The sequence below is a fragment of the Lactococcus petauri genome, assembly GCF_002154895.1.
In the GTDB taxonomy this organism is placed as follows: domain Bacteria; phylum Bacillota; class Bacilli; order Lactobacillales; family Streptococcaceae; genus Lactococcus; species Lactococcus petauri.
Genome location: NZ_MUIZ01000004.1, coordinates 1 through 57671 on the forward strand (window position 1 = coordinate 1; position 57671 = coordinate 57671).

The following is a 57671-nucleotide window of genomic DNA, read 5'->3' on the forward strand; positions in this document are numbered from 1 at the left end:
ATATTCGATAGTCAACGATTACTGATATATCACGCTTCTATTATAAATAAATAAAAAAGTACTGTCAATTCCACGAAAAAACAATCTAACATAAACTTAAATAACTAGATATAATAAAGCTTATAATAATGTGATTGTCAGAAAAATTGTAATTTATTAGAAAGAAAAGATAATGCTATTGAATAAAGTATGATTTAATTTTGCTTAATACTTAATATGATATTAGCGCATCAGTGTAAATATTATTGCTATAAAGTGAAAAATTTAAATTTGTTAGTCAACTATTATATTTACTAAATAAACGGATTGGAAAACAAAAAGTGAAAAAGATATTTAAATTATTTTTACTATTTTTGATTTTAATTTTTGTTGGAGGAGGGGCAGTTTTGGCTAAGGCTGAGACAATAGATTTCCCCTATATGAACGACCAACAAGGAGAATATATTAAAGATGGTGTTACAAATGGTAATACACATAATTATGATTATGGTAATGTAGCAGGCGTTTCTTTTGATAGTGAAGGTTATGTTAATTACGATAATAAAGCTTACGTTAAAAAAAGCGTAAAGGAAAATGCTGAAAAACAAGGTTTATTTGATGTCACCCTTGATGTGAAGGGAAATGATATTAATCCGCCACGTGATATAGATTTGGTTTTAGTTATCGACTTTTCATCTACAATGTCGGGCGAAAAACTTCTAAATACACAAAATGCAGTGCATCAATTTTTAACCAGTATTGCTGAAGTTTTGCAAGAAGGACATGTTCGTGTGGGATTGGTTTGTTATAATCGAAATCTTTACTCCACACAAACATTCTCCACAGATGCCAACTATTTAGATGATTTCTTGGTTAATGGAGCAAAGAGTCAATCTGGAACCTTTACTCAAAAAGGACTTATTGAAGCAGAACGTATGTTTACGGAAGATGGGCGTGGAGATGCGGAGCATATGTTGGTTCATATCGGGGATGGAAGTGCTAACCGCAGTTATATTCCTGCTCCAGATGCTGTTGAGTATCCTAATAATGGAGAACTTATCGACTATAATGGCTACCATACCTCAACATATCATGAAGATTTTCAGACGGACTCACCCTTGTACCACACCACAAGTGCTGGTTCAGATACAAATGGGATTGTAGCGAATAAAAATGTTATTAATGATGACACTTTGGGAAGTGTGATGAAGCTTAAAAAGAGTGGTGTAATTTGTTATTCAGTCGGTGTAGCACCTTCTGAAAGAGGAGAGTATATTGCGAAAAATATTTCCTCTAATCCTTCAGGATATTATACAATTGATGAAAATCTAGAAGGATTAGCAGAGGTCTTTAAAAACCTGCAAAATAATATTTTAAAAACTATCCCTAATGGAACGATTACAGATCCGATGGGGGAAGGTATTCTCCTACAGGGTTCAGGAAATTTCACGGAACAAAATTACAAGCTACAAGGCTGGCGTAAAGATAGTAACGGTGTGTGGCAAGAAGCACCAGATTTGGTTCAGGATATAAAAGTTACAGAAGCAAATCAAACAATTTCAGTTTCTTCAATTGCACTTGGAAGCGATGAACGTATCACTTTGAGCTATCAGGTACGTATTGATACCGAAAATTCTGATTTTAAGGGAGATAGCTGGTATCTGTGTAACGGGAGAACGACTTTAGATCCTAACAAATCAGGCGAAGAATTAGATTTTCCGATACCATCAATAAAAGCACCAAAGATTTCTTTAGATGTTGAAAAAGTTTGGGAAAATATAGATAAAAATCAAACACCTGATTCTATAGAATTTATTGTTACACGTCAACAGGTAACTTCTGAAACATGGACATCAAGTGATATCATTAAACTCACAAAGGAAGAAGACTTTAAGCAAGAATATAAAACTTTAGAGGTTAATGCTCAAAATGTTGACTTACCGCTGTATAATAATAATGGTGATGACTTTACTTACCAAGTTGAAGAAATAAAAGTACCAGATGAGTTTCAAAGTACAGTTACTCAAAATGGAAATAAATTCACAATAAAGAATACATTTATTGGAACAACCACAGAACCCCCAACAACCACGGAACCTCCAACAACAACAGAACCTCCAACAACCACAGAACCTCCGACGACCACGGAACCCCCAACGACAGAGTCCTCAACTACAACAGGATCTTCATCAGAGATAACAAACTCAACTTCAAATGAAGATACGAAGAGAGATTCGAAGCATTTGCCAAATGCTGGAGAAAAAGTTACAAAGACAGCTCTAGTTGGTTTGTTTTTCATTATCCTCGCATTGATTTTCGTATTTGCAAGAAAATTTATGTTAAAAAATAAGGAAAAAAAGTAATATAAAATAAAAAGACATCAGAAATTTCTGATGCTTTTTTATTTGAAGGTAGGTTAGGGAGTTATATAAATTAAGGAAGAGAGCACCAATTAACGAAAATCACTCCACAACAATTTGTTTAGCACTCCCCGCACTGCCCGAAAAGTCAATGCTTAGAGTGTTTGTAGCTTCATCAAAACTTACGCCGTCACTCATCGAAAGGATATGCTTGAAATCTTTTGGCAATTGGATATGAGCAGTTTCATTGGTTTGCGTGGGATTTGCGATTGTGTATGTGGTTTGGGTTTGCTTGGTTTGTTTTAACAAAGAAATCGGCTTGTCTGTAGTGATGTCTGCTATGCTTCCTCCTGTGGTAGCCCAGAAATTAATTCCTAAATAGCCAGCGGTTTCCATTTGCACAGCTTGGATACTTTCGGTGTTTGCAAGAATTTTAAGAGTATTATCTTGGGTATAATGTTTAAGCTTTTCTTGCGTTGCTTCAGGAAGAATAACATAAGCATAGTTTGCATTTTGAGGATGCTGCCCGTGGTTTATCAGGAATTTGCGATATTCGCCACTATAAGTTTTGTCACTTGGAAAGGCACTATTGATAGCGGCGTAAGTTCCTGTTCTTTTTTCACTTTGCACAGTGACGTCTGAAGAAGTTGGGAAGTAATAGCCAATCGAAGCATTTTGATGGTCAGACTGCAAGAGGAGCCAATCTTTTTTACTTTCTTCAGAAGCATCAGTGATATTCCCCTTATTTGAAATCACTTGATAGTGATATGCGTCATTAAGAAGACGGTTGTCCACGACCGTTTCGATGGAAGCAGTTGTGTCACCACTAATTCCCGCACCTAAGGCAATGGTCTGGTCTTCAAGAACAAACCATGATTTTTTAGCACGAAGATTCATCGGAAGGACGGTACCGTTGTTTTTAGTGCCTTGCTTATTAAGCGCCATACCCATCACGGCTTGATTTTCTGCAGCTGCTCCACCGACCCATGTTTCGGGAGAAGTTACGGTAGTAAAGGATGAGTTTTCATCTTGAAGCGCTATAGTATCTACGGTTGTCCCAGGTAGACGATAAGGATCAACCGTTGGCCAGTAACTATTACCAAATTGGACACCGTCGTTATTATAGAGATAAAACATGCCATCAGCTGTATGCCAGCCACGTTTATTTTCACCATTTCCTGCTTCAAAAGAAGAGGTGCGGTTGGAGTATAGGCTCAGGCTTGTCATGTAATTTGGATTACTTTGAACAAAACGATCCATTGAGGCGAAGATTTTTGTTCCCGTAAAGGGGAGCATATCTCCAGTGATTGCACTATTTGACATTAAAGAAAGGGTCATCTGTAAGTCATTATAGTCCCTCGTGTTATTGAGATAATAATCAGGATTGGTTTGCATCCAGTATTTCACTGCTTCTTGCAGCTTCTTTTGACTTTCTTCGGATGCTAAGTTAGCAACGATAAGCAAATTATACATCGTGGTTGAACCGTAGCCGACCTGTGTATCTTTCGGAGCGCGTGAGATTGATCGTCCATTGACACCTGGAAGCATCGCTCCTTGATAGATGAGAGGGATAAATGATTGTTCAATAGTAGAGACAAAGTTTGAAACAGTTTGACTGTCCATTTCAAAGCTTGAACCTTTGGTGGTAGCGAGGATTTGTCCGACACCTTTCACAAGAACATTGCCGTAAGAACCGGTATAAGGGATGTTATTGTGCTGAATAAAAGAGCCATCAGGATAAAAGCCGTCTCCCTTGGTTACTGTTTGAAAAACTTCTTTAATACTGTTTGATGCCAGCTCAATCTTACTTTCATCTTCTTGTAAAATTCCTAAGCCAAGCACAGATAAGGCCAAGTCTGTTCTATTTGCTCCAGTGGTTGAAAAATTAGGAATGAAAGCCAGATCAACAAATACATCCTGTGCTTTCGTATAGAGTTGCTGATAAGGATTGGGAACATAGGACTGGATTGCTTTGCTATACTCTTGTATTTTATCTGATGGTAGCTTATCACCAAGGATCATTAAGCTACCAATAAATTTTTGAGGAATACCAACCTGCCAATCCCACCAATTGCCATAGTATTTCTGGCCATTGTAGCCCTTTTGACTTACCATAAAATCAAGTCCAGACTGAATATCAGCGAGCAGTTCGGAATTAAGATAGTAATCTGTCCCCTTAGTGCCATAAGCCTGTGAGAGAAGGTAGAGATTAGAGAATTGAGTCGTCAGATTTGCAGAAGGTGTGTCCCCAGCTTTCAAAGGCCACAACTCTTTTCGATCAGGGCTACGATTCATACTTTGGTAAAGGTTTTGAGTATTCTTGGACAAAGTATTCACATATTTGACGAGTGGAGCATTGTTAGAATCATAATTTTCAGTGATTAGTTGTTGCTTCCACTTGTCACGTAAGCTTATAAATTGCTGCGTATCTAAAACTTCAGGTATACTGTTAACTTCGCCAGTTTTCAGTGATAAGAGCGACAGCTGACTCAGATTACCAAAAAGCCGTAAACCTGTGGCTCCGATCCAGTCCCCATCGATGGTTGACCCATCGCTGTAAGTAACATGGGGATTATCATAAATTATCTTGCCGTTAAGGTAAGCTTTAACACTCGTGCCCTGATAACGTAGAAGTAACTTATAGGTCTGTCCGATCTCAAGACTTTGACTATGGATGTCTGTTATCCATTTGCCTCCTGGCTGACCAAGCTGCCAGTTTCCGTTACTCATATAAGCAAAGGACTGATAATTTTTGGTGTTTTCTGCGCCAGCCCGAAAGACAAGCCCAAAATTTGTTTGTCCATTGTATACAAAAGTTATTTGCACATCACCAGAACTACGATTTCCTGCATCTGTATTGAGCGGAATACTTTCATAACCTGTACTTAGCTTTTGATTAGCTATATTTAGCTGTCCTTGAGAGATTCTTTTATCTGCTTGGCCAACCAAATCTTTCCAAGTCCCAAGCTGATTACTGAAATCAGAAGTATAGCTCTCCGCTGTAGCTCGTTGACTGAATGTGAAACTTATTGAAATGCTCACAAGTAAGAAAGCAATAAAATAAAATAGTTTTTTTGTCATTTCATATTCTCCGTGTATTTATTTATATTCCCAATGCTTGTTTTAAAGTACAATAAAAGAGACTTAGAACAGTTAATCTAAATCTTTTCAATATTTACTTTTGGACGCTCCTTTTCTTTATGATAAGTAGTATAATTTAACATGTTATATTATCTATGAGTAAGTATATAGTATGTTAAGAAGATTGTCAACTTATTAAGATAACGCTTACTTGCGTACTATTGAGGGATAATAAATTTTTAGGTAATAAATATCTCGGCTGTAGTTTTTTCTTGGACCATCAAAAATTTCTTGCTATTTTGTCAAGTAAAAGTTATAATATAACATGTTAATATATTAAGAGGGGTTAAGTTATGAATACGAATAAGAAAAAATTAATTCAGCTCGGTCAGAATATCGACCAAGCTTGGCTGGACAATCAAATAAAGAAAATAATTGTAAAAATTGAAAGAAACATGGAGCGTTTTGGTGATGATTTTCCTTCGGCTTGTGCCACAGATGGGAAATATCGTATCAAAGGGAATGACGACTGGACCAATGGATTTTGGACAGGAATGATAGCTTTGGCTTATGAATATACAGGGAATGCAAAATTCTTACATCGTGTCGAAGCCAACATGGAAAGTTTCCAAAAGAGATTAGACGATCATTTTGTGTTAGATCATCATGATATCGGGTTTCTATATAGTCTGTCAGCGGGGGCAGCTTATAAGTTAACTGGAAATGAAACTTATAAAGCGACTTTACTGCAAGCTGCGGATGTCTTGCTTCACCGTTTTCAAGAAAAAGGTAATTTTATTCAAGCTTGGGGCAAGTATGGCGATCCTAAAGAATATCGTGTCATTATTGATTCATTCATCAATCTTCCCTTACTCTTTGCAGCAACAGAATATTCTGGCAAAGCAATTTACAAAGAAGTAGCACTGAAGCATTATGCGACTTTGCTCAAAACAGTTTTCCGTGACAATGCAAGTACTTATCATACTTATTATTTTGATCTCGAAACAGGACAACCAGCATATGGAGCTACACATCAAGGACATAGCGATACGTCAACTTGGGCACGTGGGCAGGCGTGGGCTATTTTAGGTATTCCGCTTAATGAGAGTTATATTCATTCCGCTATTTTTCCTGAGGTATACCCTTCTGTGGTAGAAGTTTTCTTGAAGTATTTGCCTCAGGATCTTATTCCATATTGGGATTTTGATTATACAGATGCAGAACCATCTGCTAAAGACAGTTCAGCAGCAGCTATTGCAGCGTGTGGCTTCTTAGAAGCTGCACAGCAAAAAGCTTATCCAGAAGCAGAGGATATGGCTAAGGGACTCATTTATCAGTTGGGAGAATTTTATACAGAGGCAGCAGATGGGAATGAAGGCTTGTTGCAACATGGGGTATATGCTTTTGCAGAAGGGAAAGGTATTGATGAACCTAACCTCTGGGGCGATTATTTCTATTTTGAAGCGCTCATGCGCTTAGCGAATGACAAATGGAACCGATATTGGTAAGGAGAAGTAGTGAAAACATTTCAAATAAAAGAAGAATTTATGCTGGATAATAAGCCAGTTAAAATAATAAGTGGTGCTATTCATTACTTTAGAATTCCCCAAAGTCAGTGGGAAGACAGTCTTTATAACCTGAAAGCACTTGGTGCAAATACTGTAGAAACTTATATTCCTTGGAATATTCATGAACCTGAAGAAGGAGTATTTGATTTTGAAGGCATGAAAGATATTCGTGCTTTCGTTAAGCTGGCTGAAAGTTTAGGGCTCATGGTTATTTTACGGCCTTCAGTTTATATCTGTGCAGAATGGGAATTTGGCGGACTTCCAGCCTGGTTGCTGAAGGAATCAGAAATGCGTCTTCGTTCCACAGACTCACGCTTTATGACCAAGGTGGAAAACTATTTTAAGGTATTACTTCCATATCTTTCACCATTACAAATCACTGCAGGTGGTCCTGTTATCATGATGCAAGTTGAAAACGAATATGGTTCTTATGGGATGGAGAAGGAATATCTTCGCCAAACGATGGCACTTATGAAAAAATATGGGATTAATGTACCCTTGTTTACTTCAGATGGTGCTTGGCAGGCAGCGCTTGATGCGGGTTCTTTGATTGAAGATAATGTTTTGGTTACAGGAAACTTCGGCAGCCGTTCGAAAGAAAACGCAGCAGTGCTCGCAGGATTTATGAAAGAACATGGTAAAAAATGGCCGCTTATGTGTATGGAATATTGGGATGGTTGGTTCAATCGTTGGGGAGAACCGATTATTAAGCGTGATCCGCAAGATTTAGCAGATGAAGTTAAAGCCATGCTGAAGCTTGGTTCGCTTAATCTTTATATGTTCCACGGTGGGACCAATTTTGGCTTTTATAATGGTTGCTCTGCGCGTGACACGGGAAATCTACCACAAATTACCAGCTATGATTACGATGCCTTGCTAACAGAGGCAGGGGAACCTACTGCCAAATATTATGCTGTTCAAAAAGCGATCAAAGAAGTGTGCCCAGATGTTTGGCAAGCGCAGCCTCGTGTCAAGGAAATTGAAAGTCTTGGTTCTTTTAAAGTTTCAGAGAGTGTATCTTTATTTAAGACTAAAGATAACATGATGAAGGCTTTAACAACCGCTTATCCTCTCACTTTAGAAGCAGCAGGTACAGGCTATGGTTATATGCTTTATTCTACTGTCTTAAAAAATTATGGTAAAGAGACTAAACTTAAGATTGTTGAAGCGAGCGACCGTCTCCAAATTTATCTTGATGGTCAACATAAACACACACAATACCAAGAAGAAATTGGGCAAGAAATATTGTTGGATGTAGCGGAAAATCAAGAAGAGATTCAAGTGGACTGTTTGGTAGAGAACTTAGGTCGTGTCAATTATGGTTTTAAGTTTAATCATCCAAGTCAGCAAAAAGGTATACGTGGTGGCATGATGCATGACATACATTTTCACCAAGGTTATACACAATATGCTTTAGATTTCTCTGTGGAACAGTTAAGTGGAATTGACTTTAGTGCAGGTAAAAATCCAGCACAGCCTTCTTTTTATCGCTTTAATATGAGCTTGGATAAGGTGGCAGATACTTTCATCGATTGCTCGAACTATGGCAAAGGTGTTATCATTGTGAATGGTAAGAATCTTGGTCGTTATTGGAACCAAGGGCCTGTGTACAGTTTGTATTGTCCGAAGGACTTTCTCCATGAAGGAGAGAATGAAATTCTTGTCTTTGAAACAGAAGCTGTAGAAATTACCAGCTTAAACTTTTCAAGTCAACCAGTATTTGATACTCTAAAGTAAAAATAAAACAAAGTAGAAGTGGATGCTATTCGGCATCCACTTCTATTTTTGTTTTGAAGTATTTCCAATGTTTGTAGCTGACGATATATTCAGCAACACTCTTATCTACAAGATAGGTGTGTTTAACCTGCTTGACCACAGGTTCGCGGAAGCTTAAGTTGAGCGCATTGAGCAACTCACTTTCATCTGGAAAAATAATTTCATTTGTTTCAACAGAGGACATGGAATAAAGATCGATACCAAAGTCTTTGTTCACTCGCTCATAGACACTCGAATAGTCTTCTAAATGATCTGACACAGGCTCCTTGACTAAAGTTTTTGGAAGGTGTGTAAAGTGTAAGAGAAAGGGGGTTCCATCAAAATAACGTACCCGAACAATCTTATAATAACTTTGGTCTGGACTAAGTCCAAGCTCTTTTAAGATTGAAGGTTCATTTTCCTCTTTTATTGACAGAACTTTGACAGTTTCGTGATCTTGAGAATGTAATTCGATATCTGAGAATTTAACATTTTGGGAAATTTTCGATTTAGAAACGTAGGTACCTTTTCCTTGAACGCGGTAGAGGTAACCTGCACTTGTTAATTGGTTTAAGGCTTTCACCGCAGTGATAGAACTTACTTCATATTTTCGTTTAATATCGGCTTCTGAATAAAATTTATCCCCGGGGATAAATTTATGATTTTTGATTTCAGATAATAAGTCTTGTTTGATTTGTTCATACTTTGGAATCAATAGAAATACTCCTATCTATATAACTTATATTAGAATGATAACATGTTAAGTTATAATATGCAAGCTGTATATACAAGGCTTTAGAGTGCGCTTTAGGGAGCTTTTTACAAAAAAATATGTAACCGTGTACATTTTCTCTTGACAAGCTACTTAATATGTTATATACTGATAATGCAAGAAGATAACATGTTAAATAAAAGAGCGCTTGCGTGATTGATAAGGAGTCAAATGAGAAACATAGTATTGATTAGCCATGGTTCGATGGCTGCCGGGGTGAAAGAAAGTCTCGAGATGATCATCGGACGGCAAGAACAGATGCATGTGGTATGTATGCCCGAGGATAGTGATAATATCCAGTTTGAACAAGAGCTACTCGAAAAAATGCAGACCTTAGAGGGTGAAACTTTAATTATTGCTGATTTACTTGGAGGAACACCTTGTAACGTGGCGTTAAAGCATTTTACCGATAATGATGATATTTCTATCATCGCTGGGATGAACCTCTCTCTTGTTTTAGAAGCAGCAGTGAGTGATACAGCGTCCGCTGATGATTTGGTTACTTCGAGCAGAACAACGCTGGTTAATGCGAAAAACTTGCTGAATGAAGCAAAGGCACAAGAAGCAGTAACGCTTAATATGGCAGATTATTCTGAGTACCAAGGTAAAGCAAAGATTGTTAACACGCGCATTGATGAACGCTTGATTCATGGACAAGTGGCTGGAATTTGGTCTTCAAGTTTGGGGACACAACGCATCATTGTTGCAAATGATGAGGCAGCTGCCGATGACTTGCAAAAATCATCTTTACGCATGGCTTGCCCATCAGCAATGCGACTCTCAGTTATTCCCGTAGCCCAAGCAGCAGAAAATATCAATGCGGGGAAATATGGCTTACAACGGATTTTTCTTCTCTTTAAAAAACCTGCCGATGTTTTAAAATTTATTCAAGCAGGGGGGAAACTTGAAAGTCTTAATGTAGGGAATATGAGCTATAAAGAAGGTTCAAAAGAAGTCACAAAGAGCATCAAAGTCATGCCAGAAGAAGAAGGTATCTTCCAAAAAATTGCTGCTGGTGGCGTTAAAATCACAGCCCAATTGGTTCCAAGTGAGCCCGCCATTGACTTTATGGAAAAACTTAACAAAATAGGAGAACGATAAAATGCATTTAACAGTCCTACAAATCATTTTAATTACAATTTTTGCCTTTATTGCTATCAATGATTCATTGATTTCGAATTCGTTGACTCAGCCAGCTATTGCCGGTATGATTTCTGGTTTAATTATGGGAGATTTGAAAACTGGTTTAATGGTTGGTGGTACCCTTCAGCTTATGCGCTTAGGTATTGCAGCATTTGGTGGAGCTTCTGTACCTGACTATTTCACAGGTGCCGTCCTTGGTACAGCATTCGCTATTATTTCAGGCAAAGGCGCAGCTTATGGTATTGGTTTAGCTGTTCCTGTCTCACTTCTGATGCTCCAACTTGACGTTGTGGCACGTTTCTGTAATGTCTTCCTGCTTCACAGAGTTGACAAAGCTATTGATAAAGAACAATACGGCCGTATTCCACGTTTGGTTCTCTCTGGTTCATTTCTTTGGGGACTATCTCGTGCTATTCCCATCTTACTCATGCTGATCGTTGGTGATGCTGCTGTAACAACCTTGACCAATGCAATGCCTGAATGGTTGATGACTGGTCTTCAAGTTGCTGGGGGCACATTGCCTGTTGTCGGTGTGGCGATACTCTTGCGTTATTTGCCAACGAAACAATATATTCCCTATCTTATGGTCGGTTTCTTCCTTGCAGCATATTTACAAGTTCCGATGATGGGGATTGCGATTGTCGGAGTAGTCGCAGCACTCTTGGTGTTCAAACGTGACAGCGCAAAGCCTGCACCAGCTGAGGCAGGCACAACAAATGGCCAAAACTTTGAAGGAGGCTTTGACGGTGATGAATAACAATAAAGAAGTAATTACAAAAAAAGATTTAAATAAAATTAGCTGGCGTTATATCTTGGGAAGTCAGCTCAACTGGAACTATGAACGTATGATGAGTTCAGGTTATCTTTATGGCATCATGCCTGTTCTGAAAAAGCTTTACAAAGACGATAAAGAACTCAAAGATATGGCTAAAACGCATAACCAATTCTTCAATACCAATGCTATTTTTGGTAACTTGATTATGGGAATTGATGTAGCTATTGAAGAAAAAGAAGGTTATAAAGCAAAGGAAACTGTGGCGGCTTTGAAAACAGCCCTCATGGGATCACTTGCAGGTGTCGGAGATTCACTTTTCCATGTTATTTGGGGGACCATCTTTGGTTCTGTTGCAGGAACTTTAGCTCAACAAGGTTCGACTGTCGGCTGTCTCCTTTGGATTGCTGCAAATATTGCCTTGCTCTTTGGTCGCGCTGCTTTACTTCCACTAGGGTATAAACAAGGGGTAAAATTAGTAACCACATTAAAAGATAAACTCTCTGCCTTTACTAATGCGGCAACTGTTCTAGGTGTAACTGTTATTGGCGCTTTAATACCAACGGTTATCAAGGTAGCTACGCCACTGGTTTACACAAATAACGGTGTTAAGTTAGAAATGCAAGCAACATTAGATGGAATCTTGCCAGCCTTAATCCCAGTTTTGCTCACATTGTTAACTTACTGGATGTTGGGCCAAAAGAAATTGAACTCTACACGTGTTATTTGGTTGGTTTTAATTTTCACGATTGTTCTCAGTGCACTTGGCATTCTAGGGCTACCTGTGCCACCAGCAAAATAAAACACAACACACATTGTATAAGGCATTCGTCTTGCACGGTGTGTGAAGAATTTTCGGATGACTTACCTCACTTACACAATTCCGAGTCATTGGAAAATTTTTCATAGACCGTATAAGAACAAAAGGTTCATATTGCATATGAACCTGCTTTTTAATAAGAAAAGGAATAAAAAATGACAGATAATATTTTAAAATTATTCAGCATGGAGGGAAAAATAGTCCTTATCACTGGAGGGGCACATGGGATTGGATATTCTCTTGGTATTGCTTATGCCCAAGCAGGCGCAAAGATTGTTTTTAATGCCAGACATCAAGCGGGAGTAGAAACGGGTTTAGCAGCTTATGAAAAAGAAGCCATTAAGGCTTATGGCTACGTCTGTGATGTCACAGATGAAACAGCAGTTGCGGCTATGATGCAGCAGATTGAAGAAGAAGTTGGAAGTGTAGATGTTCTGGTGAATAATGCGGGCATTATCGCACGACAATCGATGCTTGACATGACAGCGAACGATTTCCGAAAGGTTGTAGATGTTGATCTCACAGGCCCTTTCATTATGTCGAAAGCCGTGCTTCCTGCGATGATTAAAAAAGGAGGTGGCAAGATTATCAATATTTGCTCCATGATGTCCGAGCTGGGCCGTGAAACTGTTTCGGCATATGCCGCAGCCAAGGGCGGTTTGAAAATGCTGACTAAAAATATCGCCTCTGAGTATGGTAAATACAATATCCAATGTAATGGTATCGGCCCTGGATATATTGCTACCGAACAAACGAAACCACTGCGAGAACGACAAACAGATGGTTCTCGTCATCCTTTTGATGCCTTTATTATTGCGAAAACCCCGGCTGAACGTTGGGGGAAACCGGAGGATTTACAAGGTGCAGCTGTCTTCCTTGCTTCAGATGCTTCCAACTTTGTAAATGGGCATATCCTATATGTCGATGGCGGTATCCTTGCCTATATCGGCAAACAACCTGAATAAAGAAAATGGAGAAACAAAGAATGATAAAAATTGAACTGCTTAATAAGAACAAAGAAAATATCTCTGGGAAATTTGACCATGAGAAAGAGCATGCGCCATTTATGGCTCAAGGAAACCAGCTTTGTACACTAGGAATCAAGGAATATGTGTATCAGATGGGAGATAAGATTCGTGTGACAGTAGATGATGTTCCGGGCTATTATATAGTTCAGATGGATGAAACTCTTGCGCCATCACTCCTTTATTTTACTCAAGAAGAATGGTTATATGAAATCCCTTTAACAGAAAATCTACGAAAGTCCTCTGTGGAGACGGCATTCAAATCCGCACGCCATAGCTTGACCGTGCGCAAAGCCTATCCTTTTGAAATTTCAAACTATCAAAATCTTTCTTTTAATGCGCATGATCAAAAAGAAAACACAGGCGTGTATCCGCATGCTTCGGCCAATGTCGAAACACGTGATGAATCAGTTTTTTTCGCGAAAAATGCCATAGATGGTAAATGCGCTAACCTATCACATGGTTCATATCCTTTTGCCTCATGGGGAATTAATCAGCAGGCCGATGCAGAATTAACCATTGATTTTGGCCGTCATGTTGAAGTGGATCAGCTGAGCTTACTTTTCCGCTGTGATTTTCCACATGATAGTTATTGGCAAAGTGTCGAAGTTACATTTTCAAATGGTAATTATATGTGCTTTGACACAGAAAAGCAGGCAGAGTTTCAAAACTTTAAATTTCCGACACAGCAGACCACTTTTATCAAACTGAGTCATTTAAACAAGGCACAAGATGATTCGCCCTTCCCTGCGCTAACCCAAATTGAAGTTTTTGGAAAAAACAAGCCTGTTCAATAAGACTATACCTATCCCTTGCAAAGTCATGGGATATTTTCATCAGAAAAGAGATAAAATGCGAGAAAAGAAATTAAAAGCTTTAAAATGGGATTCTTATGAAGAAATCACGCAGGGGTTCAAACTTATGCTTGAACCGCTCAAAGTAAAAATGAATGGTTCAGGTCATATCGACTTAGGAAAGAGCCACGGCGCTATCTATGATGAAGAGACAAGCCAGATGGAAACCTTTAGCCGTTTGGTCTGGGCGATTGGTCCTTATCTCAGTCAAAATGAAGATGTTTTTCTCACAGAAGAAATTCGTGCTTCCTTTGTAGCGGGAACAGATCCTACAAGCAAGCATTATTTTGGCGTGCTCGCCAACTATGACCAAAAATTTGTCGAAATGGCAGCTTTAGCGACCTGTTTGCTGCTTAACAAGGAAACCATCTGGCAGGACTTTAGTCTGCAAGAAAAAGAAAATATAGCCCACTGGTTCCTTCAAATCAACCAACGAAAAATCCCCAAAAATAACTGGCGTTTTTTCCGTATCTTGGTCAATGTCACCATGAAAAACTTGGAAATGTCTTACTCTCAAGAAATAATCGAGCAAGAGTTCACCTTCATTGACAGCTGCTATCAAGGGAAGGGATGGTATTGTGACGGTAAGGCAAGTCAGGTGGATTATTATATTCCGTGGGCATTTCATTACTATAGCTTGCTCATCTCAAAATTTTTAAATCCCCATGAAGATGCTGAACGGCTTAAAAAGATTAGGGAAAGGGCAACTTTATTTGCGCAAGATTATCAGTATTGGTTTGACCGAAAAGGACGAGCAGTGCCTTTTGGCCGAAGCTTGACTTATCGTTTTGCACAGGGCGCTTTTTGGTCAGCCTTAGTTTTTGCGGATTTGGAAGCTTTGCCTTGGGCAAAGATTAAAGCACTCTTTTCAAATCATATGAAAGCTTGGTTTCGTGAGGCTATTTTTACTGAAAATGGCATTTTAAATGTTGGTTACGCTTATCCCAATCTCAATATGGCCGAAAATTATAACGCAGCAGGTTCACCTTACTGGGCTTTTAAAGCATTTTTACTCTTGGCAGTTGACCGTCAGCATCCTTTTTGGCAAGCCGACAAACAGTTATCACGCTTATCACGCAAACGAATCGCCTCTAAAGAAATGCGAGCCTTGATTGAACACAGCGTCTATTCGGAGCAGGTTATGTTTTATCCAGCTGGGCAGTTCATCGAAAATCAGAGTCATGCACCAGCCAAATATGGTAAGTTTGTCTATTCGACACAGTTTGGTTTTAGTGTACCCAAAGGCGCTTATTTTTACGCTGAAGGCGCTTTTGATAATACCTTAGCGCTGAGTGAAGACGGGCTGTACTTTCGAGCACATGCCCAAGATGACTCTTTTGAAATCTTCGAAGATCGTGTGGTGCATTACTGGTCACCCATGCCAGCCGTTCACATCAAAAGTACGATTATCCCTTTAGGTCAAGCGCATCTGCGTATCCACGATATCCAAACAGACAAAGTATTGTGTGTAGCAGAAGGCGGTTTTTCCACAACGATTGAGGAAAGCTCAACTTTTTCTGATAATAAATTTGCCCAAATAGACACGCCATTAGGGAGCAGTAGTATCAGAGCGATCAAAGGCTATGACGAGGCAGACATTGTTCGGCCAGAAGTGAATACCAATGTGTTGTATCCACGCAGTATTTTTCCTTGTCTTCAGGGAAAGATTCAGCCCGGTCAACATCGCTTGATAAGTCTCATAACTGGAACAGTGGTACAGGAGCAAGATTCAAAATGGAGCACAGTAAGTGAAAAATAACTTTTTTCTTATTATTTTTTTCAAAGTATCGTATAATAAGGGCATATGACTAAAAAAGTAACGATCAACGATATCGCAAAGTTAACTGGGGTATCAAAATCAACCATATCCAATTTTTTAAATGGTAAATTTGCAGGGATGTCAGAAGAGACACGGCAACGGATTCAAGATAAAATTGAAGAGCTCGACTATCGTCCGAACCGTCAAGCGCGTGCTTTAAAGTCAAGTTACTCTTCACTTATCGGGATTTCAGTAACCGACATTTCCAATCTTTATACATCACGTTTATTAAAAGGGATGATGGAAAGATTGCAAAATACCAAGTACCATACGCTTATCATGAACTCGGACCTTGATGAAGAGTATGAACAATACAATATCGAAAAATTATTAGACGAGAAAGTTGACGGTATCATCCTTCAACCTCTTAAAGCTGCAGCGACGGATTACAAGACGATTGATTCAGACTTGCCTTTAGTCCAAGTTGACCGCTATCTTCAACCCCTTATTTGGCCAGCTGTTATTTCTGATAATGGTGATCAATCAAAAAGATTAGCGGAAAAGATTGTCAAAGAAGGCTATCAAAGAATTGTCATCTTAACACCGCCAATGCAGAATTCTTCAACTCGTCTCAAACGCTATGAAGGAATTACCGAAGCAATAAAAGATACGGATATTGAACTGGAAGAAGTATTTACTGAAGAAGTTAAAGACCTCTTTACTAGTGATCCAATGATTTGGGAAAAAATTGAGCCTTTCTGTAAAGACGATAAAAAGACAGCCATCTATGCCTTCAACGGCGGTCTGTTTTATGGTGCTATTAAAATTCTGAAAGATAAGCAAATCGCTGTGCCAGAACAAGTGGGAGTGGTAGGTTATGATGATGGAGCTTTGGGAGAGCTGATTAGCCCAGGATTGACTGCTATCGTTCAGGATCCCGTAAAGATAGGCTACACAGCAGCGGATCTTTTGGTCAAAAATATCGAAGCCAAAGCGCAAAAAGCAGAACTTACAGTGGTTGACTCAGATCTAAAAATCAGACATTCCCTATAAAAATATCAAAGGAAAAATATCCTTTGGTATTTTTTAATGATTTCTGTAATGACTTCGAAATCATTTTAACTTCACAGAAACAAATGTTAAAATATAAATGAGAAGTATTCTTATGTATAAAAACACTTGATGAGGTAAAGCTGATGTCTTATAATCATTTAGCAGAGCAGAGCAGAGCAGAGCAGAGCAGAGCAGAGCAGAGCAGAGCAGAGCAGAGCAGAGCAGAGCAGAGCAGAGGGTAGCTTGCGCCTTTTTTCCTGTACCCTTAAACAACGTCCTTTCACAGGGCGTTTTCTTGCTTCCTTCATGGTGAAAGGAGGAAATAAGAGATGAGAACAGAAAGCAAACGTAAATTAAGAAGCATCATCATCCTAGCGCTGGCTTTACTTATAGGCGGTACCTTCGCCTTTCAAGCTTTTAACCAACAAGCCATCAATGACCGCTCCCGTGAAAACGAAGTTGAAGCAGGCGGTCGTGTCCATGATTACTACAATGATGAGTCGGAGAACAAGGATATCTTTGTAGAAAACTACGGACAAAATGAAATCATTGCCCGCATCCGCCTGTCAGAGTACATGGAAATCCAAGAACGAGGTCAAACAGAATTCACATCTGTTGTAGATACTGCCCAACGTGATGAAGTAGAAACTTGGTCAACCTATCTCCCCTATGCTTATGATATCAATGAGCGTACAGGAGAAGGTGCAGATAGATTCAACGACTACTCCAAACTTACCTTTGGTCGAGCGGGCAGACCTTGGTACCTCCCCACCTTTAACCATGACATTACAGACGAAAGGACAGCCGCGGCAGGAGATGCCCGTGACTTTATCGAAGATGGAGCCACACATCCCGGTGACGGAACAGAAAACGACTGGTCAGAAAATGATTACGTGGATAATGACGGCACTTGGCCAGGTTCAATGGTGACACGAGAAACAGCCCAAAACCTAGAGGAAGACCGCCCACCAGTGACTATGGAGCAATGGTTTGAACTGGACGATGAGGATAAAATCGGTGACTTCTGGGTCATCGACCAGCAAACAGGCTGGGCTTATTGGGCAAGTAAGCTGCAAGGAGGAGAAACAACCTCTTACCTACTGGATGCAGCAGAAATGCAAGACGAGGCAGATGCCATCAACGGCGCTTATTACTACGCTATCCACGTAGCCAGTACCTTGGTCACTCCAGGAGAGCGAAATCTATTCCTTGAAGATGATGAACAGGGCGAACACCACAGATATTTACAGTATTTCCTTGATGGCATCAATGAGGGGGAAATGGCAGACGGTTGGAATCTCCCAACTGAAAATCCTCCAGCCGATACTCCTTCAAGTGTGAACAATTTAAACTTTGGTCTTATGATTCCAGGGCAAATCTTTACAACGGCAGACGGTCAAGGCTTCCGTTATCTTGAAAATATGGAAGGGCGCAATCACTTGATTATTCGTAATGATGCGATTCACGGTGTTCCGGTACTCACACGACAGACTCGACTTAATAACTGGTTTAACTATGAAATCCCTGAAGACCTCCGAAATATAGTTCAACCAGTATCTATACCTTCTCCGGTACCAAGGACAGAAGAGGGTTCTTCAAGTTTTACTATGAATTGGAATCCAGCTTACGGTGTAGGATTCTTACCTGCTGATTTCAATTCTTTTCCGTTCACAGAAGCGGTTAGGAATGATGAGACCTTTGTAGATGCGACGAATGGTTCTCCGGGAGCATTTTCTCTTTCGTTAGCTGATTTATTTCGTGTGTCAGGAACAGGTCGTGGATTTTCTAGACTAGAAGAACGCATGGCAGGGCAAGGAATCGGTGTTGATTGGCCACTTCGTACTCCTGGCGGCGGTGCCGCTTCTTGGTATGTGGCTACTAATAGCGGTTTTATTGGGCAAGCTCATGACAACTTTCATGTCGCCACTGTCCGACCCGCCTTAATTATTCGTCAGTAATATAAATATCAAGAGAACCAGAAAAAACAAGAAAACCACAGTTGGTGACGTACAGACAATGCTGAAAGCCGCAAAAGTTTAATTATCCCCGTTAAAACATCAGAACTTCTGATGTTTTTTTGCTAATAAAAAATTTATACTTGACAAAACAACTGAAAGCGAATACAATAGATGTTAGTAAATCGGTTTAGTAAATCGGTTCATCATTACAAATAAAAAGGAGCATCAGATGAACAATCAAACAATGGATACCCGTTACACACACTCACCAAAGGATATTGCGCAATTTACGACACAAGAGCTGCGCGAAGAATTTGCAGTAGAGACCATCTTCGAACCTAACTTTATTCATTTGGTTTATTCGCACAATGACCGCTTGATTTTTGGGGGAGTTGAACCGACAGAAGAACCTTTGGAAATTGTTCTGGATAAAGTTCTTGGAGTTGAATACTTCTTAGAACGTCGTGAACTTGGTGTCATTAATATTGGTGGTGATGGCAGCATTATTATCGATGGCGAAGAAGACGAAGTTTTACACCGTGATGGCTACTATATCGGAAAAGGGACAAAAGAAGTTATCTTCAAATCTAAAAATCCGCAAAAACCAGCAAAATTCTACGTGGCTTCAGCTCCAGCTCACCAAAAATACCCGAATAAAAAAATCGCTCTGGCAAATATTAATCCTTTAACACCGGGTGATGATGAACATATGAATAAACGCAAAATCAACCAATATGTTCACCCAAACCAAGTCGAATCTTGCCAACTCCAAATGGGTTTAACATCACTTGCTCCTGGTTCTGCATGGAACACTATGCCTTGTCACACACATGAACGTCGAATGGAAGCTTATCTGTACTTTGAATTGCCAGAAGACAATGCCATTTTCCACTTCATGGGTAAACCCGAGGAAACAAAACACTTAGTGCTGCAAAACGAACAAGCGGCAATCAGTCCAAGTTGGTCCATCCACACAGGTGTAGCCACAAGTAATTACTCTTTTATTTGGGCAATGTGTGGTGAAAATATCACTTATGACGATATGGATATTGTTCCAATGAACGAACTTAAATAATAAAAAATAAACGAAAGCAGAAAGAGAAGATTATGACTGAGAATATTTTAAACGCCTTTTCACTGGAAGGAAAAATCGCCCTTGTAACAGGAGCGACTTACGGTATCGGCTTTGCCTTGGCATCAAGCTATGCCAAAGCGGGAGCAACGATTGTATTTAATGACATCAACCAAGAAGCAGTTGATCGCGGTATGGCAGCTTACCAAGAAGCAGGCATTACAGCACACGGTTATGTTTGTGATGTGACTGATGAAGCAGGAATTGATGCAATGGTTGAGCAAATTGAAAAAGAAGTCGGCATTATTGACATCTTGGTCAACAATGCCGGTATTATCAAACGTACACCGATGATTGACATGTCAGCCGCTGATTTCCGTCAAGTGATTGATATTGATTTGAATGGTCCATTTATCGTTTCGAAAGCAGTTATTCCAGGTATGATGAAGAAAGGTGGCGGTAAAATCATCAACATCTGTTCAATGATGTCAGAGCTTGGTCGTGAAACAGTTTCATCCTATGCTGCTGCTAAGGGTGGTTTGAAGATGTTGACGAAGAACATTGCCTCAGAATACGGCAAATACAATATCCAATGCAATGGTATTGGCCCTGGCTACATTGCGACACCCCAAACAGCGCCCTTACGTGAGTTACAAGAAGATGGTTCACGTCATCCTTTTGATTCCTTTATCATTGCCAAAACGCCAGCAGAGCGTTGGGGAGAACCAGAAGATCTTGAAGGCCCAGCAGTCTTCTTGGCTTCGAAGGCTTCTGACTTTGTCAACGGTCATATTCTCTATGTAGATGGCGGAATCTTAGCCTACATTGGTAAGCAACCATAAAATAAAGAGCTGAACCTTGGAGAAAGAATTATGCCAAAATTTATAACAATAGGTGAGCCTCTAGTCGTGATGGCCTCACAAGATGTGGATGTTAGCTTAGATGAAGCAGTGCATTTTAAGAAATACCTCGCAGGAGCAGAATTTAATGTTGCACTCGGTATCAAACGTTTAGGTCACAGTGCGGGCTATGTATCCAAAGTTGGGGCAGATACTTTTGGACGGTTTATCACTGAGGCTGCACAAGAAGCAGAGCTGGATACGCAAAACTTGATTTACGATGAAAACTTTTTGACAGGTGTTTATTTGAAACAATGTGTGAGTACGGGGGATCCGGTTACTTCATATTTTCGTAAAAATTCAGCTGCTTCAAACTTGAAGATAGATGAGATTGATTTATCTACTTTAGCAGATGTTCAGATTGCTCATCTTTCAGGGATCTTTCCAGCATTATCGCCCAGAACACTTCAAACTTTTAGAGCGTTTAATGATAAGCTGCAGGAAAATAAAGTCTTCACGGTATTTGACCCAAACCTTCGTCCAGCGCTTTGGAAAAATCAAAAAGAAATGGTAGATACTCTCAACAACTTAGCGAAGAACAGCCAAATCGTTTTACCGGGTATTAATGAAGGCCAGATACTGATGGGTTCAAGCCAACCAGAAAAAATTGCTGATTTTTATTTGAGCCAAAGCAGTCTAACCGAAAGTGTTGTAGTGAAACTGGGCGCTGAAGGCGCATTTGTCAAAACGAAAGCTGGTGCTACTTATACCGTTTCTGGCTTTAAAGTGGACAAGGTCGTTGATACAGTAGGCGCAGGCGATGGCTTTGCTGTCGGCTTAGAATCTGCTTTACTTGAAGGTAAAACGCTGGAAGTTGCTGTACATCGTGCGTGCGCTATTGGCGCTTTGGCAGTTCAAAGTGCGGGGGATAGTGAAGGATATCCGACACGTCAGGAACTTATGGACTTCTATAAGAGTCAGAATTATCAAGGAGATTTATAATGCAAAGAGCAGAATTATTGGAAAAGGTGATTAAGTCAGGTGTTGTTTCAGTGGTACGCGCAGATAGTGCCGAAGATGCCGTCAAAATAGTAGAAGCAGTTGTAGACGGTGGGATTAAAAGTATTGAGCTGACTTATTCGGTACCTCGTGCAAACGATGTGATTGCTGATCTTGTAGCCACATATGCTGATACAGACGTCGTGGTTGGTGCAGGTACAGTTTTAGAACCAACTTCAGCACGTTTGGCAATTATTGCCGGTGCTCAATTTATTGTGAGTCCAACTTTTAACAAAGAAGTTGCCAAAATCTGTAACCTATATCAAATCCCTTATATTCCAGGAGTGATGACCCCATTAGAAGCACAAACCGCGATGGAATATGGCTCTGAACTCATCAAGCTTTTCCCAGGAGATATTGCAGGAGCTGCGATGATTAAGGACCTCAAAGGCCCTTTCCCTTACATCAATGTGATGCCATCTGGTGGTGTTAATGAATCAAATGTGGCAGAATGGTTTAAAATCGGAGCGACTGCTGTAAGTGCAGGAGGTGGTGTGACAGCACCAGCCTTAACAGGTGATTTTGCAGGCGTTAAAGGGAATGCTGAGAAGTTTATGCGGGCCTATGAAGCCGTAGGAAAATAAATGAAAAACTTATATCGTTTTGATATAAGCTTTTTACTTTCATTCCTTTTCTAAAAGAATCCGTTTAATCTCCCGAAGCTCTCTTTTAGTACGGCTTTGGTCAAGTGCTAATGACAAAACACCAAGAGCTAAGAAAAAATTTGCGATTTCGGATAGGATTGTAAATAAAGCATTCATAGTTTAGCGTCCATACATAAAGTCATCAAAGCCTAAGGCTGACCAAAAGCTAATAGAGCTAATGGTAATCCAATACGGTTTTGAATTTCTTTTATATGCAGCACGTGTCGTCCATCGACGACTCAAAGCTTGCATAGCTGCATATCTACCCGCAGAATAAAAACTTCTACCAATATTAATCCCTGCCCAAATAAGTGAGGCAACAGCGGCAGCAGCAGCAACAGGCGCAAGTCTCTGTCTATCGAGAAAATTTGCATACTCGTCGAGTAGCTTTTCTCCATCTTCTTGTGAAATTTCTTTAATATCATGGACTCCTTTCCTAAGTAAGAAATCTTCAAAGCTTTTTTTATCTAAATTTAGACTTGTTTCATCAACTTGTGTTATCTCTGCAGTTATTTCTGGAATAACTTGACTTTCAGCAAGCCCCACTCCGGATGGCGTTAATGATGAAGACAGAACTGTTGTGGCAACAAGACTAATAACTGTTTTTTTCAAATATTTTTTCTGCAATATATAATTACCTCCTAGATTCTTGTGTCGTGTAGTCCTTTCCTTGAGCTGCAGTCTCGAATTAAAATATATTTACCTAAAATATTATCACATTTTAAGCGCCTTAATTTTTAAAAATCCATTGAAAGGTGAAGAAAATTATTCTACGAATATGGAGGGAGCTAACAATATAACAGTGGGATTACTTTGTGAAGTGGAGAAAGGTAAAAAAATAGGATTTCACATGTTTAAATTATTGTTCGGACGAGTACGTTATAGGCATAATAAAAACTACTGTCACAAAGAGATATACGACTGTAAATTTGTTATAATAGAGCTATCTAAATCAAGAAAAAAGAGTATAAATAGAATATGTCAGAAAATTTCAATCCCATCTTTCAAAAGAATAATATAAATATTTCCAACGAGGTTAATTTAGTTTGGTCTATTGCCAATACATTGCGTGGCGCTTATCGTGCAGACAAATATAGAGATGTTATCATCCCCATGTTTGTTATTGCTCGTCTGGAAGCTGCACTTGCAAAGACTAAAGACAAAGTAGTTCAAGCTTACAAGAGTAAAAACGATACACCAAAACAAGTTCTAGAAACGATTTCGGGATATAAATACTATAATACGAGTGAATTTACACTCAAAAAATTGCTTGATGATCCGGATAATATAAAAATAAATTTTGAAACATATCTCGCAGGTTATTCTGAACGTGTACAAGATATTTTGCGTAGCTTAAAATTTGAACAAGAAATTGATAACTTAGCAAAATCTGGGCGACTCTATGGTGTGATTAAGAAATTCTCAGAACTTGATCTTTCTCCCAGCACTGTGGATTCAATCAAGATGGGGTATATGTTTGAGGATATTATTCGTCGCTTTTCTGAAAATGAGGAGGCTGGCTCTCACTATACACCACGCGAGGTTATCGGTCTGATGGTGAATCTCTTGTTAGCAGGTAGTAATCAGAAATTATTCCAAGATAACAAAGAAATAAAGATATTAGATATGGCAGCTGGCACAGGTGGTATGCTTGCGACTACAAAATCTTATATCAAACAACTGAATAATAAGGTTAATGTACGTCTTTTTGGTCAAGAACTCTTGCCAGAAACCTATGGTATTGGGAAAGCGGACATGCTTATTCGTCAGGACAATGCTGATAATTTTGTAAATTCCGATACGTTAAAGGATCCGGATCCTTTTTCTGATACAGAAATGAACTTTGTTATTGCTAATCCACCCTTTGGTCAAAGCTGGGGCGGGAAAGATGCGGATGACGGCGTTGAGTCAGCAGTCAAAGAAGACCATAACCTTTTTGTGAAGACAGAAGGCCGAGAAGGACGTTTTGTGGATACTCCAGCAAGTGGTGATGCACAGTGGCTTTTCCACTTGCATGCGCTCAAGAAACTGGATAAAGATGGACGAGCCGTGATTATTTCCAATGGTTCTCCCTTGTTTTCTGGTGGAACAACCTCTGGTGAAAGCCAAATCCGTCGCTATATTCTGGAAAATGACTTGTTGGAAACGATTGTCGCTCTACCCGGACAGTTTTTCTATAATACAGGTATTTCCATCTATATTTGGCTGTATAACAAAAATAAACCGCAAGAACGACAAGACAAAGTACAGTTTATTGATGCTTCACAAGAATTTGTCAATCTTCGTAAGTCATTAGGCCAAAAGCGCCGGGAATTGTCTGAAGAGAATATTACTCATGTCATCGATTGGTATCTCTCCAACACAGAAAATAAAAATGTGAAGTTTTTTGATACAAAAGAGTTTCGTTATAAAGAGTATACAGTGATGCAACCTTTGCAACGCCGAGGAATCATTTCTGATGAAACGATTGAAAATGTCAAAGCCCTTCCCTTCTTTACAAAACTTTATGATGAAACTAAAGCACGCGTTCTTTCAGAGATTGAACCTCGAGGAGCCAAAGAAGAAAAGGAACTGAAAAAGTTAGAAGAAGGCAAGGTATCACAAGATAAAATATTAGGAGCGCTGGAAAATGCTAAGTCAGATCAAACTTATCCTGACTTTGAGAAATTTTTAAAATTAATCACAGATTTACCTTATGGTGTAAAACTCACAAAAGCCAACTATAATGCTATAGCACTTGCTATGAGTAAGATGGATAAAACGGCAAAAGTAATCAGGACGAAAAAGGCGGATAAAACTGGGGAAATAGCCAATGGTATCGTTTATGATAAGACAACGAAAGATACTGAGATCGTCAAGCTTTCAGAGAAAGTAGAAGAATACTTTGCGCGGGAAGTGTTCCCACATGTACCCGATGCTTACTATTGGGATGAAGATAAAGTAGGTGCTGAATTTCCTTTCACCCGCTATTTCTACGAATACCAAGCGCCAGAACCTGCAGAGAAACTGTTGGCGGAATTTAAAGCATTAGAAGCACAACTACAGCTGCTTTTGGAGGAACTATGAGTGAGAAGATGAAAGATTCAGGTGTGGATTGGATTGGTGAGATTCCTGAGGGGTGGGAAACTTCAGAAATTCAATATAAATTTGAGCAGGTAAAGCGCAAAAATATAGGTAACCAAGAGAAAAATTTACTTTCTTTGAGTTATGGAAAAATTATCCAAAAAGATATTGAAAAGAGTATGGGCTTACTCCCGGAAAGTTTTGAAACTTATAATATTATTGAAAATGGCGATATTGTTTTCAGGCTAACCGATTTACAGAATGACCAAAGAAGTTTGCGGGTAGGTCTGGCTAAAGAAAAAGGGATCATTACGTCAGCCTATCAGACGATTCGGCCTAAAAATTCAGGGGAGATTGATTCAAGATACTTTTTCTACTTGTTTTATGATTATGATATTCAAAAAGTATTTTATGGTATGGGAGCTGGCGTCCGTCAAGGACTGACTTTTGAAGAGTTAAAGCGATTAAAGATTATTGTTCCTAAATCATTATCAGAACAAAAAACAATCGCAGACCACCTTGACAAACAAACTTCCAAATTTGACCAAGCACAAAAGTTGCTGAAAGATGAGATTGAACGACTTCGTGCCTATAAGAAATCTCTGATTTATGAAACTGTTACTAAAGGGTTGGATAAAAATGTTCAGCTAAAAGATTCAGGGGTGGATTGGATTGGTGAGATTCCTGTTGGGTGGGAAGTTGTTTCGCTTAAAAACATAGTACAAATTAAAAATGGACGTGAAATAGAAAAGAGTGTTAACAAGGGATATCCAGTTTATGGATCAGGTGGTGTTTTCAAATATACAGACAAGTATCTTTATGATGGTGAAAGTGTTCTACTTGGTAGAAAAGGAACAATTGATAATCCACAGTATGTAACGGGGAAATTTTGGACAGTTGACACTTCTTACTATACAATTAGTTCTGGGAGGTTGTGTACAAAATTATTTTATTATCAATCTTTACTTTTTGATTATCAATTTTTTCAAACTGGAAGTACGTTACCCAGCATGACTCAAAAAGATTTAGGATTGATTAAGTTACCTTTCCCAGAAAACCTACTTAAGCAAGAAAAATTAGTCGAATATCTTGATAGAAAGATAGATATAATAGATAAAATTATCAAAATCAAGGGGGAACAATTTACGAATCTGTCAGAGCAGTGTAAAACCTTGATTTATGAAGTCGTCACAGGTAAAAGAAAGGTAAAATAGCATATGAGTGTTCAAGATCTATGTGCTGTAGTTGGTGCAGTTACAGGAGTATTAAGTTTTATATGGACAATATTTCAGCAAAATGAAATTAAAAGGATAAAAAATCAATCTTATTTAAAAAATAGTGGTTTTGTAGAAAAAAATTCTAAAGCAGGTGGAGATATTGCAGGACGAGATATTAAGAAATAGCGGTAGTGTTGGAAACAATTCTAAAGCAGGTAGGGATATCGCAGGACGTGATATTAAGACGAATATTCTAAATATTTTTGGAAAAAATAGAAATCAAAAATCAGAAATTTTTAATGTAGTTAAGTCTTTAGATAAACGCGCAAAACTTTTATATCGTTTAGATGAAATTAGTGATTTCAATCCCGATTGGCAAGAAAAAATTGATTTTAATTCCTTAAATACTTGGAAAAAAATATTTGAGAACAGAGCAGCCCAATTAGAAAAATTTGAAGAGGAAATTATTTCTAATTTAACTGTACCAGAAATTTTACTGCTAGATTTATCTAATAAATATGCTAGGTTATCTAATGAAAACATTAGTTCAGATTCTAAGTGCATGTTAATTGAAAAACAGCTCCTAGAAACGGTTAATGGTGGTAGAAGTGATAAAATATGTGAAGAAAATAAAACTGCAGGAATCGAGTTAACTATTTATTGGGCATTTACTAGATGTCAAATATTAGAAAATCCGCCTAGATAAAAGGAGTACGAGGTGCTTATTACAGATTTCGGTCTAAAACCTGAACAGACAATTTACTATATTATAGGACAGATTTTGCATGTGTTGAAGCAAGGTGATGAGACGGAGGAAAATATTATTCTTAAAATTTTTGGAACATCACCAAAACCTTATGAAATTTATAGATTTAATATAGCTTTATATGTGTTGCTTTTATTAGAAAAATTTAGAGTTTACATTAGAGATGAGGAAATAGTCTATGTATATCAAGAAGTTAATGTTAAAAACCGCAACAGGAACAACTATCAGGATAATTAAATTCAATAAATCAGTTAATATTATCACAACTACACTGGAAGATGAGCAAACAAATAATAATAATGTTGGAAAATCCACAGTAATTGATTTAATTGATATTGCTCTTGGAGCAAGTTTTGAGCATAAAATAAAAAGATTTTCTGACACACTTCAACAAATAGTTGATGAAAAAAAAGTCTATATTGAATTAGAAATTACAAATGAAGATAAAAAACATCTTTTAAGAGTAAACCTTTTTAATAAAAAATATTTTATTGATGGAGAACCTAAAGCTGTTAAAGCATATGGAACAGCTATTAGGAATCTATTATTTAATGATGTTCCAGAAAATATAGCAAATAGAAAATTAATTCCAAGATTTTTAATTTTAGAGCTTCCATCAAATGAAGAGAGAGTTATCCGTTATTTAGATTTTAATGCAAGTACTCAAAATGAAATGCTGGGGGTATATGAAGCAACATATGCTTATTTTCTAAACATTAAAAATAAAACACAGGAAATATCTAAACTTCTTAAAGAACGTAACAAGCAGTTTTCTTCCGAAAAAACACCTAAATCTGTCAAAATTAATGAAGCAGTAAAAATTTTACAGGATACTCCTGTTAGGAAAGAGGGATATGGTGAAAAAAATGAAGAAATTAAAAAATATCAATATTTAGTTGATGAATTTCAAAGCTTACAATTAAAAAAAGAGCTTCTTGAGGAAGAAAGTAAATCTATTGGAGTAAAAGTGGATGATAATGTGATAAGATTACTTTCAGAAGAATTATCAGATTTAGTTCCTGATGTACAAAAAGCGTTTGATAAAATCTATAATTTTAATCAGTTAAGAGAGAACAATAGAAAGAAGTACCTTAAGAAACAACTTTTGCTAGTTGATAATGCTCTTTCAGCTCTAAATGTAAAATTGTCATTTTATAGACAGCGACTGAACGAGTATATTAACTTTTCTGATAAAAAAATATTTAATTTTGATAAGTACAATGAAGAACTATTTTCTGATTTTAAACAAGCACTTGATGATAAGATTGTACAAGATGAAGTTAAGATTACTATATCTGAAATTGAGGGTTTATTTTCTGATGAAGTAATAGACAGTTTTAATTTGAAGTTATCAAATTTCACTAAGAATATTATTGGTGTTCCATATCATGTAAAAATCAATCCAAATCTATCACCTAAGAAACGTGCAGTACCATTAATTTTTCCTGAAAATCAAGGAAGTGGGACAGGACGTTTGCATCAACTTGCTTTTGCATTTACAGCTGCAATTATATCAATTAATGGGTCAAGAGAGTTTCCGCGATTTATTTTACAAGATATCAATGAAGTAACTGATGAAGAACCTTTTGAAAAAATGTTTGATATTGCTGTTCAAAATAATATACAATATATAACACCAATATTGAGCAGTAAATTATCTGATGATTTGAAAAAAAGATATCCACCAGTCTTAACTTTATCTAATGATGATATGTTATTTGAGCCTAAAATAAGTTTAGAGTAATGAAGATTTAAATATAATAGGAGCCATAAATGACCCTAAAAAACAAACTAAACATAACAAACTCAGCCCAACTCCGTCGTGAAGAAGAAATCATGACAAAGAAAAAGGCAAAGCAGCTTTTTGATTCTGGTGATATTGATAAGATAGAAATTGGAACTTTTAAAGGCTTGGCTCAGGTCCATCATTATTTGTTCAGTGATTTATATGACTTTGCAGGAAAGATTCGTGACGTTAATATTGCTAAGGATGATTTTCGTTTTGCACCAGTAATGTATCTTTCTGTTGCGCTTGAGAACATTGATAAGATGCCGCACGAGACTTTTGAGCAGATTGTCGAGAAGTATGTGGAGATGAACGTGGCACATCCTTTTCGTGAAGGGAATGGTCGTGCGGGGCGTATCTGGTTGGACTTGATTTTCAAAAAATCTTTGGGGCAGGTTGTGGATTGGAATGCCATTGAAAAAGCAGACTATTTATCTGCTATGAAGCGCAGCCCGATTAAAGACATTGAAATCAAGCATGTTCTCAAATATGCGCTGACAAACGATCTAGGAAGAGAAACCTTCATGAAAGGTATTGATAACAGTTATTATTATGAAGGCTACAATGAACTCAGCATTGACGATTTATAGAAAGTAAACAAATGGCAACTCTTAATATTAAAGAACGTTATGATTTTCAGCAGTGGATTTTGAAGGATTTTCAGAAACTTAATGGATTTGAAATTCGTGAGGCGATACATTATGATGCACGTATTGCGATGGATAAGGAGTTACTTTGGAATTTTCTGTTAGCTACACAGCCTAAAACTCTAGAAAAACTGCAAAAAAAGTTATCTCGTGAAACCATTATTAATGTTATTAATCAAGAAATCATCAAGAATGGCTTACTTTACAGTTTGAAAAATGGTGTCTTTCTTGAAAATGTTCAACTCGATTTGATGTACCGCAAGCCAGCCACAAATTTTAATGAAAAAGCAAACCAACTTTATGCTCAAAATCATTTGTCGGTCATGGAAGAGGTCAATTATGAAAATATGGAGCGAGTGGATCTGGTCATTTTTCTGAATGGTTTGGCCTTGTTTGCGATAGAGCTAAAATATAACCCAAGTGGACAAAGCGTTCAAGATGGGATTAAGCAGCTAAAAGGTAGGAATCCTAAAAATCGACTTTTCCAGTTTAATGCAGGTGTTTTAGCTTGTTTTGCTGTTGATGCTTTAGAAGTTTTTGTGACGACACAACTTAAAGGCCAAGACACCTACTTTTTACCCTTTAATATGGGAAGAGGAGAAGGAATTGAGCAAGGCGCAGGGAATCCTCATAATGAAGACGGTGCAGATTCTGCTTATCTTTGGCAAGAAGTTCTTACAAAAGCGAGCATTTTTCAGTTAATCGAACGTTTTATCTTTTTAACACCAGATAAGAAAGATATTATTTTTCCACGCTATCAGCAAAGAAGAGCTGTGACACGTGTTTTAGAAGATATGCGAAACAATGCTACGGAAAATAACTATCTGATTCAGCACTCCGCTGGTTCTGGGAAAACGAATACCATCGCTTGGCTTGCACACAGTTTGGTGAGTTTACATGATGCTGAAAATAAAAATGTGGTTGACACGGTTCTAATTGTAACGGATAGGATCGTCGTAGACCGACAGCTGCAAGATGCTGTTCGGGCTATTAGTCATCAATCTGGTGTGATTAAAGTCATGGATGACAAAGCGACATCCAGTGATTTAGCAGATGCTTTGGCAAGTAATACGAAGATTATCGCCACAACGATTCATAAGTTTGCGCAGATCAATAAGTCTGAATGGATGTCGACGGGTGCAACAGCAAAGAAACGCTTTGCCATATTAATTGATGAAGCACATAGCTCAACGACTGGTTCTTACATGAGTGCTGTCAGTCAAGTTCTGACTGAAACAGACTTTGAGGACGGTACCATTGATGAAGTTCAAGAAGTGAGCGTAGGAGATGCGATAGAGCAAGAAATAGCCCGTACAGGGAAACAGGATAATATATCTATTATTGCTTTTACTGCAACACCTAAGGGAACAACATTACAGCTTTTTGGTGAAACCAAGCCTGATGGTATTGGTAAAAAACCTTTTGATGTTTATAGTATGAAACAAGCTATTGAAGAAGGCTTTATTCTTGATGTTTTAAATAACTATGTCACTTACGAAACTTATTACAAACTCAATAAAGTTGTTGAAGAAAATCCTGTATTTAAAACTGCCGTTGCGAAACGTAAGATAGCAAAATTTATTGAATTATCTGATGAAAATATCAACAAAAAAATTGAAATAATTATGGACCACTTTATCACACACGATATTATGGCTGAACTTGGCGGTAAGGGAAAAGCGATGATTGTGACAAGTGGCCGTGAGGCAGCAGTTAAATATCAACAAGCACTCAATCGTTACTTTAAGGAACATCATATTACAAGCATGGGTGCTTTAGTTGCATTTTCTGGTAAGGTTGATGTAGAAGGTGCCGAGTACTCAGAAGCGTCAATTAATGGGATCAAAGAAGAAAATCTGAAAGATAAATTTGATACAGATGATTTTCAAGTTCTGATTGTAGCTAATAAATACCAGACAGGCTTTGATCAGCCGAAACTTGTTGCGATGTATGTAGATAAGAAGTTACGTGATGTGGCGGCTGTTCAGACTTTATCACGTCTTAATCGTATTGTTAAAGGATACAATAAAAAAACGTTTATTCTTGATTTTAAAAATACTTACGAAGATATTAATAAAGCTTTTGCGCCTTATTATCGGGAGACAGTTTTAGCCGAAACGATTTCTCCAAGTGATATTTTGGATTTGCAAAGAAAAATTGATAGCTTTGCTATTTTAGAGGATGATGTTGTTCATGAGTTTAATCAGTTTCTTTATCAAGAAAAGCGTACTAGTCGAGATAAGAAAAAAATGACTGCGCTTTTGAATAGAGGCTATAATCTGGTTCAAAGATATGATGAAAAAGAACAGCTGACAATCAAGAAAACAATTCGGGGCTTTCTGAGAATGTATACATTCTTGATACAAGCAACTGCTTACCAAAATGAAGTTCTGCATGAAAAATATAATTACTTACAGTCTTTAGTCAAAATGATTGATGTCCGCTTAGGTGGGAATGATTTCTCAATAGCAGATAAAATTGTTGTGGATTATATGAAGCATAAGCAAACAGGTGAATATCATATAGCAGAATTACCCGAAGACTACGAAGTGAAGTTGAATAAACCAAGTCTTGGAGATATCACTGAGGATCAGGAGAAAAAACTTTCTGAAATTATTGATGAAATCAATGAGCAACTCAATCTCGATATTGATGATACAGTTGGTGTTACAAGTGGTATTGCTATCCGAGAGTTGCTCAAGAAAAATAAGAGGCTAGAGGCATCTGCTCAGGTTAACACACGAGAGGACTTTAGATTTACTCTTGATGATGAGATGGACAATGCTCTAACGGAAGGATATATGCAAAACCAGGACTTCTTCGGTGCTTTGCTAAATAACGAAGCTTTCAAGAAAAGAATTGCTCAAGTTTTTGTAGAAGATGTTTATAGAAGTTTTAAAAATTAAGTACAAAAAAACACAGTTACTTTTAGTAGGGTAACTGTATTTTTTTATTTTAAACAATATATTATTGTTCTACGCGCCCCGCATAAACATAATATTCCTCAACATCCTCTTCTGAAACTTCCGCATCATTACTCCAAGAGAAGCGCTGTGCGGCGATTCTTTTTAAGCCTTTCTTCTCGTAAAAAGGATAGTTGGAATAGCTGTCTGTAAGTAGGAAGAAGGTTTTTGCTTTATTTTCTTTTAAGTAATCAAGGAAAAGCTGATAGAGTTTACTGCCAAGACCTAAGCCTTTGTAGTTCTCATTTAAGATTAAGAGGTTTAAGGCAGCATCAAAGGTTTCCTTGCTTTGCTGTATAAGTTCCTCATTGAGCTTCATGGTTTCCAAGTAAAAGTCAAAAACGGTTTCTGGTTTTCCTTGGTTGATAATTAAACTCAGCGCTTCAAGTTGGCGATATCTTATTCGACTTTTGGGAAAGAGATCAGGAGTGAGGGCAGCAGCGACGACGCCGATAATTTTCCCCTTATCTTTAGCGACAAAGACTTTTGTGGAGGTCAAGAGGATTGTTTCAAGAAAAAAATCAGCCATAGGCAAGACATTTTCTTGTTTATTCCATTCTTGATAAGCCCAAGTGTCGATAATTAATTGATTGATATACGCAAGTTCGGCTTCATCTATATCCACCAATTCTGTAAATAGTATGTTGTCTTTATTCATATCTTTTTGCCACAATAGCGTTGGTTACAGTGACTTGTGCCACTAAAACCTCACGCGCATCTGTAAACTTCAGCTCCCACACATGTGTACGCCCACCTTTGTGCAGAAGAAGACCTTGAGCAAAGAGTATTCCTGCTGCTTTAGTTGGGTTTAAATGATTGCCATTGACCGCTTGGCCGACAGCAAAATGTTTATCGTCCAGCAAGAGATTACTTGCCATACCAGCAGCAACCTCAGCAAAGGCCAGCGTTGCACCACCATTTAAGAAACCTTGAGGTTGCGCGTGAAAGTCCCCTAAAGGCATTTGAGCGGTAAAACCTGTTGGGGTTAAAACCAGCTTTTGAATACCCAGTTGTTCAATTAAATTCATGTAAAAATCTCCTTTTTCACGGTGTAATATTCAAGTGCTGCTTGATTGATAGATACACCCAAGCCCTTGCCACGCGGTTTATTCATCTTGCCTTCAATAAATTTAATCTCTGGTACGATTAAATCTTCCGTAAAATAATAGGACGAATCTGACAAATCCCCGGGCATGGCATTGTCGCTTAAAGTGGCTAGTTGTGTATGCAATATCTTGGAAATACCACTTTCGACCATACTGCCAATCCAGAAGGAAATGTTATTTTTCCGGCAAAAGGCGATAGCTTTTTTTGTTTGATAAAGTCCACCTAAGCGGCCAATTTTGATATTGAGCATGGTTTTTCCCTTAAGTTGAGAAAGGGTCTGTAAATCACTCCAACTTTGGACATTTTCATCAAAACAGATAGGTGTTGAAAGCTGCGGAAGAATGTCTTTATAATCTTCGAGATTATCAGTAGCAAAAGGCTCTTCAATGCAGACAAGTCCAAATTGATCGAGCTTTACCAGCGCTTCGATATTTTCAAGGGCATAAGAACGGTTGGCATCAACAGCCCATTGGAGCTGAGGATAATGCTCTACAGCATATTGGACGCGTTCAAAACCATCCGCGGGTTTAATTTTAAGCTTTATTCTTCCCACACCTTGGGCGATTAAGGCTTCGATTTTTTCAGGAAGCTGCTCAAAAGGCACATCGCCCAAGACGGCCCCACGGGATAAAGTTTCTGTCAATGGTTCAGGAAAAAGGGCAGCGATTGTATTTTTTCCTTGAGCTTTGTAATAAAGATCCAACAAGGCATTCTCCAAACCTGCCATTGCCATCGGTAAGGGCTGCTCAAAAAACTCATGAATCTCAAAGGGATGTGTGAAGTTTGCTGTCATTACTTTTGGAATGTAAGTCTGCGCCAAGCATTCCCATGAGCTGTCAAATGTTTCTTGCGTGTAGAAAGGTGTGGTGAAGCTTACGCATTCACCATATCCTCGATGGCCGGTTTCGTCTTCGGCAATGATAATAATGGTGTCACGCTGCTTCAGCTCACCTTTGGCTGTCTTGAAGTTAAACTTCATCGGAAGTTGGACGTGATTCAAACTAATTGATCTAAGCTTCATGTTTTAAATTTTTCCTAAGGATTTTGCCTGAGGCATTTTTGGGTAGAGCATTCATTTTGATAATCTGACGGGGAAGTTTATACTTGGCCAGACGTTGACGCAAAAAGCTTGTAATTTCTTGTATATCGGGCGTCCCAGCGTAGAAAAGAAGTGGCACTTGACCCCAAGTCTGATCTTCCTGCGGGACAAGCGCACATTCGATAATCCCCTCTAAGCTATAGAGTAAATCCTCAATCTCTTTGGGATAAATATTTTCTCCACCGGAAATAATGATATCTTTACGACGATTGAGAATATAAAGGAAATTGTCCTTATCAAGATAGCCAATATCTCCAGTGTTGAATAGATGAACGTCCTCTTGATTAAGATAACCTTTCATGAGCATTGGCGATTTTAGATGTATTTCGCCAGCCTGATCAGCATCAGGGTTTAAAATTTTAATCTCTACGCCGGGAAGTGCTTGACCGACAGAAGTTAGCTTGTCCGGATGTTCCAAAATGTTGAAGGTAACAGATTGGGAAAAAGTTTCGGTCATCCCGTAAGTTTTGTAGACAGGTAGACCTTGTGCAAAACATGCCTGTATCAAAGGTTGGGGAATAAATTCTCCCCCTAACAAGAGGACGCGAAGACTTTTGGCAGCAATTTTTTCATGAACACGTTTAAGCATGGTCGGTACCATGGAAACCATATTGACCGAGCTGTTATTAATCAGTTTAATCAACTCTTCCTCATCGAAAGAAGCACGTATTGTGGCCTGAGTGGCATTATAGAGGCTGCGCATGATGATGGATAGACCACTGACATGAAACATGGGGAGAACAACAAGCCAGTTGTCTTCTGGAAGAACGCCCATGGTTGCTGCAGAAGCAGCAACATGTGCTGCAAGCATTTTCCATGTGATAGGAACTGATTTGAATTTTCCAGTTGTTGCACTGGTGTTCATGATCACAGCAATTTTCTCTGGCGCTGGCTGCCAATTGAGCACAGCTCTGCTGGTTTCTAAAGAATGGATATCAGAGAAAGACAAGTCTGCTGGATAGGTTTGCTGGTCCGAAGCAATCAGCAGTTCCACATCAAGTTCAGTCAGTTGCTCTCGAATTTCATTAGCTGTAAGATGGGTGTTGAGCAAGAGGACTTCCTTATCCAAAGCCAACAGCGCAAAGAGCACAATTGCCATCTCTGGCGAATTTTCTGAAAGAAGAGCTAGGCGGTTGTGCCTAGCTGTTTCTTTGTTTAAATGTTGGGCTGTCTGAACAGTTTTATCGTAGACTTCTTTAAAAGTCAGTTGATTTAAGAAAAGTTTATTTGGCGATTTTTCAGCCTGTTCTTTTAACCATTTCATAGCTTATGGGAATTTAGGGAATTGATCAAAGTCAGGTTTGCGTTTTTCTTTGAAAGCATCGCGCCCTTCTTTGGCTTCATCACTGAGGTAGTACATGAGCGTTGCATCACCAGCAAATTGTTGCAAGCCAGCAAGTCCATCAGTTGCAGCATTCATTGAGCCTTTAAGCATACGAAGTGCCATTGGTGACAAGGCAAGCATTTCTTCGGCCCATTTAACTGTTTCGTCTTCAAGTTGATCAAAAGGTACAACAGTGTTTACCATGCCCATATCCATTGCTTCTTGTGCAGTGTATTGACGGCAGAGGAACCATATTTCACGTGCTTTCTTTTGACCAACCATAGCAGCCAAGAGTCCAGCACCATAACCAGCATCAAAAGAACCAACACGTGGGCCTGTTTGACCAAACTTAGCATTTTCAGAAGCAATCGTTAAGTCACAAACGATGTGGAGAACGTGCCCACCACCGATAGCAAAACCGTTGACCATAGCAATAACAGGTTTTGGTGTAATACGGATCAAGTGTTGCAAGTCTAAGACGTTAAGACGAGGAATTTGATCTTCACCAACATAGCCACCGTCGCCACGGACTTTTTGGTCGCCGCCAGAACAGAAAGCTTCTTTGTCTTCGCCTTGGCCGTGATTAGCACCTGTCAAAACAATGACACCAATCGAAGTGTCATCACGTGCTACAGTAAAGGCATCAATAAGTTCCACCACTGTTTTAGGGCGAAACGCATTACGTACTTCAGGACGATTGATCGTAATTTTCGCAATACCGTTATAAGTTTCGTAAATGACATCTTCGTACTTGCGGTCTAAAGCAAGCCAGTTATATTTTGACATAATTTGTCTCCTTTTTTTGTTTATTTATTCATTATAGCATGGCTGAGTCATGCAAATGTGTCTTTAAGATTAAATTAAAATGTTGAGGTAGTTCCAGATGTACATTATGCCCTGCGCCCTCCACAATCAGACTTTGCGCTTTTGGATAAGTACCGATTTGTTCAGCGATTCGTTTATATTTTTGATCCAGAGCTCCAGTGATATAGATTAAGGGCAAGTTTAAATCTGGGAGCTTCTCTGAAATGTCTGGAAGCTTTCCTTGGCTGGTAGCGCGTAAAGTTTGGGCCAGGGCATGAGGTGCATTTAGGGCGCGACTAGACCAGATTTTATATTGCTCTTCCTGAGAAAGATTTTGTTGACTTTGGAAGATGGGGAGCGCGCCCCAATAATTTGCAAACCAGACAGCACCATTTTCCTCGATTTGTTCAGCCAAGTGAAGATCAGCTTGGAGGCGTTTTTCACGTTGATTACTGTCAGCTATGCCAGGGGCAGCTGCTTCAATGATAAGTTGTTCAATGGGCTGTTCGGGAAAGTTCAGTGCAAATTGCAGTGCAATCCGTCCACCCATGGAATAGCCCAATAAGCTGTAGCTTTTTTCTTGAAAAAGGTTTTGAATGATTTGTCGAAGCTGCGCACAAATGCTTGCCAAACGGTAAGCATCAAGTTGTTCCGGCTTGCTGGACTTTCCATGTCCCACAAGGTCTAAAGCAAAGATTTGGTAGCCTGATATATCTAAAGCATCCCAAGTCGAAGCAGACTGGCTAAAACCATGTAAGGCTAAAAGGGGCTTACCTTGACCATGTATCCTGACATGAAAGGTAAGGGAATCAATCTGGATATATTTATCTTCAAATAGCATAAGTCGTATATTTTTTGTGCAAGTCTAAGCTCACATCCTTGTCTGTTTTTATTTCCAGAAGATGAATACCTGTTTGAGTAAAGCTTTGACTGAATTGTCTTTCAAAGTCCTGATAATCTTCCACGAGATGATAATTCAAGCCCACCAATTGTGCTAAGCCTCCAAAATCTAAACCATGAGGCGTTGAGAAGAGATAGTCAAAATGTGGTTGCCCCTTTTGCGCCAAATGGTGGAAGATTCCGCCACCGTCATTGTTGAAAAGGACGATAGTCAAGTTGAGCTGATGTGTTTTGCCTACGATTAAGCCATTGATATCGTGAAGTATAGAGAGATCACCGGTTAAGAGGACCGTAGGTTGTCCACTCGTAGATATACCTAAGGCGGTTGACTCTTGTCCGTCAATACCATTGGTACCGCGGTTTCCTAAAAGACGAACAGTGGCTTGACGACTGCGCCAAAAGTAATCAACATCGCGTATGGCCATCGAGTTAGAAATAAGGAGTTGCGTATGTTCAGGGATCATGTCTTGCAGACTTTGAACATAACGTCCTTCAAAAGGTGCAGTTTCATCTTTAACTGTATCGAGTTTTTGGCGCATGGAGTGCTGATAGTCTTGCCACTGCTTGAGTGCCTTTTTACCAGAAGTTGAAGGTTGAACTGCTTCACAAAAAAGTGCTGGTTCAGCCTGAATAACCTGTGTCGTGGTTTGACTTGGATTGCGATAATCAAGTGCCGAATCAACTTGGATATATTCTGCCTGAGAATTGTGTGCAATTAATTGTAAAACGCGTTTTGATACAGGAATTTGACCAAACTGAAGAAAACAGTCAACTTTAAGTGTATTGAGGATTTCTGGCTGCGTGAGAAAAGCATCATAAGCATCAATAATATTGGGATGACTATAATTACGTAAATTAGACAAAGGATCTGCCAAGATAGGTGCGTGAATCTTTTCTGACAGGTTTAAAAGTGCTTTTTGATAATCCGAGTTACTATCAGGTCCTGCGAGAATAATCACATTGCCACTTAATTCCGGAACAAGCTGCGGCTGAATTTTCCCTTGACTGAGAGAGAAAGGCTTGCGACCTTTTTGGTAATGTTCCGGGTTGAGTTCTGGAATCAAAGGCTCACCGATAGGCACATTGATTTGTACGGCAGCAGCGGGAACATTGGTAGATGCCATATAGGCACGTTGTGCGACCTTACGTGGATAAGTCCAGAAATTATTAGCATTGGGATGACTTAACTCTTCATAATGGTTAACGAATTTGCCAAAGTAATCCGCCTGATTTACGGTTTGCGCAGCGCCCACAAATTGCAGGTCATTGGGCCGATCCGCGCTCAAAATAATCAGAGGTATACGACTGTGTTTCGCTTCAGTAATGGCGGGGAGATAGTGAGCAGCAGCAGAACCAGAAGTACAAATAAGAACTACCGGACGTTGTTGAGCTTTGGCTATACCAAGGGCAAAAAAAGCAGCCGAGCGCTCATCAATATTGACATAAGTGTCATATTTGCCATACTCTTCAAAAAGCATGGCAAGAGCTGTTGAACGTGAACCCGGGCTAAATACAGCTTCACGTACGCCTAGATTGAAAAATTCATCAACAAGTGGTGCTAAATATTCATTGTTCATTTTTAAAGTGCCTCGAGTATTGTTTTTAATTTTATCTTTGTTTCATCAAATTCAGCTTGACAGTCTGAAGCGGCAACAATGCCGCAACCGGCATAGGCGTAGCATGTTTTCCCATCAAATAGTGCTGAACGAATGGCGACGATGAGTGTTCCATCTCCTTGAGCATCGATTAGACCTAAAGGTGCCGCATAAAGTCCGCGTTCATGTTTTTCATTGGCACGGAGGAAGTCAAGCGCCGCTTTACTAGGTTGTCCGCCCAGTGCTGGTGTAGGATGAAGGTGCTTGCCCCAATCAATTAAGGAATTGGATGCATCAACCGTCGATAAGAGTGTTCGAAGATGAAAGACATTCTTCAAAGCCATTATCCCCGTTTCCCCTATCTGAACATGGGGTGACTTCTCTAACATCTTGTCCTTAATCTTTTGGACAACAATTTGGTGTTCATGAAGATTTTTCGGGTCTTGAAGTAAGCGGGTATCGCCATGAGCGAGGGAACGGGGAAAGGTTCCAGCTAAAGCATAGCTCAGAATATGATTTCCTTCTTTCTGGACCAAAATTTCAGGTGAAGCACCAAGAAATGTTTTACCAGCTTTATGATAAGCAAAAATAAAAGCTGAAGGGTTATTTTCTATCAACCGCTCAAGAATTGGCTCAATCTTAAAAGTCTGCTCACTCGTAAATTTAATTTGACGAGAAGCTACGATTTTGATTGTTTTGCCCTGCGCAATATTTTCCTGTAACTTTTGGTAAAGACTTTGCCATTCTTGATAATCCGAAGCTTCTTCTGTATAGCTGTTGGACAGTTTACTTCCCTTTTCGTCCGTAATTTCTGGGAGAGAATCACAGGACAAAACATAAGACTCTGTAGGTGTTTGTACAAAGTAATGCTTGAAAGCGACAATCTCGTTTCCGAAATCTTGCCAAAGCTCATCATTTACTTCATCAAAAAAACTCTGGCTGTAAAAAACGTAAGGATAGTTTGCGATATCTTGTTCTTGCACAGCTTGCAAGCGTTGACTGGTAATAATCAACGTTTGCTTTTGGCTATCGTACCAAAAAAAACGCTCACTAGGGTCAGGGAAAGCAGACCAAAAGGCAAGCGGGTGCTCTAATTTGAGATTTATCCGTCTATAGTTCATAGTAATGAAATTATATCACAGATAGCAGAAGTAACGTGATATAATAGGCTTATTAAAAAAAGAATCTGGAACAGTGATAATGAATATCAATGTAAAACTTGCGGAACACCAAAAGATTGAAACCAACAGGCTATTGCTTCGCCCTTTTGTCATGTCTGATGCAGCCGATATGTTTGAATATAGCTCTGATGCAAGTAATCTTCAATTTGTCTTTAATCCCCATCCAAATCTTGCACATACCAGCTTTGTCATAGCCAATCATTTCATGAAAGAGCCCTTAGGTAAATGGGCAATCGAACTAAAATCAGAGCAAAAAATGATTGGTTTGATTCAGTTTTCAAAGCTGGTTGAGCAAAAGGGTACAGCAGAATTATCCTATGTACTTCACAAAAAATATTGGAATCAAGGTCTGATGACTGAAGTGCTCGCTTCTGTAACCCAAGTTTGTCTTAAAGAGATTGGACTGAAGCAACTTGTGCTTAATTGTGATCGGGAAAATCTCAGCTCGATACGGGTGGCTCAAAAAGTGGGCTATAAGCGAATTGGCCGTTTTAAAGGTAGCACACAATACAATAAAGGACGCATCTCTGAATTCGAGGAGTTTGCTATTAAAAAAGGAAATCAAGTCTTAGGAGTATCTCATGTCTAAACACGAAGAAATTCTTAATTATATAGAAAAACTTGACATTGGTAAGCAAGTCAGTGTCCGTAGTATCGCTAATCGTTTAAAAGTGGCAGATGGCACAGCTTATCGGGCCATTAAAGAAGCAGAAAATCGTGGTTTAGTTGCTGTAAATGACCGCTCAGGTACTGTTCGAGTATCGGTGAAAGGACAAAAACGTAACCATAAGTTGACTTTCGGAAAAATTGCTGAAATTGCCAGTGCTGAAATCTTGGGTGGACATGCTGGACTGGAGGTTGAATTTAGTCGTTTTTCCATCGGTGCCATGCAGCCAGAAAGTGTGAAAAAGTTTTTGATGAAAAACAGTTTGATGATTGTCGGTGACCGTAAAGACATTCAGAGTATGGCTTTGCATGGTCAAAGCGCTGTGCTTGTTACAGGTGGTTTCGATGTTGATCAGGATGTTATTGATTATGCAAATGAGATGGGGATTCCGCTTATGCGCGCGACTTACGACACCTTTACAGTTGCAAATCGTATCAGTCATGCTTTAGCAAATGAATTGATAAAAAAAGATATCATCACAGTAGCTGAAATTTCCCACGATCATCGCCCTGCATTACGTGAAGAAGATACGGTAAAAGACTTTATGGAGTTGATGAAACGGACCAATTTAAGCCGTTTTGTGGTAGTTAATCCTCATCGTGTAGTTGTTGGCGTTGTCAGCATGCGCGATATTGCTCATAAAAGTCTAGATACGCAGATTAACAAGCTGATGAACTATCCCGCTGTTGCTAAGCAAAAAATGACGGTGGCGAGTATTTCACAAAAGATGATTCATGAAGGTTATGACATCATGCCGATCGTGAATAAGGATTACACCTATGCTGGTGTGGTGACCAAGTCTGAAGTGCTAGAAAGTCTTCAAAGAAGCCAAGAAGAAAGCCAAGTGACACATACCTTTAGTGAAGACATGTCCAGTAAGATCAGTGAAAAAGGCTCTGCATATACTGTGATGGTTGAACCGCTTATGGTCAATAATGTCGGAAATATTTCAAGTGCTGCTCTGAGTGAGATTGTCGCAATCGTTGTTCAAAGAACGCTTGACAAAAGACGACGCAGAAATGTTATCCTAGAGTCAATGAATCTCAACGTGATGGGCACGGTCGCGATTGATAATCTCTTGGAAATTTATCCCAAAGTCATCAACGAGACCCGTTTAGGCGCGGTTGTAGATATTGAAATTTATTATGTCAACAACATCATCGCCAAAGCAGTTGTGAATCTACAAATTACATAAGGAAAAAAATAATGAAAGAAATACTTACAAAAATCAAAGAATACGACACCATTCTCATTCATCGTCATAAAAATCCAGATCCAGATGCGCTAGGCTCTCAGTGCGGTTTGCGTGCCATTTTAAGAGCAAATTTCCCCGAAAAGAAAATTTATGCTGTGGGTTATGATGAACCAACACTTACTTATTTGGCTGAGATGGATCAGGTGGAGCTGGGGTCGGGGACAAGATACCTTAGTATCGTCTGTGATACAGCAAATACACCACGGATTGATGATGACAGATGGATGCAAGCAGACTATGTCATTAAAATAGACCACCATCCAAATGATGATGCTTACGGAGATTTACGTCTGGTTGAGCCAGATCGCAGTTCGGCTTCCGAGATTATCACAGATTTTGCATTGAACCATGGGCTAGCTTTGAATGAAGAAGCAGCGCGCCTTCTTTATGGGGGAATTGTTGGTGATACTGGACGTTTCCTATATCCAGCAACCTCAGCTCAAACCCTTTATTTAGCAAGTAAGCTTGCAGAATTTGACTTTGACCGTCCAGCATTAGGGCGAGAAATGACCTCATTTGATATGAAAGTCGCGCGTTTGCAAGGATATGTTTACGAAAATCTTGAAATTTCCGAAAATGGTGCAGGACGTGTGCTTTTAAGTAAAGAGGTTTTGGAAAAATTCAATTTACGGGATGCCGAAACATCAAGTATCGTTGGCACTCCAGGAAGTATCCGCGATGTACAATCATGGGCGATTTTTGTGGAACAAGCAGACGGACATTATCGTGTACGGATGCGTTCAAAAACCGTACCTATCAACGAAATTGCTAAAAAGCACGATGGAGGTGGACATGCTTTAGCTTCTGGCGCTAACTCTTATTCTTTGGAAGAAAATGAGCAAATTTGGCAGGAGTTGCAAGATAATTTGGAGAAGAAATAGTAGAAGTACTTTGTTAAAAAACTTTTATAAAAAAACAGCTGAAGGAAGAGGCCCCTTCAGCTGTTTTTTTAGCACAAAATTTAAAAATTAGTTAACTGGTTGACATAATGAAAAGAATGAGATATACTTAACCGGTAAACTAAAAAACAAACTAAAAAAGGAGATTTTAGGTGGTAATATTTTATAAGGAAAAGAAAAAAAAAGCGTTTAATCATAAGAAAAAAATAGGAGCTGCTTTATTAGGAGTCGTATCACTCAGCTTGCTCACTGCTTGTCACACAACTCAAAATAAAGCCACAACAAACACAAATGGCGAAAAACTGTCTATTGTTACGAGCTTTTATCCCGTCTATGAATTTACAAAGAATATTGTGGGAGATGAAGGTGAAGTTCAGCTGCTAGTTCCGGCAGGGGCTGAGCCACATGATTATGAACCCTCAGCAAAAGATATGACAACAATTAGCAACTCAGATGTCTTTGTGTACCATAATGAAAATATGGAAACATGGGTCAATAAATCTAAAGCTTCATGGAAGAAGGATAACCCCAAAATTATTGAAGGAACTCAAGGACTTCTTTTACTTCCTGGAATGGAAGAAGAGCAGGAGCATAACCATGAGGAAGAAGGGCATCATCATGATTATGACCCACATACATGGTTATCTCCTAAAATGGCAATAAAAGAAGTTGAAGTGATTGAGAAGCAGCTGAAAAAACTATACCCACAAAAAGCTAAGACATTTGGAACTAATTCTGCAAAATATCTGAGTAAGTTAAAAAAATTGGATGAAAAATTTAGTTCAGAATTAAAAAATGCAAATCAGAAAAGTTTTGTAACCCAGCACGCAGCTTTTCGTTACTTAGCTCTAGACTATGGGTTAAAACAAATTCCCATATCAGGACTTAATCCTGATCAAGAACCTTCTGCCGCACGTTTAGCAGAATTAAAAAAATATGTAGAGAATAATGGCATAGAATATATTTATTTTGAAAATAATTCAAACAATAAATTCGCAAAAACTTTAGCGAGTGAAGCCAAAGTAAAAATAGCTGTTCTAAATCCATTAGAAAGTCTTACAGCAAAACAAATTAAGGAGGGGGAAAACTATATCTCTGTAATGGAGGAGAATTTGGAATCCCTTAAGAAAACGACCTCTGTTAAAGGTAAAGAAATAAAAGCAGAACACTCTCCTGAAAGTGAAAAAAATGTAGAAAATGGATATTTTTCGGATACTGATGTCAAAGATCGTTCATTGACTGACTACGCAGGAAATTGGCAGTCAGTGTACCCTTTGCTCCAAAATGGCACTTTAGATCAGGTGTTTGATTATAAATCAAAAATTAAGGGAGATAAGTCGCCTTCTGCATATAAGAAGTACTATGCAAAGGGATATGAGAGTGATGTGAGTAATATTTTGATTGATAGCCATACAATGACCTTTACGAAAAATAATGTAAAACATAAATATCACTATGAGTACAAAGGATTTAAAATTTTAAATTACGAAAAAGGTAATCGTGGAGTGAGGTATCTTTTTGAAACCGATGATAATAATGCTGGCGAGTTCAAATATGTACAGTTTAGTGATCATGCGATTTCACCGATGAAGGCAGCACATTTCCATATTTTTTATGGTTCAGACAGTCAGGAAAAAGTACTTGAGGAGCTTGAAAATTGGCCAACATTTTATCCAAGTGATTTATCACCACAAGAAATAGCACAAGAAATGATTGCTCATTAAACTATATATTTTGGAACTTAGATTGAGAAAAAAACAGCCGAGAACTTGTCTCGGCTGTTTTTTTAATTTTCGACAAATTTCTTAAGTGCGTGCCCTTCCAAGCCACCATTCAAGCCAATCAAGAGTTTGATGCGTGCTTTTTGAGAATTTACTTCAGGTGCAAACATCACACCAGCTTCTGCCAGCTTAGAACCACCACCTTCATAGGCGTAGACTGGTTCCGCTATACCATTGAAACAACGGGAAACGAGTACCACAGGAATACCAAGCTTGATAATATTCATTAATTTTTGTGCGGCTGTAGGGGGGAGATTACCTGCTCCCAACGCTTCAATAACCAGGCCATCTAAACTACTCAAATCAAATAAGTCAAAGACTTCACCGGTCATTCCGGCATAAGCTTTAACAATCGGGACTTTTCCTTTAACAGAAGAAATATCAAGATGTTGATTTTCGCCATCAGTATGGAAATAGAAGAGTTTGTGCTTTGTGGCTAAGCCAACTGGTCCGTGCGTTGGTGTCTGGAAAGTAGAAACATTGGTCGTATGTGTTTTTGTTACATATCGTGCTGAATGAATTTCATCATTCATCACTACAAGAACACCGCGATTATGAGAAGCATCGTCAGCAGCAACACGGAGTGCGCTGAGGAAATTATAGATACCATCTGTTCCTAATTCGTTGCTTGAGCGCATTGCGCCAGTCAATACAATTGGCATACCACGTGGAATTGTTGAATCCAAAAAGAAGGCTGTTTCTTCAAGTGTATCCGTGCCGTGAGTGATGACAACACCGTCAAATTCTTCTTGGTCGAAAGCTCTGTTGATACGTTTTTTGATCAAGAGCATTTCTTTGGGGGTGATGTGCGGACTAGGAAGGTTAAAAATATCTTCAGCGACCATGTGAATCGAATCAAGGTGCATATCTACCGAATTCATAGGGTTAACCGCGTTTGGCGCCACGCGACCACTGGCATCTTCCGCCATAGAAATGGTCCCCCCAGTATGCAACACTAAAATCTTTTTCATTAGTCAATTTCCTTTCAAACGTCAATAAAGTAAATTTATTATAGCATATTATAGGAGGGAATAAACAGCGACAAAGCTAAGTCCTCAACCATTTAGAAAATAATTAAAAAGAGTAGCATTTTAAATTTGGGGGACAGCCATTATTCGTGGAATTTTGGAAAAAAACCTGTATAATTAATAGGATAAGAAAGCTTAACGACGGGTTGAATTTAGCCGATAAGCAATAAACACATGAAGAATTTATGAGTATAAGGCATGGAAATGGATATAAAAGCAGTATTTTTCGATTTAGACGGCACTCTTTTTACGGGGACAAGATCAGTGGCTCCGAGTACGCGCGTTGCTATCGATGAATTAAAACGTAAAGATATATTAGTCGGGATCGCTACAGGACGAGGTCCTGCTTTTGCTTTGCCTTTGATGGAGGAACTTCATTTAGATTTTGCGGTAACTTATAATGGACAATACATCTTTACACCGAAAGCTGTTTTGCATGCAGAAGAGATTGATAAGAGGACCTTACGCAAAATCGTTCGTTTTGCCAAAGATAATCATCGAGATATCTCTTTAGGAGCAGCTCATGGTGTTAACGGCTCTAAACTTTTGAAATTTGGTGAAACACGGATGGCAGGGATTATTTCAGGTATTTTACCATCAGGCACTTCGGACATTGCGCGAAACAGTTTCAAGCATGTCGTACGTCGTGTAGTTCCACAGTCCAATTTTCTAAATATCTTGCGTGAGCCCATTTACCAAGTCATGATGGTCGCAACTCAATCAGAAACGGAAATGCTTGAAAAAGAATTTCCTAATTTGATGATTACGCGCAGCAATCCCTACTCTGTGGATATGATTCCATGTGATTCTGGCAAGCTTCGTGGTATCAAGATGATTGGTGAGCGTTATGGTTTCAATGAACATCAAGTCATGGCCTTTGGTGATTCGGAAAACGATTTAGAAATGTTGACACATGTCGAATATGGTATCGCGATGGGTAATGCTTCTGATCTTGTGAAGCAAAAAGCGACACATGTCACGACAAGTAACAATCATGATGGGATTGCTAAGGCACTTGCGCATTATGGTCTGATTGATTTCTCAACCAGTAATAATTTTATTTCACGTGATCAAAACTTTAATAAAGTAAAAGAATTCCATAAAATGATGGACGGTCGAAGCCAAGAGATTCCGCGTGCTTTTCCACCGCTGGAAGCGGGTTATCGTGCCGGATTTAAGGTCGAAGAAATTGTGGAATTTCTCTATGCTTCAGCAAACGGGGATAGTGATAAGTTTGACGAACTGACAGCAAATCTCCATGCAGATGTGGATAAGGCAGTCCGCAAGGTTAAACACAAAGCAAAAGAAGAAGCGCCGCTGATTGGTGAAGTCGATGCATTGATTGATTTACTTTACTTTACTTATGGAAGTTTAGTGCTTGCTGGTGTTGATCCTTATGATATTTTCAACTTTGTCCATGCAGCAAATATGGGTAAAATTTTCCCAGATGGGCAACCCCATTTTGATCCAGAAACACATAAAATTTTGAAACCTGATGATTGGGAAGAAAAATATGCCCCAGAAGGAAAAATAGAGCGTGAGCTTGAAAGACAAAAGAGAATTGCCTTGCGAAAAGCGCGTGTGCGTGAAGAAGACAACAAGAAAAAATAAAAAAGAAATCGCTGTAAGGCGGTTTTTATGCTTTTCACATCAGAGTCACAAACTCCGCCCCAAAATATGTTATAATAAAGCAGATATAAGCAGACAATTAGGGAGTTTTAGGTGAAAATGAATAAGTTTAAAGCGGTAATTTTTGACATGGACGGTGTCCTCGTTGACACGGAACAATTCTATGCTCAAAGACGTGAAGAATTCTTTAGCAATCATAATATTTCAATTCAACATATGAAATATTCTGATTTTATTGGAGGAAACATGCGAGAAATCTGGCCGCAAATCTTAGGTGTAGATTTTGACCAAGACGAAGCAGCCAAGCTACACGCAGCATATTTAAAACTAAAAGACAATAATCCACTTCCTTACAAAGAATTGCTTTTCCCGGATGTTAAGGCCGTTTTAGAAGCCTTAGAAAAAGATAACTATAAAATCGGTTTAGCTTCAAGTTCGGCCATGCAAGATATTGACGAAATGCTTAATGTACATGGTTTACGCCCCTACTTTAAGTCGATTCTTTCTGGTAATGACTTGAAAGCAACCAAACCGCATCCAGAGATTTATCAGCTGAGCATGAAGGCGCTCAATGTAAAGCCTGAGGAAACCTTAATCATTGAGGATTCCGAAAAAGGTATTGCCGCAGGTAAGGCAGCTGGAGCTACAGTCTGGGCTATTGAAGATACGCGTTTTGGAATGAATCAGGCTGCAGCAGATGCATGGTTCCCCAATCTCACGGCTGTTAAAGAAAAGCTAGAAAGTCTTTCAACAAACTAACAGCCTTGCGCATTCAAAAATATAGCCAATGTGTAAATAGACGCATAAAAGGAGAAGGAAATGAAAAGTGTACAGAGATTTTCACCAATAACAATTGTGTTAGTCATGGTTATCGTGCAAGCTCTGGAAAGTTTCTTGCTTATCTTTTCGGGCTCACGAATGATGGCTGTGTTCTATCTGTTTTTGATGAACATCCTTATCACAGTCGGCATCTTACTTCAAGCTCGAAATTATCGTTTAAGAAGAGTGGAATTCATCAGGAAAATAAATGATGAAGCAGAAAACTCACTCAATGCAACCTTGGACAATATGCCTATCGGTGTCATTCGCTACAATAAAGAGACCTATGAACCGGAATGGTTCAATCCCTTTATCGATTTGATTTACCATGGGGATGATCGTGTCCTTGATAAAGAAGAAGTTAAGGCAATTATTCAAAAGTATCATGAAGAAAGAAACCAATTTTTCACGATTGAGAAGAAAAAATATTTTATCACCTTAGATGATGAAAAAAATCTTATTTATTTAGCAGATGCAACTTCTGAGGCTAACAGTCGTGAGAGCTTGCAGGAAAGTCGTGCTGTTATTGGAAGTATTTCGGTTGATAACTATGATGATGTCACCGATTTGATTGCGGACAGTGAACGGACCAAGGTTAATAGTTTGATTGCCAGCAATTTGGAAAGTTTCGCAAGCAAATACGGTGTTTATTTGCGTCGTGTTTCAAGCAGCCGTTACTATTTCTTTTGTGATTATGGCATTTTGAACCGAATGATTGAGGATAAGTTTTCTTTACTGAAAGATTTTCGGAAAAATTCAGCTGAAAGCAAGATTCCCCTTACCTTATCTGTGGGGGTATCCTATGGCTGGAATGATTTCCCAAGTATTGGTAAAACCTCTCTCAACAACCTTGAGTTAGCTTTAGTTCGCGGTGGGGACCAAGCAGTCCTTCGGGAGAACACACCGCAAGCCAAAACAATTTATTTCGGTGGTAATTCCGAAAGCCGTACTCAAAAATCAAGAACGCGTGCGCGGGCCATCTCAACAGCATTGCAAACTATCATCAGTGAAAGTGAAGATGTCTTTATCGTTGGGCATCGCTTCCCAGATATGGATGCCTTAGGTGCAGCAATTACGATGAAAAACTTTGTCAACATGTCAGGAAAAGAAGCTTATGTGGTTTATGATCCGGAGCAACTGATGCCAGAGGTGAGCCGAGCTATTGATCTAGTAAACGAAACTGAAGAAGGCTTCGCACATATTATTAAACTTGAAACGGCTTTTGATATGAAGACTGAAAACTCCTTGCTTATCATGGTTGATCACTCGAAGACGACACAAACACTCAGTCTTGATTTCTATAAGGCCTTTAGTAAACTGGTTGTTATTGACCATCATCGTCGAGATGATGATTTCCCTGAGCATGCCTTGCTTTCTTATATTGAATCAAGCGCAAGTTCAGCCAGTGAGTTAGCAGTCGAGCTTTTACAATTTCATGAATATAACTCGAAAATGACGGTAACTGATGCTAGTATTGCACTAGCTGGGATTGAGTTGGACACGAAACATTTCACCAAAGCAACAACTTCCCGTACTTTTGAAGTGGCTGCTTATCTACGCTCGCAAGGTGCTGACAATAACCTGATTAAAGGAATTTTGGCTACTGAGTTTGAAAAATATAAAAAAATTAATGAAATTATTCTTAACTCAGAATATGTTGCCCCAGGAGTTGTGGTTGCCTTAGGTAAACCTGACCAAAAATACGATAATGTCGCGACTGCTAAAGCCGCAGACACCTTGCTTGATATGGCAGATGTCCAAGCTGCATTCTCGATTACAAATCATCAAAATGGCTATATTTCCATCTCGGCGCGTTCATTTAAAGACTATAACGTCCAAACGATCATGGAAGCCATGGGAGGTGGCGGACACTTTAATGCCGCCGCAACACAAATATACGAACGAAATATCGATGAAGTCAAAAAGGACCTCATCGCATTAATTAAGGAAAGAGAGAACGAACAATGAAAGTAGTATTTTTAGCAGATGTAAAAGGACAAGGAAAAAAAGGCGAGATCAAAGAAGTACCAACAGGTTATGCAAATAACTTTCTCCTTAAGAAAAATTTAGCAAAAGTTGCAACAAGTGCTGCTGTAGCAGAACTTCAAGGTAAAACAAAAGCTAAAGAAAAAGAAGAAGCTGAAGAGCTCGCAGCAGCTAAAGCATTGAAAGAACGTCTTGAACAAGATGATGTAATGGTTGAAATCAAGATGAAGGTTGGAACGACAGGTCACACCTTCGGTGCTGTGGATAAAGCAGATATCGCGAAAGCACTTCAAAGTCAATTGGATGTTAAAGTAGACAAACGTAAAATTCAATTGATTAATAAGATTCAAGCGCTTGGAATTAAAGATGTTCCAATCAAATTGCACCGTGATGTAACTGCTACAGTCAAGGTCAAAGTAAGCGAGAGATAACATGCCTGATATTGATATTATCAAAGCACCACCACAAGATTTAGCCGCCGAACAAGCCGTTTTGGGGGCTATTTTCCTTGATAGTGACCGCTTGATTGAAGTGAAAGAATTTCTTTCTACGGATGACTTTTACAAAAACGCACACAAGATTATTTTCCGAGCCATGGAACACTTGTCGGACAATCGTGAAGCGATTGATGTGTTAACTGTCCGCTCGCTTTTAGAAAATCAAAACGACTTAGAGACTATCGGGGGCATTGCTTACATTGCTGAGCTTGCTACTGCAACACCAACGGCTGCTAATGCCTCTTATTACGCAAAAATTGTTGCTGAAAAATCTTTACTGCGTCAGTTGATTAATAAATTAACACAAAGTGTAGAGAAAGCTTATAGTCAGGAAGATCCCGCCGAGGATGTTCTTGCGGAAGCTGAAAAGTCATTGATCGATGTGCAGCAAGGGCGTAATACATCAAGCTTTCGTCGGATTTCAGACGTCTTGTCGATGAACCTAGACGATCTGGAAGAACGGGCTAAACAAAAATCAACGATTACAGGTATCGCGACAGGTTATCCGGCCTTGGATGCCATGACGACTGGTCTCCATGAGGAGGAACTTATTATTCTTGCTGCACGTCCAGCCGTGGGTAAGACTGCCTTTGCTTTAAATATTGCACAAAATATTGGGACAAAACAAGATAAAACGGTGGCTATCTTTTCATTGGAAATGGGTGCAGAAAGCCTTGTTAACCGGATGCTTGCAGCTGAAGGAACGATTGAATCGCATAACTTACGTACCGGTCAGCTTAATGACGAAGAGTGGAACCAGTATTTTATTGCTATGGGGACACTTTCGAAAGCAAGTATTTACATTGATGATACTCCAGGGATTAAGATTACAGAAATACGGGCACGCTCTCGTAAACTCGCACAGGAAACAGGCAATCTTGGCCTAATCGTTATTGATTATTTGCAGTTGATTTCAGGGACAGGACGAGAAAATCGCCAACAAGAAGTTTCAGAAATTTCACGTCAGTTGAAGATTCTGGCTAAAGAGTTAAAAGTTCCTGTCATTGCTTTGAGTCAGCTTTCACGTGGAGTAGAGCAACGTCAGGATAAGCGTCCTGTCTTATCAGACATTCGTGAATCTGGGTCAATTGAGCAAGATGCTGATATTGTCGCCTTTCTTTATCGGGACGATTATTATGACCGTGCCGGAGCAGATGACGAGGATGATGGCTTTAACGATGTCCCAGAAGTAGACAATAAAGTCGAAGTTATTATTGAAAAAAACCGTTCAGGAAGTCGGGGAACTGTCGAGTTACTCTTCCTGAAAGAATACAACAAATTTGCTAGTATCGATAACAGATATGAAGACTAGCATTTCTAGGTGTATTCATGTTATAATGGATAAGATTTAAAATTTAAAATGGTAAGCTAGGCGGAAAACGCCTGTCTTTGCATTTCTAGAGAAAAATTGGAGAGTAAAATGGATAACCAAAATCAAAGCCAAGAAGTAGGAAAAATCGTAGATATCAGAAAACAAGTTGAAGAACATGTTGGTCAAACCATTGAAATTACATCACAATTTGGACGTAAACGTGAAAATCGTCATAAAGTCAACTTGATTGAGACTTATGCCACACACTTTGTTATTGAAAATATTCCAGCACGTGGTCCAAAAACAACAGAGTCTTATCAATATGCTGACATCTTGACTCAAACAATTTTGATTCACTATCCAAATAAATAATTTGTTTATTTGTGAAGTTTTCTAGTAGTGAGTGCTCATGTAACTAACTGCAACAATATCTAGTGTTTGCTTGGTCTTCTACGGAGCCGTCGCATTCACCAAATGGGTTACATAAAAAGCTTCTCAAACATAAGATTATAAAAATCCAAAGAAAGGAGTAAATATGACATCTTCAAGCCTATCAATGATGCCTGTCAAAGGTGGTTCAGGAAATGCTTTTGTTGGCGAAAGCGACAATAAGCGTGTTTTTATTAAAAAAAATTGTAGCCCTTTTTTGACAAGTGTGTATCTTGAAGGTATTACGCCACAAGTCTTATGGACGAAGCGTACAGCAGAAGGTGACATGTTAGCTGCTCAACCTTGGATTAATGGCCATACGTTGAAACCATATGAAATGAATGATTCACGTATTGGTGAAATTTTGCGGCATTTGCATCAAAGCGAAAAGCTTATTGAAGCCTGTAAAAAGTTAGATAACGAGGTCATGCTTCCAGCTGATCTTTTGGAACAAGTACTGAGTAAAAGTTCAATCTTTGAAACCAATGGTTTTCTCTCAAATGTCGTTGTGGAACTCTCAGAAAATCTTCCAGAATTAAAGGAAGATGATATCACAGTTGTTCATGGTGATGTGAACCATAAAAACTGGTTGGTTGACGATGAAAGTGATAAAGTTTATCTCGTAGATTGGGATACTGTTCTTTTAAGTAGCCCTTTAGTGGATATAGCACATGTTCTAACACACTATATCAAACCAGAAAACTGGGAAGAGTGGCTCCATCAAGCAGGCTATAAAACAGCTAAAAATATAGAACATGAATTAATCTGGTATGGAAAACTTTCTTTCCTACGTCAGATTTCAGAATATATGGCAAGAGAGCAAATTAAGGAAACAGAGCAAGAAATTGCGCGTTTTCAAAATTTTTGCCGTTTATTTTAAAACTTAGAAAATAAAAATAGGAGGCTTGCCTTCTTATTTTTTCAAAAAATAGGAGAAAAAATGCGCGTAAGAAATCGTAAAGGCGCTGCGGAACACTTAGAAAGTAACGCACATGTTGTTGTAGAAAATCCAGCAGACTTTAAAGGACGTTGGGCAGAGCGTTTTGGAAATGATCATCCCATTCATATTGAAGTTGGATGTGGTAAGGGCGGTTTTATCACAGGCATGGCTGCTCAAAACCCAGAGATTAATTATATTGCGATTGATATGCAACTATCCGTCTTATCTCACGCTTTAGACAAGGCTTTGGAAGCCAACCTACCTAATGTACAAATGATGTTGGTTGATGGCGCAGCATTAACCGAATACTTCGAGGATGCTGAAGTTTCGCGTGTTTATCTGAACTTCAGTGATCCGTGGCCAAAAACACGTCATGAAAAACGCCGGTTGACTTATAAGTCATTTTTAGAAACTTATGAACAAATCCTGCCACCAGAAGGTGAAGTCCACTTTAAAACAGATAACCGTGGTCTATTTGAATATTCATTGGCAAGTATGAGTCAATATGGTATGATTTTAGAAAAAGTCTGGTTAGACTTGCACGCAGATGAAGAATTTGCCAAAGTCAATGTAATGACAGAGTATGAAGCAAAATTCTCAAGCAAGGGGCAAGTGATTTACCGTTTAGAAGCAAAATTCCCAAAGAGAGGTTAAGCTATGAGATGTCCAAAATGTCAATCTGAATCGTCACGAGTAGTAGATTCACGTCAAGCTGATAATATGATTCGTCGTCGACGTGAATGTGAAAATTGTGGAAACCGTTTCACAACTTTTGAGCGGATTGAAGAAATGCCACTTTTGGTCATAAAACGTGACGAAACCCGTGAAGTTTTTAATCGTGATAAAATTATTACTGGAATAGTGCGCAGTGCCCGTAAGCGACCAGTGACGAGTGAATCTATTGAAAAATTGGTTGATCGTGTCGAACAGAGAGTACGCCGCTTAGAGAAAAATGAAGTACGGACCGAAGTTATCGGCGAATTTGTTATGGAAGAATTAATGGATTTGGATGATATTACCTATGTTCGTTTTGCAAGTGTGTACCGTTCCTTCAAAGATGTGAGTGAAATCGAAGATTTACTTAAAAAGATTACGAAAAAAGACTAACGGTTCTATAAAAGAGAAATAAAAGGATGAACTATGAGACCAGGCGATTCATTTTCTATTCTAAATCGAGGAAAAATCAGCTTTGATGCTGATACTTTTTCGCTACTTTACTTGCCCATTATTGGGCGAGATGCTTTTGGGCTTTATCAACTCTTGCGCGTTTTTTCGACGGGCAAGATTTCTCATTTTTTAGAGTATCTTGATTTTGGTCTCAATCCTTTTATTGAAGCTTTAGATAAACTTTCAGGGATTGGGCTCGTGCGGGTATTTGACCAACAACCGGGCTATCTTATGGAGGTAAAAAGTCCTTTAACTTTTGAAGAATTTTTAGCAGACGAATTTTATAAGCAATTATTGATTTCACGTATTGGGGAAAATAAAGTTAAAGCTTTGGCAAAAAAACATGAACCGGATGCTTTGGAAATTACAAAAAAATTTCATGAAGTTTATGCTGTGAAATTTGAACCGACTCAGACAGTCGTTCAAGCAGAAAAATTTGACTTGAACTCTTTTAAGAGCATTATGGAAAACCAACATTTGACTTTTGCAAATGAAAATCAGGATATCTTGACTCTCTATGGTTTGGCGGAAAAATTTGATCTTAACTGGTATGAATTATTTAAAGCAGCTGAGCAAACTGCCAATGCTGATAAGACTTTAAATACAGCAAACTTAACAAGAATGCTTGCTGGGAAATCGGAACCTTTGCCTGCCTTATCGGAATTTCCTAAAGGTTTTCAAGATTTGATTGTTATTAGTAAAGAAGTTTCCCCGCGTGATTTTTTAAACAAGCTTAAACAACAAGCTGGTGGTTTTGCTTCGCAAGAAGAACTGAAGATTTTGAATAATTTAGACAAGCAAAATATTACTGACCAAGTACAAAATATTTTGATACACTATGTCTTGATTCAACAAGGGAATGCGAGTCTCAATGCTCGATTTGTCAATACTCTGGCAAATGATTGGCTGCGCCATAAAGTATACAATGCGGAAACCGCAGTGAAAAGAATACTGGAGCGTCAGCAGCAAGCAGAACAAAAGCAAAAAAGTAATAAAAATTATAAAAACTCAGGTAAGCTGGTCAAAAAAGCGCCTCAATGGTCCAATGCCAGCTATGTAAACACGACCAGTGCAGAAGATATTGCCAAGTTCGAACAATATAAGGCTTCCCGCCGTAAGGATAAGAAGGAGAATTGAGCATGGAATCAATTGGAGAGCTTTTGAGTAAGCGCCCAGATGTACGTGGAAATTTTGACAAGCTCGTTGCTGAAGTGATGAAAAATGAACAAGTTCAAGCTTTTATTTCTGAAAATCAAATGACTGAAGATGAAGTACAGCGTAGCTATTCAAAGTTTTATGAATTTGTTAAAGAGCGAAAAAAATTTGAAGAACATGAAAAAAGGGCAGCTGATGGCTATGAACCTGTCTTGATTATGAATCATGGTTACGCAGATGTTTCCTATCAAACCACAGCAGAATTAGCTCATCGTCAAGAAGTCAGCAATCAATTGCGTCGTGTTCAAATCATTGGTTTACCTAAAGAGATGAAGCAAATAGATTTTTATGCAGATGTCTTTACAGACAATCAAAATCAATTTGACTTGTTTCGGAAAGTGGAAAACTTTATCGACAACTTTCCCCAAGAAAAAGGGATTTATATTTATGGTGACTTTGGCGTAGGTAAATCCTTTATTATGGCCGCAATGGCAAATGAGCTCTCGAAAAAAGGCGTTTCCACCACTTTATTACACTATCCAACCTTTATTTCTGACCTTGATTTTGAGAATGCGAAATATTGGGTCAACGAAATTAAAAAAGTTGAAGTCTTGGTCTTAGATGATATTGGTGCCGAACTTAATAATGCCTGGGTACGCGATAGTATTCTGCAAGTTATTTTACAGCATCGTATGCAAGAAAATCTTCCGACATTTTTCACATCAAATTTAAATATGACAGAGCTTGAGTTACATTTGGCTGAGACTAAAAAAGCAGATGAAATCTGGCCAGCAAAACGTGTCATGGAGCGTGTGAAGTATTTAGCGTCTGAAGTTCGTTTAGAAGGAGTAAATCGCCGACATGAATGAGACAATTGATCTGATGATGCAACATAGTTCAGTACGTAATTTTACGGATGAAAAAATTCCAGAACATGTATTAAAAACGATTGTTGATGCGGGACGTGCAGCACCAAACTGGAAAAACTTTCAATCTTATTCGGTGATTCTTGTGCAATCTCAGGAACAAAAAGATGCTATTTTTGCCCAACAGCCCCAAAAAGCAATTAAAAATTGTGCTGCTTTTTTGGTTTTTGTTGGAGATCTTAATCGAGCTAAAATAGCAGTCGAAATGAACGGTGG

52 protein-coding genes (1 of these 52 running past the window's edge) are annotated in these 57671 nt (G+C 38.8%); 39 read left to right on the plus strand and 13 right to left on the minus strand.

What is annotated here, in order from left to right; all coding sequences use genetic code 11:
- The first annotated feature begins 386 nt into the window (after positions 1–386).
- Positions 387–2342: a VWA domain-containing protein gene (locus tag BZZ03_RS06755; protein ID WP_233128966.1), complete on the plus strand. Its 1956-nt coding sequence runs from the start codon at positions 387–389 to the stop codon at positions 2340–2342.
- Between the two features lie 99 nt (positions 2343–2441).
- Here BZZ03_RS06755 and BZZ03_RS06760 read toward each other — a convergent pair whose 3' ends face one another.
- Positions 2442–5420 carry a polysaccharide lyase 8 family protein gene (locus BZZ03_RS06760; RefSeq protein ID WP_086582829.1) on the minus strand — a complete coding sequence of 993 codons (2979 nt, stop codon included), beginning with the start codon at positions 5418–5420 and terminating at the stop codon, positions 2442–2444.
- A 353-nt stretch (positions 5421–5773) separates the two neighbouring features.
- Between BZZ03_RS06760 and BZZ03_RS06765 the strand changes: the two genes are divergently transcribed.
- A complete protein-coding gene (locus tag BZZ03_RS06765; protein ID WP_086582830.1) occupies positions 5774–6928 on the plus strand; it encodes a glycoside hydrolase family 88 protein in 1155 nt (384 codons plus the stop codon).
- Positions 6929–6937: 9 nt separating this feature from the next.
- On the plus strand, positions 6938–8725 hold the full coding sequence (locus BZZ03_RS06770; protein ID WP_086582831.1) for a glycoside hydrolase family 35 protein: 1788 nt from the start codon (positions 6938–6940) through the stop codon (positions 8723–8725).
- A 25-nt stretch (positions 8726–8750) separates the two neighbouring features.
- Here the strand turns inward: BZZ03_RS06770 and BZZ03_RS06775 are convergent, their stop codons facing one another.
- Complete coding sequence (locus tag BZZ03_RS06775) at positions 8751–9458, minus strand: GntR family transcriptional regulator (RefSeq protein ID WP_061412410.1); 708 nt, start codon at positions 9456–9458, stop codon at positions 8751–8753.
- Between the two features lie 228 nt (positions 9459–9686).
- Between BZZ03_RS06775 and BZZ03_RS06780 the strand changes: the two genes are divergently transcribed.
- From BZZ03_RS06780 to BZZ03_RS06840, 12 genes are all read left to right on the plus strand, one after another.
- Positions 9687–10616 carry a PTS sugar transporter subunit IIAB gene (locus BZZ03_RS06780; protein WP_086582832.1) on the plus strand — a complete coding sequence of 310 codons (930 nt, stop codon included), beginning with the start codon at positions 9687–9689 and terminating at the stop codon, positions 10614–10616.
- Between the two features lies 1 nt (position 10617).
- Positions 10618–11415: a PTS mannose/fructose/sorbose/N-acetylgalactosamine transporter subunit IIC gene (locus tag BZZ03_RS06785; RefSeq protein ID WP_019294114.1), complete on the plus strand. Its 798-nt coding sequence runs from the start codon at positions 10618–10620 to the stop codon at positions 11413–11415.
- On the plus strand, positions 11408–12232 hold the full coding sequence (locus tag BZZ03_RS06790; RefSeq protein WP_019294115.1) for a PTS system mannose/fructose/sorbose family transporter subunit IID: 825 nt from the start codon (positions 11408–11410) through the stop codon (positions 12230–12232). The genes BZZ03_RS06785 and BZZ03_RS06790 overlap by 8 nt, the downstream gene beginning before the upstream one ends.
- Before the next feature lie 173 nt (positions 12233–12405).
- Positions 12406–13215, plus strand: a complete 810-nt coding sequence (locus tag BZZ03_RS06795; RefSeq protein ID WP_061412416.1) for a gluconate 5-dehydrogenase — start codon at positions 12406–12408, stop codon at positions 13213–13215.
- A gap of 20 nt (positions 13216–13235) precedes the next feature.
- Positions 13236–14072, plus strand: a complete 837-nt coding sequence (locus BZZ03_RS06800; RefSeq protein WP_086582834.1) for a hypothetical protein — start codon at positions 13236–13238, stop codon at positions 14070–14072.
- 55 nt (positions 14073–14127) lie between these two features.
- Positions 14128–15888, plus strand: a complete 1761-nt coding sequence (locus tag BZZ03_RS06805; RefSeq protein ID WP_086582835.1) for a DUF2264 domain-containing protein — start codon at positions 14128–14130, stop codon at positions 15886–15888.
- A gap of 45 nt (positions 15889–15933) precedes the next feature.
- Complete coding sequence (locus BZZ03_RS06810) at positions 15934–16941, plus strand: LacI family DNA-binding transcriptional regulator (RefSeq protein ID WP_086582836.1); 1008 nt, start codon at positions 15934–15936, stop codon at positions 16939–16941.
- Positions 16942–17270: 329 nt separating this feature from the next.
- Positions 17271–18899 (plus strand): hypothetical protein, encoded by a 1629-nt coding sequence (locus tag BZZ03_RS06820; RefSeq protein ID WP_086582838.1) that lies wholly within the window; start codon positions 17271–17273, stop codon positions 18897–18899.
- Between the two features lie 229 nt (positions 18900–19128).
- Positions 19129–19974, plus strand: a complete 846-nt coding sequence (kduI, locus tag BZZ03_RS06825) for a 5-dehydro-4-deoxy-D-glucuronate isomerase (RefSeq protein WP_086582839.1) — start codon at positions 19129–19131, stop codon at positions 19972–19974.
- Positions 19975–20006: 32 nt separating this feature from the next.
- Complete coding sequence (locus BZZ03_RS06830; RefSeq protein WP_086582840.1) at positions 20007–20813, plus strand: gluconate 5-dehydrogenase; 807 nt, start codon at positions 20007–20009, stop codon at positions 20811–20813.
- 30 nt (positions 20814–20843) lie between these two features.
- Positions 20844–21812: a sugar kinase gene (locus tag BZZ03_RS06835; RefSeq protein ID WP_061412434.1), complete on the plus strand. Its 969-nt coding sequence runs from the start codon at positions 20844–20846 to the stop codon at positions 21810–21812.
- Complete coding sequence (locus BZZ03_RS06840) at positions 21812–22453, plus strand: bifunctional 4-hydroxy-2-oxoglutarate aldolase/2-dehydro-3-deoxy-phosphogluconate aldolase (RefSeq protein WP_086582841.1); 642 nt, start codon at positions 21812–21814, stop codon at positions 22451–22453. Before BZZ03_RS06835 ends, BZZ03_RS06840 begins: the two co-directional genes overlap by 1 nt.
- Before the next feature lie 39 nt (positions 22454–22492).
- Here the strand turns inward: BZZ03_RS06840 and BZZ03_RS12170 are convergent, their stop codons facing one another.
- The gene (locus tag BZZ03_RS12170) at positions 22493–22630 is read right to left on the minus strand and encodes a hypothetical protein (RefSeq protein ID WP_198943948.1); all 138 of its coding nucleotides are present in this window, start codon (positions 22628–22630) and stop codon (positions 22493–22495) included.
- Positions 22631–22633: 3 nt separating this feature from the next.
- Positions 22634–23140 carry a hypothetical protein gene (locus tag BZZ03_RS06845; protein ID WP_086582842.1) on the minus strand — a complete coding sequence of 169 codons (507 nt, stop codon included), beginning with the start codon at positions 23138–23140 and terminating at the stop codon, positions 22634–22636.
- 351 nt (positions 23141–23491) lie between these two features.
- Between BZZ03_RS06845 and BZZ03_RS06850 the strand changes: the two genes are divergently transcribed.
- The 8 genes from BZZ03_RS06850 to BZZ03_RS06885 are packed head-to-tail and all read left to right on the plus strand — an operon-like array spanning position 23492 to position 32898.
- Positions 23492–25579, plus strand: a complete 2088-nt coding sequence (locus BZZ03_RS06850; protein ID WP_086582843.1) for a type I restriction-modification system subunit M — start codon at positions 23492–23494, stop codon at positions 25577–25579.
- Positions 25576–26790 carry a restriction endonuclease subunit S gene (locus BZZ03_RS06855; protein WP_086582844.1) on the plus strand — a complete coding sequence of 405 codons (1215 nt, stop codon included), beginning with the start codon at positions 25576–25578 and terminating at the stop codon, positions 26788–26790. Before BZZ03_RS06850 ends, BZZ03_RS06855 begins: the two co-directional genes overlap by 4 nt.
- 3 nt (positions 26791–26793) lie before the next feature.
- Positions 26794–26979: a hypothetical protein gene (locus tag BZZ03_RS06860; RefSeq protein WP_086582845.1), complete on the plus strand. Its 186-nt coding sequence runs from the start codon at positions 26794–26796 to the stop codon at positions 26977–26979.
- Complete coding sequence (locus BZZ03_RS06865) at positions 26954–27499, plus strand: hypothetical protein (protein WP_086582846.1); 546 nt, start codon at positions 26954–26956, stop codon at positions 27497–27499. The genes BZZ03_RS06860 and BZZ03_RS06865 overlap by 26 nt, the downstream gene beginning before the upstream one ends.
- Positions 27500–27511: 12 nt before the next feature.
- Entirely contained in the window at positions 27512–27796 is a 285-nt protein-coding gene (locus BZZ03_RS06870) for a hypothetical protein (RefSeq protein ID WP_086582847.1), read from the plus strand.
- On the plus strand, positions 27738–29303 hold the full coding sequence (locus BZZ03_RS06875) for a hypothetical protein (RefSeq protein WP_143466334.1): 1566 nt from the start codon (positions 27738–27740) through the stop codon (positions 29301–29303). Before BZZ03_RS06870 ends, BZZ03_RS06875 begins: the two co-directional genes overlap by 59 nt.
- Before the next feature lie 29 nt (positions 29304–29332).
- A complete protein-coding gene (gene fic, locus BZZ03_RS06880) occupies positions 29333–29935 on the plus strand; it encodes a protein adenylyltransferase Fic (RefSeq protein ID WP_086582849.1) in 603 nt (200 codons plus the stop codon).
- An 11-nt stretch (positions 29936–29946) separates the two neighbouring features.
- Positions 29947–32898, plus strand: coding sequence for a type I restriction endonuclease subunit R (locus BZZ03_RS06885; protein WP_086582850.1), 2952 nt, complete (start codon positions 29947–29949; stop codon positions 32896–32898).
- A 61-nt stretch (positions 32899–32959) separates the two neighbouring features.
- Here the strand turns inward: BZZ03_RS06885 and BZZ03_RS06890 are convergent, their stop codons facing one another.
- Genes BZZ03_RS06890 through BZZ03_RS06925 form a run of 8 tightly spaced genes read right to left on the minus strand, consistent with a single transcriptional unit; the run spans position 32960 to position 40905 of the window.
- Positions 32960–33613: a GNAT family N-acetyltransferase gene (locus BZZ03_RS06890; protein ID WP_086582851.1), complete on the minus strand. Its 654-nt coding sequence runs from the start codon at positions 33611–33613 to the stop codon at positions 32960–32962.
- Positions 33606–33983 carry a PaaI family thioesterase gene (locus BZZ03_RS06895; RefSeq protein WP_086582852.1) on the minus strand — a complete coding sequence of 126 codons (378 nt, stop codon included), beginning with the start codon at positions 33981–33983 and terminating at the stop codon, positions 33606–33608. Before BZZ03_RS06895 ends, BZZ03_RS06890 begins: the two co-directional genes overlap by 8 nt.
- Complete coding sequence (gene menC / locus BZZ03_RS06900; protein WP_086582853.1) at positions 33980–35083, minus strand: o-succinylbenzoate synthase; 1104 nt, start codon at positions 35081–35083, stop codon at positions 33980–33982. The genes BZZ03_RS06895 and menC overlap by 4 nt, the downstream gene beginning before the upstream one ends.
- On the minus strand, positions 35073–36425 hold the full coding sequence (menE, locus tag BZZ03_RS06905; protein WP_086582854.1) for an o-succinylbenzoate--CoA ligase: 1353 nt from the start codon (positions 36423–36425) through the stop codon (positions 35073–35075). Before menE ends, menC begins: the two co-directional genes overlap by 11 nt.
- A 3-nt stretch (positions 36426–36428) precedes the next feature.
- The gene (gene menB / locus BZZ03_RS06910) at positions 36429–37271 is read right to left on the minus strand and encodes a 1,4-dihydroxy-2-naphthoyl-CoA synthase (RefSeq protein ID WP_003134096.1); all 843 of its coding nucleotides are present in this window, start codon (positions 37269–37271) and stop codon (positions 36429–36431) included.
- Positions 37272–37302: 31 nt separating this feature from the next.
- Entirely contained in the window at positions 37303–38130 is an 828-nt protein-coding gene (gene menH / locus BZZ03_RS06915; protein WP_086582855.1) for a 2-succinyl-6-hydroxy-2,4-cyclohexadiene-1-carboxylate synthase, read from the minus strand.
- Positions 38120–39766, minus strand: a complete 1647-nt coding sequence (menD, locus tag BZZ03_RS06920; protein WP_086582856.1) for a 2-succinyl-5-enolpyruvyl-6-hydroxy-3-cyclohexene-1-carboxylic-acid synthase — start codon at positions 39764–39766, stop codon at positions 38120–38122. Before menD ends, menH begins: the two co-directional genes overlap by 11 nt.
- Positions 39767–39768: 2 nt before the next feature.
- Positions 39769–40905 carry an isochorismate synthase gene (locus tag BZZ03_RS06925; RefSeq protein ID WP_086582857.1) on the minus strand — a complete coding sequence of 379 codons (1137 nt, stop codon included), beginning with the start codon at positions 40903–40905 and terminating at the stop codon, positions 39769–39771.
- A gap of 79 nt (positions 40906–40984) precedes the next feature.
- Between BZZ03_RS06925 and BZZ03_RS06930 the strand changes: the two genes are divergently transcribed.
- From BZZ03_RS06930 to BZZ03_RS06945, 4 genes are all read left to right on the plus strand, one after another.
- The gene (locus BZZ03_RS06930; protein WP_086582858.1) at positions 40985–41554 is read left to right on the plus strand and encodes a GNAT family N-acetyltransferase; all 570 of its coding nucleotides are present in this window, start codon (positions 40985–40987) and stop codon (positions 41552–41554) included.
- The gene (locus BZZ03_RS06935; RefSeq protein WP_019293212.1) at positions 41547–42827 is read left to right on the plus strand and encodes a DRTGG domain-containing protein; all 1281 of its coding nucleotides are present in this window, start codon (positions 41547–41549) and stop codon (positions 42825–42827) included. The genes BZZ03_RS06930 and BZZ03_RS06935 overlap by 8 nt, the downstream gene beginning before the upstream one ends.
- A gap of 11 nt (positions 42828–42838) precedes the next feature.
- Positions 42839–43768 carry a DHH family phosphoesterase gene (locus tag BZZ03_RS06940; protein WP_086582859.1) on the plus strand — a complete coding sequence of 310 codons (930 nt, stop codon included), beginning with the start codon at positions 42839–42841 and terminating at the stop codon, positions 43766–43768.
- A gap of 170 nt (positions 43769–43938) precedes the next feature.
- Positions 43939–45510: a zinc ABC transporter substrate-binding protein AdcA gene (locus BZZ03_RS06945; RefSeq protein ID WP_086582860.1), complete on the plus strand. Its 1572-nt coding sequence runs from the start codon at positions 43939–43941 to the stop codon at positions 45508–45510.
- A 62-nt stretch (positions 45511–45572) separates the two neighbouring features.
- Here BZZ03_RS06945 and BZZ03_RS06950 read toward each other — a convergent pair whose 3' ends face one another.
- Positions 45573–46538 (minus strand): asparaginase, encoded by a 966-nt coding sequence (locus BZZ03_RS06950; RefSeq protein ID WP_086582861.1) that lies wholly within the window; start codon positions 46536–46538, stop codon positions 45573–45575.
- Between the two features lie 261 nt (positions 46539–46799).
- On the opposite strand from BZZ03_RS06950, the gene BZZ03_RS06955 reads away from it, so the two are divergent.
- The 12 genes from BZZ03_RS06955 to BZZ03_RS07010 form a co-directional block, all read left to right on the plus strand.
- The gene (locus BZZ03_RS06955) at positions 46800–48206 is read left to right on the plus strand and encodes a Cof-type HAD-IIB family hydrolase (RefSeq protein ID WP_029343385.1); all 1407 of its coding nucleotides are present in this window, start codon (positions 46800–46802) and stop codon (positions 48204–48206) included.
- 117 nt (positions 48207–48323) lie between these two features.
- Positions 48324–48983, plus strand: coding sequence for an HAD family hydrolase (locus BZZ03_RS06960; protein WP_019293207.1), 660 nt, complete (start codon positions 48324–48326; stop codon positions 48981–48983).
- Positions 48984–49043: 60 nt separating this feature from the next.
- Entirely contained in the window at positions 49044–51011 is a 1968-nt protein-coding gene (locus BZZ03_RS06965) for a DHH family phosphoesterase (RefSeq protein WP_061412467.1), read from the plus strand.
- Positions 51008–51460 carry a 50S ribosomal protein L9 gene (gene rplI / locus BZZ03_RS06970; protein ID WP_014024508.1) on the plus strand — a complete coding sequence of 151 codons (453 nt, stop codon included), beginning with the start codon at positions 51008–51010 and terminating at the stop codon, positions 51458–51460. The genes BZZ03_RS06965 and rplI overlap by 4 nt, the downstream gene beginning before the upstream one ends.
- 1 nt (position 51461) lies before the next feature.
- Positions 51462–52838 carry a replicative DNA helicase gene (dnaB, locus tag BZZ03_RS06975; protein ID WP_019293205.1) on the plus strand — a complete coding sequence of 459 codons (1377 nt, stop codon included), beginning with the start codon at positions 51462–51464 and terminating at the stop codon, positions 52836–52838.
- Positions 52839–52946: 108 nt separating this feature from the next.
- A complete protein-coding gene (locus BZZ03_RS06980) occupies positions 52947–53210 on the plus strand; it encodes a Veg family protein (protein WP_003134126.1) in 264 nt (87 codons plus the stop codon).
- Between the two features lie 163 nt (positions 53211–53373).
- Positions 53374–54147, plus strand: coding sequence for a phosphotransferase family protein (locus BZZ03_RS06985; protein WP_019293204.1), 774 nt, complete (start codon positions 53374–53376; stop codon positions 54145–54147).
- A 60-nt stretch (positions 54148–54207) separates the two neighbouring features.
- On the plus strand, positions 54208–54861 hold the full coding sequence (gene trmB / locus BZZ03_RS06990; protein WP_019293203.1) for a tRNA (guanosine(46)-N7)-methyltransferase TrmB: 654 nt from the start codon (positions 54208–54210) through the stop codon (positions 54859–54861).
- A 3-nt stretch (positions 54862–54864) separates the two neighbouring features.
- Positions 54865–55314, plus strand: coding sequence for a transcriptional regulator NrdR (gene nrdR, locus BZZ03_RS06995; protein WP_003134132.1), 450 nt, complete (start codon positions 54865–54867; stop codon positions 55312–55314).
- A 33-nt stretch (positions 55315–55347) separates the two neighbouring features.
- Positions 55348–56511, plus strand: coding sequence for a DnaD domain protein (locus tag BZZ03_RS07000; RefSeq protein ID WP_086582862.1), 1164 nt, complete (start codon positions 55348–55350; stop codon positions 56509–56511).
- Positions 56512–56513: 2 nt separating this feature from the next.
- Positions 56514–57398, plus strand: a complete 885-nt coding sequence (dnaI, locus tag BZZ03_RS07005) for a primosomal protein DnaI (RefSeq protein ID WP_086582863.1) — start codon at positions 56514–56516, stop codon at positions 57396–57398.
- On the plus strand, positions 57391–57671 hold the 5' end (the start) of the coding sequence (locus BZZ03_RS07010) for an NADPH-dependent oxidoreductase (RefSeq protein WP_019293200.1). It continues 436 nt past the right edge of the window; the window shows 281 of its 717 coding nt (coding positions 1–281); the start codon lies at positions 57391–57393; the stop codon falls past the right edge of the window. Before dnaI ends, BZZ03_RS07010 begins: the two co-directional genes overlap by 8 nt.

Excerpts from the sequence above, each read along its gene's own strand:
- BZZ03_RS06890 (WP_086582851.1), bottom strand. The coding sequence starts at position 33,613 with ATGAATAAAGACAACATACTATTTACAGAATTGGTGGATATAGATGAA.
- BZZ03_RS06800 (WP_086582834.1), top strand. The coding sequence starts at position 13,236 with ATGATAAAAATTGAACTGCTTAATAAGAACAAAGAAAATATCTCTGGG.
- BZZ03_RS06965 (WP_061412467.1), top strand. The coding sequence starts at position 49,044 with ATGAAAAGTGTACAGAGATTTTCACCAATAACAATTGTGTTAGTCATG.
- BZZ03_RS06875 (WP_143466334.1), top strand. The coding sequence starts at position 27,738 with ATGTATATCAAGAAGTTAATGTTAAAAACCGCAACAGGAACAACTATC.
- BZZ03_RS06935 (WP_019293212.1), top strand. The coding sequence starts at position 41,547 with ATGTCTAAACACGAAGAAATTCTTAATTATATAGAAAAACTTGACATT.
- dnaB (WP_019293205.1), top strand. The coding sequence starts at position 51,462 with ATGCCTGATATTGATATTATCAAAGCACCACCACAAGATTTAGCCGCC.
- BZZ03_RS06835 (WP_061412434.1), top strand. The coding sequence starts at position 20,844 with ATGCCAAAATTTATAACAATAGGTGAGCCTCTAGTCGTGATGGCCTCA.
- nrdR (WP_003134132.1), top strand. The coding sequence starts at position 54,865 with ATGAGATGTCCAAAATGTCAATCTGAATCGTCACGAGTAGTAGATTCA.
- BZZ03_RS06820 (WP_086582838.1), top strand. The coding sequence starts at position 17,271 with ATGAGAACAGAAAGCAAACGTAAATTAAGAAGCATCATCATCCTAGCG.
- BZZ03_RS06855 (WP_086582844.1), top strand. The coding sequence starts at position 25,576 with ATGAGTGAGAAGATGAAAGATTCAGGTGTGGATTGGATTGGTGAGATT.
- kduI (WP_086582839.1), top strand. The coding sequence starts at position 19,129 with ATGAACAATCAAACAATGGATACCCGTTACACACACTCACCAAAGGAT.
- BZZ03_RS06810 (WP_086582836.1), top strand. The coding sequence starts at position 15,934 with ATGACTAAAAAAGTAACGATCAACGATATCGCAAAGTTAACTGGGGTA.
- BZZ03_RS06980 (WP_003134126.1), top strand. The coding sequence starts at position 52,947 with ATGGATAACCAAAATCAAAGCCAAGAAGTAGGAAAAATCGTAGATATC.
- BZZ03_RS06960 (WP_019293207.1), top strand. The coding sequence starts at position 48,324 with ATGAATAAGTTTAAAGCGGTAATTTTTGACATGGACGGTGTCCTCGTT.
- rplI (WP_014024508.1), top strand. The coding sequence starts at position 51,008 with ATGAAAGTAGTATTTTTAGCAGATGTAAAAGGACAAGGAAAAAAAGGC.
- menD (WP_086582856.1), bottom strand. The coding sequence starts at position 39,766 with ATGAACAATGAATATTTAGCACCACTTGTTGATGAATTTTTCAATCTA.
- BZZ03_RS07000 (WP_086582862.1), top strand. The coding sequence starts at position 55,348 with ATGAGACCAGGCGATTCATTTTCTATTCTAAATCGAGGAAAAATCAGC.
- menB (WP_003134096.1), bottom strand. The coding sequence starts at position 37,271 with ATGTCAAAATATAACTGGCTTGCTTTAGACCGCAAGTACGAAGATGTC.
- BZZ03_RS06950 (WP_086582861.1), bottom strand. The coding sequence starts at position 46,538 with ATGAAAAAGATTTTAGTGTTGCATACTGGGGGGACCATTTCTATGGCG.
- BZZ03_RS06805 (WP_086582835.1), top strand. The coding sequence starts at position 14,128 with ATGCGAGAAAAGAAATTAAAAGCTTTAAAATGGGATTCTTATGAAGAA.
- BZZ03_RS06885 (WP_086582850.1), top strand. The coding sequence starts at position 29,947 with ATGGCAACTCTTAATATTAAAGAACGTTATGATTTTCAGCAGTGGATT.
- BZZ03_RS06930 (WP_086582858.1), top strand. The coding sequence starts at position 40,985 with ATGAATATCAATGTAAAACTTGCGGAACACCAAAAGATTGAAACCAAC.
- BZZ03_RS06785 (WP_019294114.1), top strand. The coding sequence starts at position 10,618 with ATGCATTTAACAGTCCTACAAATCATTTTAATTACAATTTTTGCCTTT.
- fic (WP_086582849.1), top strand. The coding sequence starts at position 29,333 with ATGACCCTAAAAAACAAACTAAACATAACAAACTCAGCCCAACTCCGT.
- menC (WP_086582853.1), bottom strand. The coding sequence starts at position 35,083 with ATGAAGCTTAGATCAATTAGTTTGAATCACGTCCAACTTCCGATGAAG.
- BZZ03_RS06985 (WP_019293204.1), top strand. The coding sequence starts at position 53,374 with ATGACATCTTCAAGCCTATCAATGATGCCTGTCAAAGGTGGTTCAGGA.
- BZZ03_RS06850 (WP_086582843.1), top strand. The coding sequence starts at position 23,492 with ATGTCAGAAAATTTCAATCCCATCTTTCAAAAGAATAATATAAATATT.
- BZZ03_RS06780 (WP_086582832.1), top strand. The coding sequence starts at position 9,687 with ATGAGAAACATAGTATTGATTAGCCATGGTTCGATGGCTGCCGGGGTG.
- menE (WP_086582854.1), bottom strand. The coding sequence starts at position 36,425 with ATGAAATGGTTAAAAGAACAGGCTGAAAAATCGCCAAATAAACTTTTC.
- menH (WP_086582855.1), bottom strand. The coding sequence starts at position 38,130 with ATGCTATTTGAAGATAAATATATCCAGATTGATTCCCTTACCTTTCAT.
- BZZ03_RS06940 (WP_086582859.1), top strand. The coding sequence starts at position 42,839 with ATGAAAGAAATACTTACAAAAATCAAAGAATACGACACCATTCTCATT.
- BZZ03_RS06830 (WP_086582840.1), top strand. The coding sequence starts at position 20,007 with ATGACTGAGAATATTTTAAACGCCTTTTCACTGGAAGGAAAAATCGCC.
- BZZ03_RS06795 (WP_061412416.1), top strand. The coding sequence starts at position 12,406 with ATGACAGATAATATTTTAAAATTATTCAGCATGGAGGGAAAAATAGTC.
- BZZ03_RS06765 (WP_086582830.1), top strand. The coding sequence starts at position 5,774 with ATGAATACGAATAAGAAAAAATTAATTCAGCTCGGTCAGAATATCGAC.
- BZZ03_RS12170 (WP_198943948.1), bottom strand. The coding sequence starts at position 22,630 with ATGAATGCTTTATTTACAATCCTATCCGAAATCGCAAATTTTTTCTTA.
- BZZ03_RS06790 (WP_019294115.1), top strand. The coding sequence starts at position 11,408 with ATGAATAACAATAAAGAAGTAATTACAAAAAAAGATTTAAATAAAATT.
- trmB (WP_019293203.1), top strand. The coding sequence starts at position 54,208 with ATGCGCGTAAGAAATCGTAAAGGCGCTGCGGAACACTTAGAAAGTAAC.
- BZZ03_RS06760 (WP_086582829.1), bottom strand. The coding sequence starts at position 5,420 with ATGACAAAAAAACTATTTTATTTTATTGCTTTCTTACTTGTGAGCATT.
- BZZ03_RS06895 (WP_086582852.1), bottom strand. The coding sequence starts at position 33,983 with ATGAATTTAATTGAACAACTGGGTATTCAAAAGCTGGTTTTAACCCCA.
- BZZ03_RS06925 (WP_086582857.1), bottom strand. The coding sequence starts at position 40,905 with ATGAACTATAGACGGATAAATCTCAAATTAGAGCACCCGCTTGCCTTT.
- BZZ03_RS06955 (WP_029343385.1), top strand. The coding sequence starts at position 46,800 with ATGGATATAAAAGCAGTATTTTTCGATTTAGACGGCACTCTTTTTACG.
- dnaI (WP_086582863.1), top strand. The coding sequence starts at position 56,514 with ATGGAATCAATTGGAGAGCTTTTGAGTAAGCGCCCAGATGTACGTGGA.
- BZZ03_RS06860 (WP_086582845.1), top strand. The coding sequence starts at position 26,794 with ATGAGTGTTCAAGATCTATGTGCTGTAGTTGGTGCAGTTACAGGAGTA.
- BZZ03_RS06840 (WP_086582841.1), top strand. The coding sequence starts at position 21,812 with ATGCAAAGAGCAGAATTATTGGAAAAGGTGATTAAGTCAGGTGTTGTT.